49 protein-coding genes, 3 pseudogenes and 1 riboswitch (2 of these 53 cut by a window edge) are annotated in these 53,340 nt (G+C 66.4%); of the genes and pseudogenes, 23 read left to right on the top strand and 29 right to left on the bottom strand.

The genetic code is table 11. The features are described from left to right. The 3 genes in view from pip to HN018_RS03025 are tightly spaced (each overlapping or abutting the next) and all read right to left on the bottom strand, a layout consistent with a single transcriptional unit that may run on beyond the window. Positions 1-580, bottom strand: partial view of a prolyl aminopeptidase gene (gene pip / locus HN018_RS03015; protein WP_171836443.1) — the 5' portion only. 395 nt of this gene lie to the left of the window's left edge; only the first 580 of its 975 coding nucleotides appear in the window; it begins with the start codon at positions 578-580; its stop codon lies off the left edge, out of view. After that, the gene (locus HN018_RS03020) at positions 573-1,583 is read right to left on the bottom strand and encodes a tyrosine recombinase XerC (protein WP_171836442.1); all 1,011 of its coding nucleotides are present in this window, start codon (positions 1,581-1,583) and stop codon (positions 573-575) included. Before HN018_RS03020 ends, pip begins: the two co-directional genes overlap by 8 nt. Next, positions 1,580-2,314 (bottom strand): hypothetical protein, encoded by a 735-nt coding sequence (locus HN018_RS03025; RefSeq protein ID WP_171836441.1) that lies wholly within the window; start codon positions 2,312-2,314, stop codon positions 1,580-1,582. Before HN018_RS03025 ends, HN018_RS03020 begins: the two co-directional genes overlap by 4 nt. A 146-nt stretch (positions 2,315-2,460) precedes the next feature. Between HN018_RS03025 and HN018_RS03030 the strand changes: the two genes are divergently transcribed. The 4 genes from HN018_RS03030 to HN018_RS03045 all read left to right on the top strand — a co-directional run bounded on the left by HN018_RS03030 (position 2,461) and on the right by HN018_RS03045 (position 8,592). Beyond that, a complete protein-coding gene (locus HN018_RS03030; RefSeq protein WP_171836496.1) occupies positions 2,461-4,686 on the top strand; it encodes a primosomal protein N' in 2,226 nt (741 codons plus the stop codon). A gap of 360 nt (positions 4,687-5,046) precedes the next feature. After that, complete coding sequence (locus HN018_RS03035) at positions 5,047-5,787, top strand: class I SAM-dependent methyltransferase (protein ID WP_171836440.1); 741 nt, start codon at positions 5,047-5,049, stop codon at positions 5,785-5,787. A gap of 43 nt (positions 5,788-5,830) precedes the next feature. After that, positions 5,831-6,565, top strand: a complete 735-nt coding sequence (locus HN018_RS03040; RefSeq protein WP_171836439.1) for a hypothetical protein — start codon at positions 5,831-5,833, stop codon at positions 6,563-6,565. A gap of 14 nt (positions 6,566-6,579) precedes the next feature. After that, entirely contained in the window at positions 6,580-8,592 is a 2,013-nt protein-coding gene (locus HN018_RS03045) for a S9 family peptidase (protein WP_171836438.1), read from the top strand. Between the two features lie 45 nt (positions 8,593-8,637). On the opposite strand, the gene HN018_RS03050 is transcribed toward HN018_RS03045, so the two are convergent. Continuing rightward, positions 8,638-9,645 (bottom strand): SDR family oxidoreductase, encoded by a 1,008-nt coding sequence (locus tag HN018_RS03050; protein ID WP_171836437.1) that lies wholly within the window; start codon positions 9,643-9,645, stop codon positions 8,638-8,640. Positions 9,646-9,772: 127 nt separating this feature from the next. Then, positions 9,773-13,255, bottom strand: a complete 3,483-nt coding sequence (locus HN018_RS03055) for a S41 family peptidase (RefSeq protein WP_171836436.1) — start codon at positions 13,253-13,255, stop codon at positions 9,773-9,775. A gap of 122 nt (positions 13,256-13,377) precedes the next feature. After that, a riboswitch (SAM-I-IV-variant riboswitch) is annotated at positions 13,378-13,485 on the top strand. Between the two features lie 65 nt (positions 13,486-13,550). Between HN018_RS03055 and HN018_RS03060 the strand changes: the two genes are divergently transcribed. Further along, entirely contained in the window at positions 13,551-13,904 is a 354-nt protein-coding gene (locus tag HN018_RS03060) for a hypothetical protein (protein WP_171836435.1), read from the top strand. Positions 13,905-13,929: 25 nt separating this feature from the next. Here HN018_RS03060 and HN018_RS03065 read toward each other — a convergent pair whose 3' ends face one another. The 6 genes from HN018_RS03065 to HN018_RS03090 all read right to left on the bottom strand — a co-directional run bounded on the left by HN018_RS03065 (position 13,930) and on the right by HN018_RS03090 (position 22,118). Continuing rightward, the gene (locus HN018_RS03065; RefSeq protein ID WP_171836434.1) at positions 13,930-15,147 is read right to left on the bottom strand and encodes a M10 family metallopeptidase C-terminal domain-containing protein; all 1,218 of its coding nucleotides are present in this window, start codon (positions 15,145-15,147) and stop codon (positions 13,930-13,932) included. 215 nt (positions 15,148-15,362) lie between these two features. Next, positions 15,363-16,154 (bottom strand): LytR/AlgR family response regulator transcription factor, encoded by a 792-nt coding sequence (locus HN018_RS03070; protein WP_171836433.1) that lies wholly within the window; start codon positions 16,152-16,154, stop codon positions 15,363-15,365. Further along, entirely contained in the window at positions 16,141-17,325 is a 1,185-nt protein-coding gene (locus HN018_RS03075; RefSeq protein ID WP_171836432.1) for a sensor histidine kinase, read from the bottom strand. Before HN018_RS03075 ends, HN018_RS03070 begins: the two co-directional genes overlap by 14 nt. After that, positions 17,253-18,434 (bottom strand): hypothetical protein, encoded by a 1,182-nt coding sequence (locus tag HN018_RS03080; RefSeq protein WP_171836431.1) that lies wholly within the window; start codon positions 18,432-18,434, stop codon positions 17,253-17,255. The genes HN018_RS03075 and HN018_RS03080 overlap by 73 nt, the downstream gene beginning before the upstream one ends. Positions 18,435-18,581: 147 nt before the next feature. Next, positions 18,582-20,180, bottom strand: a complete 1,599-nt coding sequence (locus HN018_RS03085; protein ID WP_171836430.1) for a lipopolysaccharide biosynthesis protein — start codon at positions 20,178-20,180, stop codon at positions 18,582-18,584. Between the two features lie 504 nt (positions 20,181-20,684). Then, complete coding sequence (locus HN018_RS03090) at positions 20,685-22,118, bottom strand: ATP-grasp domain-containing protein (RefSeq protein ID WP_172443424.1); 1,434 nt, start codon at positions 22,116-22,118, stop codon at positions 20,685-20,687. A gap of 649 nt (positions 22,119-22,767) precedes the next feature. On the opposite strand from HN018_RS03090, the gene pfkB reads away from it, so the two are divergent. Then, positions 22,768-23,769, top strand: coding sequence for a 1-phosphofructokinase (gene pfkB, locus HN018_RS03095; protein ID WP_171836428.1), 1,002 nt, complete (start codon positions 22,768-22,770; stop codon positions 23,767-23,769). Positions 23,770-23,792: 23 nt separating this feature from the next. Here pfkB and HN018_RS03100 read toward each other — a convergent pair whose 3' ends face one another. Continuing rightward, positions 23,793-24,425 (bottom strand): 2'-5' RNA ligase family protein, encoded by a 633-nt coding sequence (locus tag HN018_RS03100; RefSeq protein ID WP_171836427.1) that lies wholly within the window; start codon positions 24,423-24,425, stop codon positions 23,793-23,795. Between the two features lie 87 nt (positions 24,426-24,512). Between HN018_RS03100 and atpH the strand changes: the two genes are divergently transcribed. The 7 genes and pseudogenes from atpH (at position 24,513) to HN018_RS03130 (ending at position 31,057) form a co-directional block, all read left to right on the top strand. Then, on the top strand, positions 24,513-25,094 hold the full coding sequence (gene atpH / locus HN018_RS03105; protein ID WP_171836426.1) for an ATP synthase F1 subunit delta: 582 nt from the start codon (positions 24,513-24,515) through the stop codon (positions 25,092-25,094). After that, complete coding sequence (gene atpA, locus HN018_RS03110; RefSeq protein WP_171836425.1) at positions 25,094-26,632, top strand: F0F1 ATP synthase subunit alpha; 1,539 nt, start codon at positions 25,094-25,096, stop codon at positions 26,630-26,632. The genes atpH and atpA overlap by 1 nt, the downstream gene beginning before the upstream one ends. A 13-nt stretch (positions 26,633-26,645) precedes the next feature. Further along, entirely contained in the window at positions 26,646-27,530 is an 885-nt protein-coding gene (locus HN018_RS03115; protein WP_171836424.1) for a F0F1 ATP synthase subunit gamma, read from the top strand. 53 nt (positions 27,531-27,583) lie between these two features. Then, positions 27,584-29,050 carry a F0F1 ATP synthase subunit beta gene (gene atpD, locus HN018_RS03120; protein WP_171836423.1) on the top strand — a complete coding sequence of 489 codons (1,467 nt, stop codon included), beginning with the start codon at positions 27,584-27,586 and terminating at the stop codon, positions 29,048-29,050. 10 nt (positions 29,051-29,060) lie between these two features. After that, the gene (atpC, locus tag HN018_RS03125) at positions 29,061-29,468 is read left to right on the top strand and encodes an ATP synthase F1 subunit epsilon (protein ID WP_171836422.1); all 408 of its coding nucleotides are present in this window, start codon (positions 29,061-29,063) and stop codon (positions 29,466-29,468) included. A 140-nt stretch (positions 29,469-29,608) separates the two neighbouring features. Then, a pseudogene (locus tag HN018_RS29335) lies at positions 29,609-29,953 on the top strand (PAS domain-containing protein); the annotation flags it as partial. 84 nt (positions 29,954-30,037) lie between these two features. After that, on the top strand, positions 30,038-31,057 hold the full coding sequence (locus HN018_RS03130; RefSeq protein WP_239478973.1) for a GGDEF domain-containing protein: 1,020 nt from the start codon (positions 30,038-30,040) through the stop codon (positions 31,055-31,057). On the opposite strand, the gene queF is transcribed toward HN018_RS03130, so the two are convergent. The 4 genes from queF to queE are packed head-to-tail and all read right to left on the bottom strand — an operon-like array spanning position 31,039 to position 33,398. Continuing rightward, the gene (gene queF / locus HN018_RS03135) at positions 31,039-31,530 is read right to left on the bottom strand and encodes a preQ(1) synthase (protein ID WP_239478974.1); all 492 of its coding nucleotides are present in this window, start codon (positions 31,528-31,530) and stop codon (positions 31,039-31,041) included. The two genes, HN018_RS03130 and queF, sit on opposite strands and share 19 nt — an antisense overlap. Continuing rightward, positions 31,530-32,051, bottom strand: a complete 522-nt coding sequence (locus HN018_RS03140) for a 6-pyruvoyl trahydropterin synthase family protein (RefSeq protein ID WP_171836421.1) — start codon at positions 32,049-32,051, stop codon at positions 31,530-31,532. Before HN018_RS03140 ends, queF begins: the two co-directional genes overlap by 1 nt. Then, positions 32,044-32,766, bottom strand: a complete 723-nt coding sequence (gene queC / locus HN018_RS03145; RefSeq protein WP_408886782.1) for a 7-cyano-7-deazaguanine synthase QueC — start codon at positions 32,764-32,766, stop codon at positions 32,044-32,046. The genes HN018_RS03140 and queC overlap by 8 nt, the downstream gene beginning before the upstream one ends. Further along, positions 32,766-33,398: a 7-carboxy-7-deazaguanine synthase gene (queE, locus tag HN018_RS03150; protein WP_171836419.1), complete on the bottom strand. Its 633-nt coding sequence runs from the start codon at positions 33,396-33,398 to the stop codon at positions 32,766-32,768. The genes queC and queE overlap by 1 nt, the downstream gene beginning before the upstream one ends. Positions 33,399-33,524: 126 nt before the next feature. On the opposite strand from queE, the gene HN018_RS03155 reads away from it, so the two are divergent. Then, entirely contained in the window at positions 33,525-34,586 is a 1,062-nt protein-coding gene (locus tag HN018_RS03155) for a purine nucleoside permease (RefSeq protein ID WP_408886744.1), read from the top strand. 12 nt (positions 34,587-34,598) lie between these two features. Here HN018_RS03155 and mgrA read toward each other — a convergent pair whose 3' ends face one another. Both mgrA and HN018_RS03165 read right to left on the bottom strand, forming a co-directional pair. Next, positions 34,599-35,624: an L-glyceraldehyde 3-phosphate reductase gene (mgrA, locus tag HN018_RS03160; RefSeq protein ID WP_171836417.1), complete on the bottom strand. Its 1,026-nt coding sequence runs from the start codon at positions 35,622-35,624 to the stop codon at positions 34,599-34,601. A 36-nt stretch (positions 35,625-35,660) separates the two neighbouring features. Next, a complete protein-coding gene (locus HN018_RS03165; protein ID WP_239478975.1) occupies positions 35,661-36,194 on the bottom strand; it encodes an acyl-CoA thioesterase in 534 nt (177 codons plus the stop codon). 16 nt (positions 36,195-36,210) lie between these two features. Here HN018_RS03165 and HN018_RS03170 point away from each other — a divergent pair, with 16 nt between their 5' ends. The 4 genes from HN018_RS03170 to HN018_RS03185 all read left to right on the top strand — a co-directional run bounded on the left by HN018_RS03170 (position 36,211) and on the right by HN018_RS03185 (position 40,671). Further along, positions 36,211-36,522: a hypothetical protein gene (locus HN018_RS03170; protein ID WP_171836416.1), complete on the top strand. Its 312-nt coding sequence runs from the start codon at positions 36,211-36,213 to the stop codon at positions 36,520-36,522. A gap of 120 nt (positions 36,523-36,642) precedes the next feature. Continuing rightward, entirely contained in the window at positions 36,643-37,800 is a 1,158-nt protein-coding gene (locus HN018_RS03175; protein WP_171836415.1) for a Gfo/Idh/MocA family protein, read from the top strand. Positions 37,801-37,864: 64 nt separating this feature from the next. Continuing rightward, positions 37,865-38,779 (top strand): cysteine synthase A, encoded by a 915-nt coding sequence (cysK, locus tag HN018_RS03180; RefSeq protein ID WP_171836414.1) that lies wholly within the window; start codon positions 37,865-37,867, stop codon positions 38,777-38,779. A gap of 161 nt (positions 38,780-38,940) precedes the next feature. Beyond that, complete coding sequence (locus HN018_RS03185) at positions 38,941-40,671, top strand: methyl-accepting chemotaxis protein (RefSeq protein ID WP_171836413.1); 1,731 nt, start codon at positions 38,941-38,943, stop codon at positions 40,669-40,671. A gap of 24 nt (positions 40,672-40,695) precedes the next feature. Here the strand turns inward: HN018_RS03185 and HN018_RS03190 are convergent, their stop codons facing one another. Together HN018_RS03190 and bioB are read right to left on the bottom strand one after the other, a co-directional pair. Further along, the gene (locus HN018_RS03190) at positions 40,696-41,931 is read right to left on the bottom strand and encodes a multidrug effflux MFS transporter (protein WP_239478977.1); all 1,236 of its coding nucleotides are present in this window, start codon (positions 41,929-41,931) and stop codon (positions 40,696-40,698) included. 60 nt (positions 41,932-41,991) lie between these two features. After that, the gene (gene bioB / locus HN018_RS03195; protein WP_171836412.1) at positions 41,992-42,993 is read right to left on the bottom strand and encodes a biotin synthase BioB; all 1,002 of its coding nucleotides are present in this window, start codon (positions 42,991-42,993) and stop codon (positions 41,992-41,994) included. Between the two features lie 80 nt (positions 42,994-43,073). On the opposite strand from bioB, the gene HN018_RS03200 reads away from it, so the two are divergent. Together HN018_RS03200 and HN018_RS28550 are read left to right on the top strand one after the other, a co-directional pair. Further along, positions 43,074-43,433, top strand: a complete 360-nt coding sequence (locus HN018_RS03200; RefSeq protein ID WP_171836411.1) for a DUF962 domain-containing protein — start codon at positions 43,074-43,076, stop codon at positions 43,431-43,433. A 30-nt stretch (positions 43,434-43,463) separates the two neighbouring features. Further along, positions 43,464-44,033 (top strand): annotated as a pseudogene (locus HN018_RS28550) (nucleotidyltransferase family protein). Positions 44,034-44,048: 15 nt separating this feature from the next. Here the strand turns inward: HN018_RS28550 and HN018_RS03210 are convergent. The 8 genes and pseudogenes from HN018_RS03210 to HN018_RS03240 form a co-directional block, all read right to left on the bottom strand. Next, positions 44,049-46,535, bottom strand: a complete 2,487-nt coding sequence (locus tag HN018_RS03210) for a hypothetical protein (protein ID WP_171836410.1) — start codon at positions 46,533-46,535, stop codon at positions 44,049-44,051. A 109-nt stretch (positions 46,536-46,644) separates the two neighbouring features. After that, positions 46,645-47,082: a hypothetical protein gene (locus tag HN018_RS28555; RefSeq protein ID WP_239479369.1), complete on the bottom strand. Its 438-nt coding sequence runs from the start codon at positions 47,080-47,082 to the stop codon at positions 46,645-46,647. A 214-nt stretch (positions 47,083-47,296) separates the two neighbouring features. Further along, positions 47,297-47,575 (bottom strand): annotated as a pseudogene (locus tag HN018_RS28560) (SH3 domain-containing protein); the annotation flags it as partial. 52 nt (positions 47,576-47,627) lie between these two features. Continuing rightward, positions 47,628-48,323, bottom strand: coding sequence for a CHAP domain-containing protein (locus HN018_RS03220; RefSeq protein WP_171836408.1), 696 nt, complete (start codon positions 48,321-48,323; stop codon positions 47,628-47,630). 283 nt (positions 48,324-48,606) lie between these two features. Beyond that, positions 48,607-48,957: a RidA family protein gene (locus tag HN018_RS03225; RefSeq protein WP_171836407.1), complete on the bottom strand. Its 351-nt coding sequence runs from the start codon at positions 48,955-48,957 to the stop codon at positions 48,607-48,609. A 66-nt stretch (positions 48,958-49,023) separates the two neighbouring features. Further along, the gene (locus HN018_RS03230) at positions 49,024-49,695 is read right to left on the bottom strand and encodes a nucleotidyltransferase family protein (RefSeq protein ID WP_171836406.1); all 672 of its coding nucleotides are present in this window, start codon (positions 49,693-49,695) and stop codon (positions 49,024-49,026) included. Positions 49,696-49,702: 7 nt separating this feature from the next. Then, positions 49,703-50,449 carry an XdhC family protein gene (locus tag HN018_RS03235; protein ID WP_171836405.1) on the bottom strand — a complete coding sequence of 249 codons (747 nt, stop codon included), beginning with the start codon at positions 50,447-50,449 and terminating at the stop codon, positions 49,703-49,705. Beyond that, positions 50,446-50,799 carry an XdhC family protein gene (locus HN018_RS03240; protein WP_171836404.1) on the bottom strand — a complete coding sequence of 118 codons (354 nt, stop codon included), beginning with the start codon at positions 50,797-50,799 and terminating at the stop codon, positions 50,446-50,448. The genes HN018_RS03235 and HN018_RS03240 overlap by 4 nt, the downstream gene beginning before the upstream one ends. 103 nt (positions 50,800-50,902) lie before the next feature. Here HN018_RS03240 and HN018_RS03245 point away from each other — a divergent pair, with 103 nt between their 5' ends. From HN018_RS03245 to HN018_RS03255, 3 genes are read left to right on the top strand one after another with little or no spacing between them, the layout of a single operon-like run. Next, entirely contained in the window at positions 50,903-51,565 is a 663-nt protein-coding gene (locus tag HN018_RS03245) for an MBL fold metallo-hydrolase (protein ID WP_171836403.1), read from the top strand. Between the two features lie 6 nt (positions 51,566-51,571). Further along, positions 51,572-52,738 (top strand): acetoin utilization protein AcuC, encoded by a 1,167-nt coding sequence (locus HN018_RS03250; protein ID WP_171836402.1) that lies wholly within the window; start codon positions 51,572-51,574, stop codon positions 52,736-52,738. Further along, positions 52,738-53,259, top strand: a complete 522-nt coding sequence (locus HN018_RS03255; protein WP_408886783.1) for a DUF192 domain-containing protein — start codon at positions 52,738-52,740, stop codon at positions 53,257-53,259. Before HN018_RS03250 ends, HN018_RS03255 begins: the two co-directional genes overlap by 1 nt. 78 nt (positions 53,260-53,337) lie before the next feature. Here HN018_RS03255 and dps read toward each other — a convergent pair whose 3' ends face one another. Then, a protein-coding gene (gene dps / locus HN018_RS03260) for a DNA starvation/stationary phase protection protein Dps (RefSeq protein WP_171836401.1) crosses the window boundary here: on the bottom strand, positions 53,338-53,340 show its 3' end. The gene runs 534 nt beyond the window's last position; the window shows 3 of its 537 coding nt (coding positions 535-537); the start codon falls outside the window, past its right edge; its stop codon occupies positions 53,338-53,340.

Raw genomic sequence — 53,340 nt, forward strand, 5'->3', positions numbered from 1 at the left:
CATCGTCGCTCGTCAGCCGCTTGCGGTAGGCCGCCATCAGGTCGCGGCGCTCGGCCTCGGGGATCGGCGCCAGGAACCGCTCCCACTTGTCGGGAAACAACCACGACGCGCCCTCCTGGTAATACCAGAGCAGCTCGGCCCGTCGCATCCCGAAGATGCCACGCAGGATCAGTCCGGTCGCCCGCTCCGGGTGCGCCTGCGCGTAGGCGAGTGCCAGCGTGCTGCCCCAGGAGCCGCCAAACACCAGCCAGCGCGGCGTGTCGGTCATCTCGCGCAACCGCTCGATGTCCGCGACCAGGTGCCAGGTGGTGTTGGCGTCGAGCGATGCGTGTGGACGCGACCGGCCGCAGCCGCGCTGGTCGAACAGCAGCACCCGGTAGCGGGCGGGATCGAACAACCGGCGCTGCGTCGGCGTGCAGCCGCCGCCCGGTCCGCCATGCAGGAATACCACCGGAATGCCGCGCGGGTTGCCGCACAGCTCCCAATAGACACTGTGCCCGTCGCCGGCATCCAGCATGCCGTGCGCATAGGGCTCGACCGGCGGATACAGCGTGCGTCTTGTCCGATTGCGATCAGTCATTCGACTCCCCTGTCGCCCCGCCGGCCTCACCGACATCCATGCCGGACCGCGGATGGGTGCGGCGCCAGACGTCCATCAGGTGCGCCTCGTCGGCCAGCGTGTAGCGCTGCGTGCTGGAAAGGCTGGCATGGCCCAGCAGCTCCTGGATCGAGCGCAGGTCGGCGCCGCCTTCCAGCAGATGGGTCGCGAACGAGTGCCGCAACGCGTGCGGCGTTGCGTGCTCTGGCAGCCCCGCGAGCCGGCGATAATCGCGCATGGCCTTCTGCGCCACCGCCGCATCCAGCCGTCCGCCGCGCACGCCGGGGAATAACGGCGCGTCCGGGGACGGTGCCGGATGAACCGCAGCCCACGCGCCGAGCGCCGATACCACCGCGGGCAGCAGCGGCACCAGCCGTTCCTTGTTGCCCTTGCCGCGCACGCGCAGCACGCTGCCGCTGCCAGCAATGGTCCGTGGCAGGTCGCGGAGATCGAGCGACAGCGCCTCGCTGATGCGCAGGCCAGCACCATAGAGCAGCGTGAACAGGGCGGTGTCCCGGCCCTCCGCCATCGTCGTGTGCGCCAGCGACGCGATCCCGTCCGGCACCGCCAGCGCCGCCGGAACCGGCAGCGGGCGCGGCAGCGGCACGCGGATACGCGGCGAGGCCATCAGTCCGGGTGCGGCATTATCCACCCCGTGCCGGCGCGACAGATGCCGGTAGAAGCTGCGCATCGCCGACATCCGGCGCACCCGGGTCCGGTTGGCCTTGTCCCTGGAGAAGTCGCGAGCCATCCCCGCCAGTCGTGCCTCATCCGCCAGCCAGGCGCGCAGATCGGCCTGGCGCAGGCCCGCCAGATCGGCCAGGTCCGGCTCGCTGCCCAGATGCATCGTCAGGAAGCCAATGAACCGGGCGAGGTCGCCACGGTAGGCCTCGATCGTGTGCGGGCTGGACCGCTTCTCGTCCCGCAGCCAGTCCAGGAACTCCTGCACCAGCTCACCACCAACCGGGCCCGGCGGCGGGCTCATCGCCGGCTTCCCCCTGCAGGGGTCTCGATCCTCGCTGCCAGGGCTTCCCCCAGGAACGCCAGTGCAGCGCCGCCGCCGCCGCCGGCGCTGCCACCGGTCATGCTGGCCGGCAGTCCTTCTTCCAGCACGGCCGAGTCGCGGCTGGCCAGTGCCAGCAGCATCGGCGGCAGGCCCGGCACCGGAACCCGCAGCAGCGCATCCTGCGTTGCCAGTCCGGCTGCCTCGCCATGCAGCTCGACCGCGTCCCAGGGCGCCGTGCGCACCAGCACGTCGCGCGTTCCGAGCAGCCTGGCGACCGTCCCGGCGGGTACGTTGCGGGCCATCAGCAACTGCAGCAGGGAGCCGTGGGCGCCGCCGACCTGTTCGATGCAGAGCAGGGCGGAGTCGATCCCGAGCAGTCCGGGCAGGTCGCTGGTGACCCATTCGCCGATATCCTGCGTCCCGATCAGCGCCAGCACCGCCGCGCGCACGCGGTCGACCAGGCCGATCGCCGCACGCCCGGCCTGCAGCACGCTTTGCGCATGCGCCGTCATGTCGGCCGCCTGCTGGCGCGCCGCCCCGATCATCGCCGCCATATGGTCGGCGAGGATCTCGCCATGCACCCGGCGTGGCGGCGACATCAGGCTGTAGATGTCCATCCGGGTTGCCAGCCAATCCGGGTTGTCGGTCAGGAACCGGGCGACCCGGGCTTCCTCGTCCAGCCGGTCGGAGGCCGCGCGGTCATTGTCCATTAGGGTGATCGCTCCCACACTGAGGATGACCACGAGCAGGACAGCTGCCCGAGCTGGCCGATCCGCCCGAAATCGATGGAACCCTGTCCCTGAAGCGTGTCACGCAGCCGAGCTTAGCCGTCCCCGACGCACCGACAAAGGGCCGGCTGGAAAGCGAACCGGCGGGCGAGGCTGGTGTCGCGCGGGTCTCGGTGCTGCTGCCTTATCCGCTCCTCGGCGCGTTCGACTACGCACGTCCGGAAACGCTGGCCCTGGAACCCGGCGACATCGTGCTCGTGCCGCTGAACCGTCGTGCCGAGGTCGGCGTGGTCTGGGATGCGCCGGTCGGGCTGCCGCCCGATCTCGCGGCACCACCCTCCCGGCCGGTGGCGGACGCCAAGCTGAAGCCGGTCGCGGCGCTGCTGGACATCCCGCGCATGCCCGAGAGCCTGCGCCGCTTCGTGGACTGGGTGGCGGGTTACACGCTGAGCCCGCCTGGCCTTGTGCTGGCGATGGCGCTCCGCACCAATGCGTCCGCGCCTATCCCTCCCACCACCGGGTGGGTGCGGTCCGGCAGCAACTCCACCACCGCGCGCCTCACCCCGGCCCGGCAGCGCGTGCAGCAGGCGCTGGTGGACGGCCTCCCGCGCAACACCGCCGAGCTTGCCCGCATGGCCGCGGTCGGGACCGGCGTGGTGCGATCGATGGCGGAGGCCGGCCTGCTGATGGAGGTGGTGATCGAGACCCCGTCCGCGTTCCGCCGGCCCGATCCGGACCATCAGGACCCGGTGCTGTCGCCGGACCAGGAACGCACCGCGGAAAAGCTCAGGAACCTGGTGCATGCCCGCCGTTTCCAGGCGGCGCTGCTGGACGGCGTGACCGGTTCCGGCAAGACCGAGACTTATCTGGAAGCGGTCGCGGCCTGCCTTGCCGAAGGCCGGCAGGCGCTGGTGCTGCTGCCCGAAATCGCGCTGTCGGCGCAGTGGCTGCAGCGTTTCGTGCGCCGGTTCGGCGTCGAGCCGGCGGTCTGGCACTCCGATCTCGGCTCCAAGCGCCGTCGCATCACCTGGCGCGCGGTCGCCGGCGGCGAGGCGCAGGTGGTGGTCGGCGCACGGTCGGCACTGTTCCTGCCGTTCCCGGATCTGGGTTTGGTGATCGTCGACGAGGAGCACGAGACCGCCTTCAAGCAGGAAGACGGCGTCACCTACCATGCGCGCGACATGGCGGTGGTGCGGGCGCGCCTGTCCGCCGCACCGGTGGTGCTGGTGTCGGCGACGCCCAGCCTGGAAACGCTGGCCAACGTCGAGAGCGGCCGCTACGAGCATCTGTCGCTCGCCGTGCGCCACGGCGGCGCCAGCCTGCCGACCGTCGAGACGATCGACCTGCGCGACCATCCGCCTGAGCGTGGCCGGTTCCTGAGCCCGGCGATGATCGAGGCGGCGCTGGACGCGATGCGTCGCGGCGAGCAGGCGATGCTGTTCCTGAACCGGCGTGGCTATGCCCCGCTCACCCTCTGCCGCACCTGCGGGCACCGCATCCAGTGCCCGAACTGCACGGCCTGGCTGGTCGAGCATCGCGCCCGCCGGCAGCTCGCCTGCCATCATTGCGGCCATACCGAAGCGGTGCCGACCCATTGCCCGTCCTGCAACGCCGAGAACAGCCTGACCCCGATCGGGCCCGGCGTGGAGCGCATCACCGAGGAGGCGCGCGAGACTTTTCCAGATGCCCGCATCCTGGTGATGGCCAGCGATACGCTGCCCGGGCCGAATGCCGCCACCGAGGCGGTCCGCAAGATCGCCGACCGGGAGGTGGACCTGATCATCGGCACCCAGATCGTCGCCAAGGGCTGGCATTTCCCGGGGCTGACGCTGGTGGGCGTGGTCGATGCCGATCTCGGCCTGGCCGGCGGCGACCTGCGCGCCGCCGAGCGCACGGTGCAGCTGCTGCACCAGGTGGCCGGGCGGGCGGGTCGTGCCGAAGCGCCGGGCCGGGTGTTGCTGCAGACCTACAACCCGACCCATCCGGTGATGCAGGCGTTGATCGCCAACGATTTCGCCACCTTCATGCAGAAGGAAGCGGCGCAGCGCCGGCCCGGCAACTGGCCGCCCTATGGCCGTCTCGCCGCCCTGATCGTCAGTGCCGACACCGCGGAAGCGGCCGATGCAGCCGCGCAGGCGCTGGGCCGAACCGCGCCGAGGGGGGAGGGGCTGCAGGTGCTGGGTCCGGCCCCGGCACCGCTCGCGATCCTGCGCGGCCGTCATCGCCGGCGCCTGCTGTTGCGTACCCGCCGGGAAATCGCGGTGCAGCCGATCCTGCGCAGCTGGCTGCACGGATTGCAGCTGGCGCGTTCGGTGCAGGTCGACGTGGATATCGATCCGGTCTCGTTTCTATAAGTGCGGGCGGTTTTATCGAGGCTGCTCATGCAGGCGTGCAGAACAACATGGTTCTGAAGCGTACGGGTTCGGAAGTTCCTGTACTATGTATGGTCCCGACGCCTGCAACGGTTCCAGGCAGGATCGGCCGGGCCTGTGCGGTCGTCGTTTGTGACTTCCCATGGTTCCAGCTATTGCTGATGAACACTCGGAGGTGCGAGCGATGTGCGCCAATCGTTCGGCCTGGCGCGACAGGACGGCAGAACCGGACGACGCGCCATGCTGTCAAAAGCCTCTGCAGGAGGTCGGAGTGCGCCTGCTTCGAGCCGATAAAAGCAGGTCTCGAGGTTTTTCAGTAACAATGAATTTCAGGAGGTAATCATGGACTTTAACGGACCGAGCAGCACGATCTCGCTTGCGCGACACCAGGACACGTTCCTGACCCTCAAGGAAACCAGCGTCGAGAGGCGGTTCGATATGCCGTTCCGACCCACCTACCCCTATGAGGGCTCCTATCTCAGCCATGCCCACGGCGCCCTGATCGCAAGGCTGCATGAAACGGGCATGATCGATGTCGGCATCGATGGCTGGCTTCTTCCCGCAGATGCATTGAAGCTTTACGAGCATGCCTTCTGCTGCGGCGGCGATATACTGGAGCTTGGCGCCTATCGCGGGCTGTCCGCATCGATCATGAGCAGTGCCATCGTCGATAGCGGGCGACGCAGCACCATTGTCAGCATCGACCTGGACGAAGACGCGATTGAGTTATCGACCCGCCAGTTGAAGGGAATGCCCGGCGGCGACGACGTTTATTTCTTCCGCGACGATGCCGCTTCGGCTGTCCGCAACCTGGCCGGAATCAAGCGCCAGTTCGCATTCGCGTTCGTCGACCATTCGCACGCCTACGACCACGTTCTTCCCGCGTGCCAGATCCTGCACCGGGTTGTCGAACTCGGGGGCTTCGCCCTGTTCCACGATTTCAACGATCCGCGCAACAGCAACGAAGCAACGCTCGACTACGGCGTCTATCAGGGCGTGCTGGATGGGCTGCGCGTGGATCGCTGGGAGTTCTGGGGCATCTATGGGTGCAGCGGCCTGTTCCGCCGTATCGGTCCCTGTTGAACGATCGATCGTGTTGATCTCCGGCACGTAGGACGACCCGCGCATGAGCGTTCTCTGGTGCCAGGGCATGTTCGCCAGTGGCTCGACCTGGCTCTACAACGTGGTGCTGGCGGTGGCGCATGCGGTCGATCCGGAACGCCCGGTCGACGGACGGTTCGTGTTCAACCTGGCGGATGCAGCCGGTCTCGACGCGCCGGAAATGCTGCACGTGGTGAAGGCGCATCAGGCCAGGGACGGCGTCGAAATCATCGCGGCGAAGGCCGAAGCAATCCTGGTGACGCTGCGCGATCCGCGCGACGCGGTGGTGTCGCTGATGCAGTATCAGAAGTTCTCGTTCAATCGCGCCCTGCTGAACGTGTGCAACGCCGCCGAGGCGTGCGTGCTGCTCGGGCGTCTGCCGCAAGCCGTCACGCTGCATTACGAACTCGGCTTCGTCGACGATCCGCGCACGATCGACGGTATTGCGGGGCATATGGGCGGGAGCCTGCTGCCCCGGCAGCGGGACGCGATCTTCCAGGCAACCCGCCGGCCCGCGGTCGAAGCCTTCATCGCCGGGCTGGAAGCGGAGCCCACCACCATCATCGATCGTGACGGCGATACCTACGATCTGCGCTCGCACTGGCATCTGCATCATGCAGGCCGCACCGGCGAGAGTGGGCGATGGCGGCGCCTGCTTTACCCGGCGCAGATCCAGGGCATAGAAACGTCCCTGGGTGACTGGATGAGGCTGTTCGGATATCAGCCGAACGAGAGCAGCCTCGACATGAACACGGCATAGGGGATATCGGGTCGATGAAGCGTATCGCGTTGTTTTCGTCCGGCGCCGTTCTGGCCGCCGGAACGGCTCTTGCTGCGCCGGCTCCCGGCCATCCCCTGCATGACTTCGCCCAGGTCGTGGTCTCGCACGATGGCAAGCGGGTCGCGACGCTCGAAGCGGACGTGCCCGCGGACGAGAACGCCGAACCCGCCTATGGGATCGTGATCCGCAAGATCGACGGCAGCGGCTCGCCGATCACGGTCGGCCTGCCGTGCAAGGGCGCCGATTGCGTCCCGTCGTCGCTCACCTGGTCGCCGGACGGCCAGCACTTGGCGTTCGTGCTGAAGCAGCCCACCGCCGGCAAGACCGGCAAGCCACAGCGCTTCGTCTATGCGGTCGATGCGGACGGGACGAAGCCCACCCGGCTGCTGGCCTTCGACGGCACGCTGGACCGCCTGAGCTATGGCCCGGATGGAACGCTCGCGGTGCTGGCGACCGCCGGCGCCCACAAGGAACCGGGCGCTACCCAGGCGGCCGCGAAGCTGACCGGCGAGATCGGCGAGAACGAGGACGAGCAGCGGATCGCCACGATCGCCGCCGGCGCGCTGCGGTTCCAGTCGCCCTCCGACCTGTATGTCTATGAATATGCCTGGCAGCCCGACCCGGCCCGGATCGATCATGCCCGTTTCGTCGGCACCGCGGCACACGGCAATGGCGACAATAACTGGTGGGTCGCGCGGCTCTACGCCTTCGACGGCCCGGCCGCGCGCCTGCTCTACACGCCGCCGCAGCGCCAGCAGCTGGCCGATCCGGTGGTCTCGCCGGACGGGCGCTCGCTCGCCTTCATCGGCGGCATCATGAGCGATTTCGGCTCGACCGGTGGCGACGCCTTCAGGCTGGCACTCGATACTCCGGAAGCCTCGCCGGCGGTGCTGCAGAACCTCACGCCGAACCTGAACGCCAGCGTGACGTCGCTGTCATGGTCGTGCGGCGGCGACGGCCTGACCGCGACCGCACTGGCCGGCTCGAAGACCGAGCTGTTCGGGTTGGGCGGTGCCAATTCGGGGCGCCCCTCCTGGACCGGCGAGGAGACGCTGACCGCAGCCGGACGCTCCCTGGGGATTGCCTGCGGTGGCGGAGTCAGCGCGGCTGTCCACCAGACCTTCACCGCGGCGCCCGAGCTCGAGGCCGGCCCGATCGGCCAGTGGCATGCGCTCACCCATGCCAATGCCGGCCAGACGGTGCCGGCGACCGCGACCAGCGTGACCTGGCGCAATGACGGGTTCGACGTGCAAGGCTGGCTGCTGTCGCCCAAGGGTGCGCCGACCGACATGGGTGCCGCGAAAGGGCCGATGATCGTGTCGATCCATGGCGGTCCGTCGGCCGCGAACATGCCGGGCTACCTCACGCCCCGCGGATCGTCGTTGTTCCTGTTGCAGGCAGGCTACCGGGTGTTCCTGCCCAATCCGCGCGGCAGCTTCGGCCAGGGAGAGAAATTCACCCAGGCCAACGTGCGTGACTTCGGCTACGGCGACCTGCGCGATGTGCTGACCGGGATCGATGCGGTCGAGCGTACGGTGCCCGTCGACGATCACCGTCTCGGCGTGACCGGCTACAGCTATGGCGGCTACATGACGATGTGGACGGTGACGCAGACCAACCGCTTCAAGGCCGCCGTCGCCGGCGCCGGCGTGTCGAACTGGCAGTCGTACTATGGCGAGAACGGCATCGACGAGTGGATGCTGCCGTTCTTTGGCGCCTCGGTCTACGACGACCCGGCGATCTACGCCAAAAGCTCGCCGATGAGCTTCATCAAGCAGGTGCGTACGCCGACCTTTGAATATGTGGGCGACGCGGATGTGGAATGCCCGATGCCGCAAACCCAGGAATTCTATCACGCATTGCACACGCTCGGCGTGCCCACGCAGTTCGTGGTGTATGCGGGGCAGGGCCACGGCATGAAGGATGCCGGCGACCGTGCCGACGCACGCCGTCGGACACTGGCCTGGTTCGGGCGCTATCTCGGGCATGGTTCGACCGGCGGCTGAACACAGGCGTGAAGGCGTCGTCCGGCGACGGCGCCGGGCGGCCTGCTACCGTCGGCGCCCCGCCACCATCAGTCCGCACAGGGCGATGCCGAAGGTCAGCGCCGCCCCGACGCCCGGCCGGTTCTTGTTGGCCCAGAGCTGCGCGCTGGTGGACACAGACTCCTTGTCGAACGGTCCGTGCGTCGATGACACGCGCGTCGATGCGCTGAACAGGTTCGCATCGTGGGCATCGGCGATGCCCTGGTTGGAAGATTTCAGGGTGCGCGGGCCGAATGTCGCGAGCAGACGGTCGGCGAGTGCGGGGGCCAGCTGGTTGAGCAGCGCGATCTGCACCGTCTGGCCGCCGATCTGCAGGTCGCGCCGGCGGTTGGTCGCGGCGAAGTGGATCGCGTCCGCCACGATTTCCGGCTGATACACCGGTGGCGGCGGCCGTGGCAGTCCGTCCATGTGCGCGGTCGCATGGCTGTAGAACGGCGTGTTGACGCTCGGGGGATAGACGATCGTGAGATGCACGCGGCTCCGCTCCCCGAGCAGCTCGCTGTGTACTGCTTCGGTGAAGCCGCGCATCGCGTATTTGGCGCCGGCATAGGACGATAACAGCGGGGCCGCGCGCAGGCCGAGCGCCGAACACACGTTGACGATGGTGCCGGCATTGCGCGGCCGCATATGCTCCAGCGCGATCCGGGTGCCGTTGACGGTTCCCAGATAGACAACCTCGGTGACCCGCCGGAACTCGGCTTCGGAACTGTCCAGGAAGGTTCCGAACACACCGACGCCGGCATTGTTGATCCAGACCTTGATCGGACCCAGCGCGGTCTCGAGCGTTGCCGCGGCCCGGCGCAGGGCGTCGCTGTCGGTGACATCGGCAATGCAGGTCACGACCGTGGCACCGCCTGCGACAAGGGAGGCCTCGGCCGCGTCGAGCGCCGGCTTGCCGCGGGCGATCAGACCGACCCGCCAGCCCTTGCGGGCAAAAAGCTCCGCGGTGCTCAGGCCGATGCCGGAGGATCCGCCGGTAATGACGACGACGTCCGGATTGGTGTTCGCTGACATGCTTTACCTTTGCCGGGGCGATGCGCCCCCGGTTCAGGTGGGATCGTTACAGCAGCACCGAAACCCTGGGGGTCCGGCAAACCGGACGGCGGGACATAGTCGTGATGTCCGCCGCCCCTGACTGGAACTACCGGCTGCTCGGAACCACCTGGCCTTCCGCCGGGTAGGCCGGAAGCAGCGGCGGCGGCTGCACCACCACATGCGGCGTACGGCCGAGTTCGTCGGTCATCATCTTCACCCCGGTTTCCAGCTGGATGTCGTGGTCGGTCAGGAACTCGCCCGGCACGTCCTCGAGGTCGATATCCGGGTCGACGCCGTGGTTCTCGATCACCCACTTTCCGTCGGTGCCGTAGAGGCTGTCCTCCGGCACGGTGATGTAGCCGCCATCGAGCAGCGTCCACTCGCCGCGTATGCCGCGCACGCCGCCCCAGGTGCGCGTGCCGACCAGCTTGCCGAGCCCGTACTTGCGGAAATAGTAAGGGAAGATATCGCCGTCCGAGGCGGAGTAGTGGTTGATCAGCGTCACCTTCGGACCGTTCACCAGCTGCTGTGGGATCGTCATCGCCGCGCGTTCGCGGTTGGTCGACATGCCGATCAGCACCCGGCGCAGCCGCTCCAGCACCATCTGGTCGATGAAGCCGCCATTGTTCCAGCGATCGTCGATCACCAGCGCCTGACGGTCGATCTGCGGATAGAACTGGCGGACGAACTGCTCCATCCCCAGGCTCTCCATGTCGCTCAGGTAGATGTAGCCGACCCGGCCGCCGGAGAGCTGGTCCACCTTCTGACGGTTATGGTCGATCCAGTATTGCTCGCGCACGGCGAGCTCGTTCGCGATCGGCTCGACGGTCACGTTGCGCCTGGCTGCGGTGGCGGAACTCGACACCGTCAGCGTGACCGGCCCCTGCAGTCCCACGAACAGGCTCTCCGGCGCGTCGGGCGCCTTCAGCTCGCGGCCGTTCACTGCCAGCAGCATGTCGCCCTCATGCACGTTGACGCCCGGTTCGGTCAGCGGGCTGCGGTAATGCGCGCGGGTATTGTCGCCCGGATAGATCTTGGCGAACCGGTAGCGACCGGTCGCCGCATCGAGCGCGTAATCCACGCCGAGCAGCGGCGTCGTCACCGCCTCGGTCGGATCGCCGTCGTCACCGCCGCCGACATAGGTATGCGAGTTGCCGATCTCGCCCTGCACCTGGCCGATCACGTAGTTCAGGTCGTCGCGGGTCCCGACCAGGGGCAGCAGCTTCGCGTAGGAATCATGCACCGCCTTCCAGTCGTCGCCGTTCATCGCGGCGCTGTAGAAGAGGTCGCGCTCGAGCCGCCAGGCATTCTCGAACATCTCGGCCCATTCCTGGCGCGGCTCGATCCGGGCGCGCATGCCGTCGAGCGACAGGGTCTTGTCGTCGGTATGACCCGGTTTGGCGTCGATGACGTGCCAGTCCTTGTCCTGCTTGTAGAGCAGCTTGGCGCCGTCGGCCGACAGCGCGTAGGTGTCGAGCCCTTCGACCACGGTCTCGTTCTTGCGGGTCGTCATGTCATAGACGTGCAGGGCGGATTTCTCGCCGGGCAGGTTGCCCTCGATCAACGACGGCGGCTGGGTCTGGTAGAAAATCCGGGTGCCGCGCGTCTCCATCGCGGTGATCTCGGCGGGTTCGATCGGCACCGGCACGGCGCGCTGCATCAGCCCGTCGAGCTCGACATGGATCGGCGCCGACACGCCGGGTGTCCAGCCCTTGCCGTCCGCTCTCGCCTTGCTGCTGTCCGGAACCGGTGCGGCGGGTGCCGCCGACGTATGGCCGTGCAGGATCGAATGCGCCGGCGGGTTTGCCGCCTGGGCCGGGGCGGCATCCACGGCACCTTCGTCGGATCGTAGGGCGAATGGCGAGGCCAGGTCGGCGGACAGCGTCGCCGCATAGATGCCGTCGGACTTCAGCATCGCGACGTTGGTCTCGCTGTCCGAGACCGTCGGCAGCTCGTGCCGGTTCGAGACGAACAGCAGCAGCTTGCCATCGGCCGAGAATGCCGGATCGAAATCGCTGTTCATCGGCGAGCTGACGATCACGTCCTGCCCCGCGGCCACCTCATGGAGATGGATCGCCTTCATCTGGCTTGCACGCTGGGTGCTGTAGGCGAGCCACTTGCCGTCCGGCGAGAAGGCCGCATCATGGATCTCGGTGTATTTGTCCTGTGCCACCAGCCGTGGTTCCGAGCCGTCGGTGGTGACCAGCCAGAGATTATGGTTGCCGTCCGGCACCGCCAGCGTCCGCCCGTCCGGCGACCAGACCGGCGTGTAGAAGAACCCGGTCTTGAACTGGCTGATGATGCGCTCGGCACCGGTGCCCTGGCCGGTCGGTCCGTCCGTCGCACCCGGAACCGCCGCGCGTATCGCGATCTGCTGGCTGCCCGTGACGTCGGTGGTGTAGGCGATGGTGCGGCCGTCCGGCGACCAGGCCGGATGATCCTCGTCGGCATTGCTGGTCTGGGTCAGGTCGCGGATAGCGCCATGTTCGGCTGGCACGGTGAACAGGTCGCCGCGGGCCGAGAAGGCGGCGCGGGCACCGTTCGGCGACAGGTCGTAATCGACGGTCTGCGACGTATCGGTCGCCCGGATCGCGTCGGCCACCTTGACCCAGCGCGGCTGGGTGCGGGTGCCGTCGTCGGGTACATCGACGCCGACCTGGTGCATCTGCTCCGACGGAAGGTCGATCGACCAGAGCTTGCCGGCCTGCTGGAAGGTGATCGTCGCGGCCGAGCCCGGCTTCGCATCGGCCACGCCGAGCGACGGGAACTCGATGTCGTAGTCGGTGAAATGGGTGATCTGGCGGGTCTGCTTGCTGTCCAGGTCATAGACCCAGATGTTGGCGCGGCGCTTGGAATCCCGGTCGGACAGGAAATAGATCCGCCGTCCGCTCCACATCGGCGACGTGTCGTTGCCCTTCCAGTCGGTGATCCGGTCGAGCTTTTTCGAGGTGAAATCGTAGGTGTATACATCCGGCGCGCGGCCGCCGTCATAGCGCTTCCAGGTGCGGAAATCGCGGAAGATGCGGGTGTAGGCGATGCTGTGCCCATCCGGCCCATAGGTCATCAGGCCGCCGCGATCGAGCGGCAGCAGCGTTGGCAGGCCACCGGCGACCGGCACCTGGAACAGCCGGTGCACCGACGGATTCCAGTCCATCCGGCGCGACATGAACACGATGTTCTTCGAATCCGGCGTCCAGGTGACCACCATGTTGTCGGGGCCCCAGCGGGTCGGCGCCTTGGCGACCACGTCCGAGTGGAAGGTCAGGCGCCTGGCCTCGCCCCCGGTGGCCGGAATGACATAGACGTCCTGGTTGCCCTGGTAGCTGGCGGTGAACGCGATCCATTTTCCGTCCGGCGAGTAGCGCGGCATCAGGTCCTGGCCCGGATCGGCAGTCAGGCGCTGCGCGGTGCCGCCGGCCTTGGCCACCGTCCAGAGGTTGCCGTGCGCCACGAACACGATGCGGTCGCCGTGCGAGTTGGGGAAGCGCATCAGGGTCGGGGCCGCCGCCTGGGCTGCTCCCGTCGAGAGTGCCGTGGCCGACAGCAACCCCATCAGCAGGGCGACGCGGGTCCGGATCGTATGGGCCATCGTGACAGGTTCCTAAGGTGGGGCAGGCGGAGTGCGCTGATGCAATGCACGAAGGGAGCCTGTGTTCGTACAGCGGTCAAGCGTCGGGCGCTTGCAGGGTAGGGCCTGTGCCGTTAGCCTGCGGTCTGCATCAGGAGTTGGGTTGACCCCCAACGCCAACCTGCCTCCCCGGGCAAGGTGGCGTCCCGTTCAGGGAGATGCGGCCGTTTCCGGCAACCAACGGGACCACGCCGCCATCATCTGCGACCAGGGTCTGCCCGTCTCCATCATTCGGAGCGGCCAGTTGAAGCGGAACGTGCCTATCCCTCTCGAGCGCACCGGGCCGGCCTCGATTGCTTCGGCCACGGACGACGCGTTGAATGGCCTGCTCCGTGCGCCCATCGCCGTGGCGCTGGGCGACGAGACCGAGCATGTCTGTCTCGGTGCCGTTATCGATCATATCGGCCGGGCCCGCCTTTGCGGTTGGCACCTCGTGCTGCACGGTGCCGCCCGCGACGCGCAGTCGGGGATTGAGGCCTGGACACACCTGTATCGCGTCATGCCGGATCATGGCGGACGCGTGCTGGTATTGCTGCACCGCGCCTGTGCGGGCGACCAGCGCGAGGAACTGCGGCGTGAGGCGGTACGCGCCTCCTTGGGCCTCGGCTAGATGGTTGGTCCGACCGGATAGCGATCTAGCTCCCGGAGAACGTGAAGTCCTTCACCGACAGGTTCGTGACGTGCGACAGGGTCACCACCGCATTGTCCGACAGGAAGAGGGTCGTCGAGCCGCCGCGGATACTCTCGTTCGCGACCACCTGCTGCGCCGTTCCGCTGAAGCCCTGCAGGTCGATCTTGTCGATGCCCGGCGTGAAGTCGGTGATGAGCGTGCCGCCGCCATCTGGCGGAAGAGCGGTGAAGGTCGGTTGGCTGATGAAGCGGAACAGGTCGTGGCCGGCGCCACCGGTCAGGGTCTCCGCCGCGTTGCCGCCGATCAGCGTGTCGTTCCCGCTCCCGGCGTTGATCACGAGGCTCGGGACGTTGGTGTCGTCGGTCGGTACGAAAGCGCCCCGGTAGCCCTCGTAGAGGTTGCCGACAGTCGAATTGCCGCTTGTCAGGATGTCTTGGCCGTACTGGCCGGCGATGAGGACATCATGCGCGGTGCCGGTGGCGATGAGGGTCGAACTCCCGTGCGCGCCGCCCACCAGGGTACTGCGCTGGGCCCCGGCAGTGATGGTGTTGTTGCCGACATAGAAGTAGCTGCCGTCGCCCGGGCCTTCGGGATACGGGGACATGTATGTGCCACCGGTGAATAAACCGCCGCCCGCACCGCCGGAGATCGTGGTGCGTTCCGCGTCGCCGCCGTTGACGACGTAGGTTCCGCGGTCTCCGCTGAAGGAAAAGGACGCCCCGCCTCCCATCACCGTCGCCTTGCCGGCGCCGCTGGCGATGACCTCGCTGTTGTTCAGAGGCGAATCGCTGTCGCCTGGACGGGTTCCCAGGATACTGACCAGGGCATCGGTCCCTTGCAGCAGCACGGTATTGTCGCCGCCCACGGTGATGACCGCGCCTTTGCCGGTGGCATCGATCGTGTCGCTGCTGCCGGGAAACTGCTGTCCGGACACCGTGTCGTTCCGCCCTTGCAGGAAGATGGTGTTGCTCCCGCCACCGCCCGTGCTGACGACCGATGCATTGCCCAGGAGGTGAACGATGTTGCCCGACCCCTCGAAATCCGCGGAGCCGACAAGATCGACCTGGTCCCGGTACCCATAGGCCAGGACGGTCGTGTCGTTTGCTCCGCCAAGGTCGATCATGTCGCCGGGTTTATGCGAGACGATCGTCCCGCCATCCTGGGGTTTCGGATCGACCCGGCCCGACGTCTCGATCGACCTGGGCAACCTGGCGTTCGTCATGGTCTCGTCCCGCTGCGATACTGGGTTCCCGGAAGACGGCCTATCTGACGAGCATGATCTCAAACGTTTCGTCGCTCAAGCATGTTCCGAAACGACACCTTCACGACCTGGACAGGAGGCTTGACGGGAGCGCACACGAAGTGCGGGATGTCGGCGTTGTTTTTCTTACCCCCGGCAGGTATGGGCGCAAGCCAGTGCGCAGTTCCGGAACGTGATTACAACGACTGGCCAAGTCGCGTTTCCAGGGCGGTCCGATAGGTCCGGCTGATCCGGCAGCGCTGGCCGCGTTTCAGGACCACGTCGAACTCACCGTGCGAGATCGGCTCCAGCCGCAGGATGCTGTCGAGATTGACGATCGTGGAGCGGTGGATGCGGGCGAACCGGGCCGGATCCAGCCGCTCCGCCAGGTCGGTCAGCGATGCCCGGTGAAGCACGATCGAGCCGCCGATATGCAAATTGACATAGACCCCGGCGGCCTCGATCAGGTCGACATCCTCCACCCGGACGAAGCGTGCGGTCTCGTCCGCCTTCAGCACCAGCCGGTCCAGGAACCGATCGCGTGGCAGAGCAACGTTCCGGGCCTCGGAGAGCATGCCGATCATGTCCTGCGCCAGCGTCCCGAGCCTGCCCTCGTCGCGGCGCGAGCGCACCCGTGTCATCGCCGCCTCGAGACGCTCGTCGCTGAACGGCTTGAGCAGGTAATCCAGCGCGTTGTCCTCGAACGCCCGGACTGCATGTTTGTCGTAGGCGGTCACGAACACCGTCGGCGGCATCTGCGCGGCGCCGACCTGCCGGATCACGCCGAGCCCGTCGAGGAGCGGCATCTGCACGTCGAGGAACACCAGGTTCGGCCGGCTCTCGAGGATGAGCCGCACGGCCGCTTCCCCGTCCCCCGCCTCGGTCACCTGACCGACCGACGCATCCTGGTTCAGGAGATCGATGATCCTGCGACGCGCCGGCGGCTCGTCATCGACCACCAGGACCCGCATCGGCTCAGGCTGCAGCATGATGTCGGGCTCCGGGTGCCAGACGAACGGGAAACGACATCGTCACCTCGGTGCCTCCTGCCTTTCCCGGACCGATCGCGAACTCTGCCTCTCCGACCGGATGCAGGCCCAGAACCCGCTCGCGGGTGATCGACAGTCCGACGCCGCTACCGGACGCACCGGTCCAATCCGGCGGCAGTCCGATCCCGTCATCGACGACGCCGATCGTGAGCCGTCCGCCGCTCCGGCACGCGTCGATCCGCACCAGGCCACCACGCGCACGGCCGGAGATCCCGTGCCGGATCGCGTTCTCCACCAGCGGCTGCATCAGCAGGCTCGGCACCAGGACGGCAAGGGTGTCGGGATCGACGCTGATCTCGACGGTGAGCCTGTCGCCGAAGCGCAGGCGCTGGATCGCCAGGTAGTGGTCGAGGAACACGAGCTCCTCGGCCAGGGATATTTCCTGCACGCCCTGGTCCCCCAGCGACCGCCGGAGAAGCTCGCCCAGATGCTCGATCATGCGTCGCGCCAGCCGCGGATCATGCGTGACTTCCGACGAGATGGTGTTGAGGGCGTTGAACAGGAAATGCGGGTCGAGCTGCATCCGCAGCGCGACCAGGCGCGCCTCGGAGAAGCTCCGCTCGAGCCTCTCCACCTGGAGTTCGGCGGCGCGATATCGCTGGCTGGAGGTGGTCGCCTGACGAACCCCCACGATCAGCACGTAGACAAGCAGGCTCCACAGGATACGCCCGTGCAGCGCCTCGGTAAGGGGCCGTGCATCGGCGAGCGCCGACCAGGCCCGGACACCCAGCACGCTTCCGAGTGCCGCCGAGAGGTAGAGATAGAAGGCCGTCAACCCGAGCCCGAGTGCCAGCGGCAACAGGGGACGCCGCCAGTCCGTCGCCGATACGGTGCGACCGTCCAGGGCGATGACGATTGCGGCGATGACGCCCCAGGACCACCAGTCGGCGAGAGAGACCAGCACGGTCGGCGCCCAGTCCGGCCCTCCGGTCAGGCCGGGAAGCGCGAACACCACGCCGATCGCGGTCCAGAACGACGCGACCAGGGCGGCACGGCGCCACCGTGTCCATCCCGTCCCGATGCCGGACGACCCCCTGGTCAGGGTACGTGCTTCGATTGTGCGGGGAAAGTGATGCCGGCGGGATTGTCGAGCCGCATCTCCAGTCCCCATCCCCAGTGGCCCACGCTACCCGGGAACCGGTTGCTCAGCGCGACAGCTATCACATTCTTTCCCTTGTGCAGCGGCAGCTCGAACGATCCGTTCAGCAGCGACAATGTCCCGTCCGGACGCTTCCGCGAGGCTGACGGATAATACAGGTTCTTGTCGGCAAATACCGGGCTGCCGTTCGCGAAGACCCAGACTTCCCGCGTCCAGCCGAGCGAGACGGGCACCGTCCGGTCGTGGTCGGAGACGATCGTGGTCCTGAGCCAGGCCACCGCCGCAGCGCCGCGCTCCGCCACGCCACCGAAGCGGCGGCTCAGATTGACCAGCCCGAACCGTTCCGCATCGATGTCGCTCCAGGGCGCCACCATACCGGGCATCTCGTCCAGCGTCGGTATATGACCGTCCGGCAGCACGGATGCGGCCGAGACCTGCCAGGCACGGACCAGTCCCGGCGCCGTATCCGTCGCGTCCGGCGCGGGGCTGGCGAATGCCGCCTGATCCACGCCAGGGGTGACCACCAGGTTGGCGAACGAGGCGGGTCCCTGCAATAATAGACCGCCCTGTTGCAGGTCGCCTGCCAGATGATCCACCGCCAGCACTGCCGCGCCGTTGACGAATGCCCGCAATCTGTGTCCCGACACCAGCAGCTTCACATGGTTCCAGCCAGTCTCCGTGACCGGCGCCGGGCCCTGGTACTCCGGATAGATGTCCCACATCAGGTTGCCGTGCGCCTGTGGGGCATACTGCACGCAATCGTAGGCGGCCTCGCAATGCGGTTGCGGGCGAAGATAGAAGATCTCAGCAGCACCATTCCCGCCCTGGCGGAAGCCGACGCCCGGGATTTCCTCGCCGATCGGCTTGAGGTCGAACGCGATGGTGCCGTCACTGAACGAGAGGCCGCCCAGCGTCGCCTTGCCATCGTTGATCCGCAGGATCCCGCCGGCAAGGAACTCGGTGTTGCCGTCCGGCTGCCAGCGGTCCGGACTCATCGGCACGTTCACCGCCGGCGCCGCGCCGGGCACCGTTGCGTCGGCCGGCCGCAGCATCGACAGCACGCAGACGCAAATCGTCAAGGCGCCCATGTGGCCGGAAACTATCGTCTTGAAGCGGGTCATGCTGCATCTCTCGGTGGAAGCACCCGATCGTCCGGGCGGCCAAGACCTGCGCCGCGCGCATCCATGCCGCGAGAACAAAGTCACCAGCCGGATCGTGGGCTTGCGAGACGGCTGAACGGCGCCGCCAACCGGTCGAGCTGGCGGCGGTTATCCCTGCTCCGTCGTCGGCGCGATTGTGCCGCGACCTGCCGGCTGCTTCGGCACCGGCCGAACAACGATCTGCCCGGTCTCCGGGGCTGGGGGCCGGCGCATGACGGTGAGCATCTTGTTCATCGGTCCCTGGAACCTGTCCGCCAGCTGCATCAGCATGTCCCGCCTGAACACGTAGAGCGCGCCGATATAGAGCGATCCGCCAAGTGCCGAGATCACCATCACCCGGATCAGGTTATGGTCGTTCAGTGCGGGAAGAAGCGAGACGGCGTAGGCGGCGCCGATCGACCCGCCTGCGAGCAGCACCGGCATGAGATAGAATTCCAAGATCGTGCCGATCTTCACGCCGCCCGACCTCAGGATCAGGATCGAGCAGAGCGGTGGATAGCTCATGTAGTAGATCACCACCGCGGTCGCGACCCCCAGCGTGCCGTGCAGCCAGGCACCGCCGATGACCAGGGCGAAGAATATCGGCGCGGACACCAGGGCGATCCGGAAGGAACGGCCGAACTCCCGCCTTGCGCTGAGCAGCGATCCGGCAATCCAGAACACGGCATCGAAGGGAAGCCCGATGCTCAGGAGCTGAACCAGCGGGATCGAGCCCTGCCACCGCTGCCCGAACAGCAGATGCAGTCCCGGGCCGGCAAGGGCGGCCTGCAGGAAACAGAACGGCATCACGAGATAGGATAGCAGGCGACAGGCCCGCACCACGGCATCGATCTGTCGCGCGGGATGCGAACCGAGCTGGGCCAGGGCCGGAAGCAGCACGTTGGTCAGGTTTCCGGCCAGCATGCGGATCGGCTGCACCGAGAACCGGAACGCGAAGAAGTATAGCCCGACCGTGTCTTTGGACGCGATCAGGCCGAGCACGATGTAGTCGCCCTGGTTCACGATCTCGACGATCGCCCGCTTGGCGAAGACCGTCGTGCTGCGGCCGAGGACGTACCAGACCTGCACCGCCTTGATGCGCCGGTTATACACCGGCGGGGACTTGCTCCAGAACACGGCCGCCTTGATGACGGCGACGATCGGTATCGGCAGGGCGAAGCTGTAGGCACCCATCCCCATCCAGGCGAACACGATGGTCCCGAACTGGATCGCGAAGATCTCGAACGTGTTGTAGGTGGCCAGGAACCGGAAGTTCATCGCGAGCCGGATGCTGACCGACGGCACGATCGATAAAGTCCTGATCGGCACGGCGACCGAGAGGATTATGATGATCCATGTCAGCGAATGGCTCTTGTAGATGTAGGCGGCGACCGGTGCCGCGAGCCACACGGCCACCATCCCGAGCGTGCCGAGGCAGAGGCTGATCCAGAATGCCGCGGACGACCATTGCGCAAGACGCTTCTGTCGCTGCAGCAGGACTTCGTCCACGCCGAAGCTCACCAGCGTCTGGGCGATCCCGGTGATGGTGTAGGCGAGCCCGATCGTCCCGAAATCCGACGGGGTCAGCAGCCAGGCCAGGATGAGTTGCGAGAAGAACCCGAGAAGTCGCGCGCTTACGCTTTGAGCGAACAGCCAGAAGAAACCGCTAGTCGCGGCCTGACCAAGACCGTGATTATGTCTTGCATTGATTGCGGTCGGGGCGGCCATGAGAGCGTAATCCTGTATATCGGTCCGCGCTGCTCGATGGCACGCTGGTCTGAAGACATGCGGCTTTAGGGATATAGTGGGTCTTCGCTTCAGCCGCTACCGAAGAGCGTTGGACGCACCTGGTCAACCGATCTCCGTTCGGCAATGTGAACGGTAAGTCAAGCTGGCGCCAGACCAGCTATCGGGCACATCAAGTATCTTCGTCGGGTGAGAGTTTGTTAGACAACTTTATTCGAGGCTTGCTGCGTCGATAATTGAACGTGTCTGGAAAGTATCGATTAAAGTGTGGCCTTTTGATAATATGGCTGGTCGCACGGGCCAAAACGTATTTCGGTGATGGACGGAGGCAAGCAACGTATAGAAGCGATCCTGCCGTCATGCGGCAATGAATCGGAAAGCCGATCGTATCACCGGTCGATCCAGTAATGAGTTTGGCGACATTGCAATCTGGTCTGTCAGGCTTGAATAGCTGACGCGGTTCGAACAACTGCACGGCACGCATCGCTACCTGCTGCTGACGCCCTCCATGATGTCGGCTCCAACGACCCGATCGTCGTCGGTGCGGCGCCGATGCTCCGGGACGCTTATATGATCCGGCATCAGGCCGCCGCCAAGACGTGCGATCCGGCTGCTGGGGATGTCGCGGGACGCTTCCGTTCGTTGGCTTGCGAGTTTTGCGAGCAGGGTTGCGGCCCTGCGCTGGCTGAGGACCTTTCCGTTGGCATCGTTGTCGCGGAGCCAGCCTTCGATGCGTGCGAACGGGCTGCGCTTGGTCCAGGGCCGGCGCAGCAGTTCGGCCGTCAGCTGCGGCTGGTCGACGGGGACGTCGATGCGGGTGCGGTTGCGTTCCAGCCAGTCGGCCTCGAAGCGGAGCGCCTGCGGGAACAGGGCGACCACCTGGTCCTCGTCGGCCGGGGTGGCGACGATCCTGGGGGTGCCGCCCAGGGCCGCGACCAGTGCTGCGGCAAGGTCGCGTCCACGGCGGGCCAGGTGGCCGAGCTGGGTGGCGCGCGGGTTCATCTCGATCAGGTAGTAGAGCCCGGTCGCGGTCTCGATCATGAAGTCGAGGCCGAACAGGCCGGAGGCGCCGATCCGGCGGGCGACGATGGCGGCGGCGGCCTCCATCTCGGGGCAGTCCACCATCCTGACCACGGTGGCGGCGCCGATGCCGTTCTGCGCCCTGAGCACGTCGACGCTGAGTGTGTCCAGCAGGTGTCCGTCCCGGCAGGCGGCCATGATGTTGGCCTGCCTTCCCTCGATGAAGGCCTGCACGGTGACGGTGCGGCGCTCGCGGCGCAGGCACTGCACGAACGGGAACGGGTCGCCGTCGAACAGCAGGATGCGCACGGCGCGGCGCAGGGTCAGCGGCTGCGACATGGCGAGGAAGGCGGCCTCTGCGTCGGCCAGGGTATGCACGACGCTGACCCCGGAGCCGCCCCAGCTGCCCTCGGTCTTGATCACGCAGCGGCCCGGGCGTGCGGCGAACCAGGCGCGCAGGTCGTCCACGCCAGCGATCGAGCGTCCGGCGGGCACGCGGACGCCGTCGGCCTGCACGGCCTGCAGCAGGCGGTCGCGGGTGCCGCTCAGCGAGAAGCCATCGGGCGCGCCGAGCGAGCGCTCGATCAGCGCACGCAACGCGACGCTGTCGGGATCGTGGGCGGTGGCGGAGGCGTGCAGCGCATGCAGGTGCGCGACGACGCGATCGTCGGTGGGGACGATGAGATCGGGGGTTTCCTGGCGGATGGCACGTGCCAGCGTGTCGAGCGGGGCGAGGGCGGAATAAGCGTGGACGGCGCGCAGGCTGCGCAGCACCCGCATCGGATGACCGTGCGGACAGATCGCGGAGACCAGGGCACCGTGGCCATGGAACGCCACCGCCAGGCGCGCCGCCGACGGCCACCACGTGGTCGTCGCGATAAGGACCCTGAGCTGGTTCATGGGTGCTGGGTAAGCCTCGGCAACGATCATGGCCCGAAATTCAAGAACAGGATTCAGTACAGGGCGAGATGGGCTGTCGAAGCGAATTCGAGACCCAGGGAAACTCGATTATTTCAAACTACAGAAACTTCGTTGGCAGTGAGGCAGCCGAAACAAAACATGGAGAGCGCCAACATCTTCGCAACTGCGGCAAGATGCCTGGAGTGCCAAGAGGCAGACTACGCATGCACTAGATGCCATATGTGCTGCAAACATTGTAGTAAAACCTGCACGGATATCGTCGGCTTATCGTTATTTCTACATGAATTCTTGTCGATTGACGATGAGAACTCTGCCTCGTGAGCATGGCAGTCAACGGGACCGTTTCAATATTGTCCCGGAATGCAGATGCGGCTGACGTTCGGGACGCGGTTGGCCTGCAGGTCGACGCCGGTTGTCCACCGGCGCGGTGATGCCGGTGGATCTAGATCCGCGATGCGTGCGCCAGAACCGGGCGGGCGGGAGCCGGTCGAACCACCCGGGAACGCGTCCCGAACCCGCGCAGGTTCATGGATGATTGCCCACTTTCGACAAGCAGCCCCTTCCGGTTTATCCGCTTGGCTGCGAGGCTGACGGGAACGCCGGCAAAATCCGGGAAGGACGCCAATCGATGACCGCTCCCCTGCATGCCCCACTGCACATCCCTGCGATCCTCACCGTCACGCTCAACCCGGCGATCGATCATACCGTGCGGCTCAAGGAGCTGATCCCCGGCACCGTCCACCGTGCGCTCGGCTCGGAGTGGGCGGCGGGAGGCAAGGGGGTCAACGTCGCCGGCTGCCTCGCTGACTGGCGCCTGGACGGAGAGCCGTCGGTGGTCGCGACCGGATTGCTGGGCGAGGGCAACGCACCGACATTCGAGGCCTTCTTCGCGGCCAAGGGCATTGCCGACCGCTTCGTGCGCATTCCCGGCCATACCCGGACCAACATCAAGCTGCTGGACGAAGCTACCGGCGACACGACCGATATCAACCCGGCCGGCCTGATGCCGCAATCGATCCATCTCGAACAGCTGCGCGCGGTCCTGGAAGCCGAGGCGAGTGCCGGCTCGATCGTCGTGCTGTCGGGCAGCCTGCCGCCCGGCCTGCCGCATGCGACCTATCGCGAGATCGTCCGTGGCCTGAACCGCGAGGGTGCGCGGGTGATCCTGGATGCCGGCGGTCGCGCGTTCCGCGATGCTCTGGCGGCTCCGGCGGACGCCCTGCCTTGGGCGGTCAAGCCCAACCAGTACGAGCTCGAGCAATGGGCTGGCGAGCGCTTCGTTGATCTCGGCGGCATGGTCCGGGCGGCCCACAGGCTGTGCCGGCAGGGCATCGGTTTGGTCGTGGTGTCGCGTGGAGCCGAGGGCGCGTTGTTCGTCAGCGAGCGCCATGTCCTGCTCGGACGGCCGCCGATCCTGCAGGTCGCCAGCACGGTCGGCGCCGGCGACGCACTGGTCGCCGGCATGGTCGCTGCTCTGGCGGAAAAGGCCGAGCCGGAGCGGGTCGCACGGATGGCGCTATCCTTCGCCGCCGCCAAGCTGGCACGGCGTGGGCCGAGTCTGCCCGACCGTGCAGCGGTGTTGTCGCACTTTGACACGATGACGATCGAGCGCCTGACCCCACCCGTATAGCGGGAAGGATCGACCGGAGCGGGCTACCGAAGCTGAGGGTCGGCAACCTTCAAAATGAAGGTGTCCAGCCTCTCCCACGGGCCGCCGAGATAGCGCCACAGGTGCAGGCAGGCGCCCTCGGTCTCGAACGGCATGAAGCCGCGCTGCAGCCGGCCGAGCGTGGTCCGGGCGATGTCCGGGCTCACCTTGTTCTGGACGGTGACGTGCGGATGCCAGCCCTGCCGGTCCTGAGGAGTCAGCCAGTCCGTCCAATCGGCCGCCAGTTTCGAGTGCATCTCCTTGAGCACCGGGGCCTGCAGCCGGAATGCGACGCCGTGGCCGAGCGGGACGGGAGCCTCGACCCGCACCACCGGACGTGACGGCAGGCCGGTGGTCTCGATCTCGCGCAACCGCTTCGTGATCGGCCGGCGTTCCTCCCCGGGCAAGTGATGGAACAGCGAGACGTGCGCCGGCACGACGTTGCGGTCTGCCGGGAAATGCCGATCCCGGAGCGCCTGGAACAGGCCCTGTGCAGGGTCGGCAAGCTGCAGTGTAAGAAGCAGAGGCGCGCGCCGCTCGCCGGTCGATGTTCCGGCCTGGCCGACCGGTTGCGGCGGGCCGCCATCGGGGGCGGCTGCAAGGTCCGTTCCGGGCCCGTCATCGTGTTGCGTGGTCATTTGCCTCATGCTAGAGGCCGCGCAACGGTAAAGGCGGGTCTAATTCCGCTAAAATTGCCAGGTCGATGATCAAGGGGGACGTGCGGAGTGACTTCAGGCGGCACGATAGCGTCTCCAGTTGCGAAACGGCCCGATGGAGCCGCTGGTCGTTACGCGACCGCACTCTACGAACTTGCGGACGAGCGCCAGCAGATCGACATGGTGGTCGACCAGGCCGACGGCCTTGCCCGGCTCATCGATACGAGCCCGGAGCTGCAATCGTTCCTTCGCAATCCGGTGCTCGACATCGCGCAGGATCGCACGGCGATGCTGGCGGTCATGACCGCCCAGGGATTCAGCGAAACCCTGCAGCATTTCGTCGGTGTGATCGTCAACAACCGTCGCCTGGCCGACCTGCGCTCGATCCTGACGGCCTTTGCGCTGCTGGTGGCCGACCGTCGCGGCATCGTCGCCGCCGAAGTCGCCAGCGCGCATCCGCTCACCGACCTCCAGCGCGTCCAGTTGCGCGCCCGCCTGACCGAGGCCGGCTACGGCCGCGTCGATATCCAGGAACGGGTCGATCCATCCTTGCTTGGCGGGCTGGTGGTGCGTGTCGGTTCGCGCCTGTACGATGCCAGCCTTCAGTCCCGCCTTTCCCGCCTGCACTACTCCATGAAGGGAGCCGCGTGATGGAGATCCGTCCCGCCGAAATTTCGGACATCCTCAAGCAGCAGATCGCCAATTTCGACAGCGAGAGCGACATTGCCGAGACCGGCACCGTCCTGTCGGTCGGTGACGGCATCGCCCGTGTCTACGGCCTGCAGAACGTCATGTCCGGTGAAATGGTCGAGTTCCCGGGTGCGGGTGTCCGCGGCATGGCGCTCAACCTCGAGAGCGACAATGTCGGCATCGTTATCTTCGGCGACGACCGCGCCATCCGTGAGGGCGACACCGTCAGCCGTACCGGCACCGTGGTCGATGTTCCCGTGGGTCGTGGCCTGCTCGGCCGCGTGGTCGATGGCCTCGGCAACCCGATCGACGGCAAGGGCCCGCTGACCGATGTCGTGCGCAAGCGCGCCGAGGTTAAGGCGCCGGGCATCATGCCGCGCCAGTCGGTGTCGGAGCCGATGCAGACCGGTATCAAGTCGATCGACGCCCTGGTGCCGATCGGCCGTGGCCAGCGCGAGCTGCTGATCGGCGATCGCCAGACCGGCAAGACCGCGATCATCCTCGACAGCTTCATCGCGCAGAAGCCGGTGAACGCACTCGGCGACGACAGCAAGTCGATGTACTGCATCTATGTCGCGATCGGGCAGAAGCGCTCGACCGTGGCCCAGATCGTGCGCACGCTCGAGGAGAACGGCGCGATGGAATATTCCATCGTGGTCGCCGCCACCGCGTCGGACCCGGCGCCGATGCAGTACCTGGCGCCCTATACCGGTTGCGCCATGGGCGAGTTCTTCCGCGACAACGGCATGCACGCGCTGATCTCGTACGACGATCTGTCCAAGCAGGCGGTCGCCTATCGCCAGATGTCCCTGCTGCTACGCCGTCCGCCGGCCCGCGAAGCGTATCCCGGCGACGTGTTCTACCTGCATTCCCGCCTGCTCGAGCGTGCCGCCAAGATGTCCGATGCCTATGGCGGCGGATCGCTGACGGCGCTGCCGGTGATCGAGACCCAGGCCGGTGACGTCTCGGCCTACATCCCGACCAACGTGATCTCCATCACCGACGGCCAGATCTTCCTCGAGACCGAGCTGTTCTTCCGCGGCATCCGTCCGGCGGTGAATGTCGGCGGCTCCGTGTCCCGCGTCGGTTCGGCGGCGCAGATCAAGGCGATGAAGCAGGTCGCCGGCAAGATCAAGCTGGAGCTGGCGCAGTATCGCGAGATGGCGGCGTTCTCGCAGTTCGCCTCGGACCTCGATGCTGCGACCCAGCAGCAGCTTGCCCGTGGCGCCCGCCTGACCGAATTGCTGAAGCAGCCGCAGAACACCCCGTATCCAGTGCAGGAGCAGGTCGTGGTGCTGTTCGCCGGCACCCGCGGCTTCCTGGACAAGGTGTCGGTCGACAAGGTGGTCGGCTACGAGCGCCAGTACCTGTCCGAGTTGCGCGCCAACGGCGATGGCATCCTGGAGTCGATCCGCGACCAGCGCGAGATCAAGAAGGACACCGAGGAAAAGCTGACCAAGTTCCTCACCGACTTTACCCGCCGCTTCACGCAAGGCTGAGGGACACCTCGGGATGCCTTCGCTCAAGGACCTCCGCGCGCGGATCACCAGCGTGAAGTCGACGCGCAAGATCACCAGCGCGATGAAGATGGTGGCGGCCGCGAAGCTGCGGCGGGCGCAGACCCATGCCGAGGCGGCCCGGCCTTATGCCGAGGCCATGCAGCGCATGCTCGCGGCCCTGGCTCGCAACATCGCCGGTCGCGAGGGCGCGCCGAAGCTGCTGGCCGGCACCGGCTCCGACAAGGTTCACCTGATCATCTCGGTCACCAGCGATCGTGGCCTCGCCGGCGGTTTCAACTCCAACATCGGCCGTGCCACCCGCCGGCTGATCCAGCGGCTCGAGGGCGAGGGCAAGACCGTCAAGCTGCTTCCGGTCGGGCGCAAGGGCGGCGACTACCTCGCGCGCGAATACCGCGATCGCATCATCGAGCGCATCCCCGGCTCGGCAGGCAAGGATGTCCCGTTCAGCGTCGCGGAAGAGCTCGGCGCGCGCGTCACCAGCATGCTGGAGAAGGGCGAGTTCGACGTCGCCACCCTGGTCTTCAACCGCTTCAACAACGTGATGTCGCAGACGCCAACCGAGATCCAGCTCATTCCGCTGGCTTTGCCGTCGAACGACAACGAGGTCGGCGACAAGGACGGCGCTACCTATGAATTCGAGCCGGACGAGGAAACCATCCTGGCCCGCCTGCTGCCGCGCAACCTGCAGATCCAGATCTATCGGGCGATGCTCGAGAGCGCTGCTGGCGAGCAGGGCGCCCGCATGACCGCGATGGACAGCGCCACCCGCAATGCCGGCAAGGCGATCGACCGGCTGACGCAGAACTACAACCGCACCCGGCAGGCCAACATCACCCGCGAACTCATCGAGATCATTTCCGGCGCAGAGGCCCTCTGATCTCGTTTTCCGATAGTCTCTGGTCGTCCGATTTCCAGCGCAGGAGCTGATCCATGTCCACCACTCTCGAGGCTCCCGCGAAAGCTCAGGGGCACAACATCACCGGCCGCGTCACCCAGGTGAAGGGCCCGGTCGTCGATGTGCAGTTCGAGGGCGAGCTGCCGTTCATCCAGAACGCGCTTACCTGCCAAATCGGCGACCTGAAGCTGGTCCTGGAAGTGGCCCAGGAGATCGGCGACCGCCAGGTCCGCTGCATCGCCATGGACTCCACCGATGGCCTGGTCCGCGGCACGGAAGTGCGTGACACCGGCAACCCGATCCGGGTCCCGGTCGGTCCCGGCACGCTCGGCCGCATCCTGAACGTCATCGGTGAGCCGATCGACGATCGCGGACCGGTGGTGGCCGTGAAATACTCGCCGATCCATCGCGACGCACCCACCTTCGAGGAACAGGCCGCGTCGTCCGAGATCCTGGTCACCGGCATCAAGGTGGTGGACCTGCTGTGCCCCTACCTGAAGGGCGGCAAGATCGGCCTGTTCGGCGGCGCCGGCGTCGGCAAGACGGTGCTGATCCAGGAGCTGATCAACAACATCGCCAAGGCGCACGGCGGCGTGTCGGTGTTCGCCGGCGTCGGCGAGCGCACCCGCGAGGGCAACGATCTCTACTTCGAGATGATCGATGCCGGGGTGATTAAGCTCGGCGACGTTAACACCGATGGCTCCAAGGTGGCGCTGGTCTATGGCCAGATGAACGAGCCGCCGGGTGCCCGCGCCCGCGTGGCGCTCTCCGGTGTGACCCTGGCCGAGTATTTCCGTGACGAGGAAGGCCAGGATGTCCTGTTCTTCGTCGACAACATCTTCCGCTTCACCCAGGCCGGCTCGGAAGTATCGGCGCTGCTGGGCCGCATCCCGTCCGCCGTGGGCTATCAGCCGACGCTAGCGACCGACATGGGCGCGCTGCAGGAGCGGATCACCTCGACCAAGAAGGGCTCGATCACCTCGGTGCAGGCGATCTATGTCCCGGCCGACGACCTGACCGACCCGGCCCCCGCCACTTCGTTCGCCCATCTCGACGCGACCACGACGCTGAATCGCTCGATCGCCGAGCTCGGCATCTATCCGGCGGTCGATCCGCTCGACTCCACCTCGCGGGCACTCGACCCGAAGATCGTCGGCGAGGAGCACTACCAGGTCGCGCGCGACGTGCAGCGCATCCTGCAGACCTACAAGTCGCTGCAGGACATCATCGCCATCCTGGGCATGGACGAGCTGTCCGAGGACGATAAGCAGATCGTCGCCCGTGCCCGTCGCATCCAGCGCTTCCTGAGCCAGCCGTTCCATGTGGCTGAAGTGTTCACCGGTGCGCCGGGCAAGCTGGTCTCGATCGAGGATACCGTGCGCTCGTTCAAGGCGATCGTTGCAGGCGAATACGACCATCTGCCCGAAGGCGCCTTCTACATGGTCGGTTCGATCGACGACGTCGTCGCCAAGGCCGAGAAGATGAAGAGCGAATCCAAGTAGGAAGCGGCCGATGCCGATCGACGTCGAAATCGTCAGCCCGGAAAAGCGCCTGCTTGCCCGGGCTGTGGACATGGTCGTGGTGCCGGGCTCTGAAGGCGACCTTGCGGCGATGCCCGAGCATGCGCCGATGATCGTGCTGCTGCGCGGTGGCGTGGTATCGTTGCACCAGGGTACGCAGGTCACCGATCGGTTTTTCGTGGCTGGTGGCTTTGCAGAAATCACCGGCGATCGCTGCACCATCCTGGCGGACATGGCGGTTCCGGTATCGTCGTTGTCGCGACAGGATGGCGAAGCGCGGCTCCGACAGGCCGAGCAGGACTACGACACAGCCGACAAGAGCGACGTTACGCTACTGGAACCACTTCTGGATCGTATCCAGTCGGCACGCGCCTGGGTTGAAACGGCAGAAGTCGGTTAACGTTAAAACACCGTTGCTGCTTTAAATGTTATCGAACGACGACCTCATCCCATTGTATGGGATAACGGACGAGTGCGCACCAAGGCTGCATTGACGACTGGCAGCACGCTGAACGGTGAAGCGCCTCGTACCGGAAGGTTATGGATATCCAGGCCGCCAATTCCGACCACGGTCCCTTTTATTTTGATTCCGAAAAGATAGACATACAAAGAATACGCGCCCTGGTTGCACTGACGGGCGCAGGGTTCTGGGAATGGAGATGTTCCGATAACCGATTGCGTCTCAGTCAAGAGATCCACCGGTTCATCGGCACTCCCGGCGAGACCATTTCGGAAACAGCCGAAGCCGCGCTGACGGTGGTTCATCCCGATGATCTTGATGCCGTCACCATCGCTTTCGATAACATAACGGCCGGACGAAATTCGTCGATTACGCTTATTTGCCGTGTGCGCCACCAGGAAGGACACTTCATCCGGGTGCTGTTCCGCGGACAGGTTGTAGAGCGCGACAGCGAGGGGCATCCAGGCGAGATTCTCGGGATCGCCGTGAAGTGCGACCAGGAAAGCCGGTTGCTTCTGCAGCACTATTGGCCGCAGGACGTGGAGAGTTTTCTCGACGATGCCGAGATCGCCGTCTGGCGCTTCGATAGTCGGTCGAACACAACGGTGCGCAGCCATCGGTCGAGCACCATGCTCGGCTACAGACCGGGCGACATCGCAGCGGGATGGCCGGGCTGGGTCGCCCTCATCCATGCCGACGACCGGATGCGCGTGCTCGACGGGGTGGAGCAGGCGACCCGGGACGGGGTCAAGACCTACCAGCAGGAATACCGGATGCTGTGCCGCGACGGCAGCTATCTGTGGATCCTGGATCGTGTGCGTGTGCACGCGCACACGCTCGATGGCGGCATCGATGTGAGTTCCGGCCTGTTTATCGACATCAGCACCCAGGTCGCGGCGCGGCAGGCGCTGGAAGCCTTGTCGGTCACGGATGGACTGACCGGCATTTCCAACCGTCGCCAGTTCGATGACACCCTGACGGCGATGTGGGGTGGTTACGAGCGGTCCGGACGCCCCTTGTCGCTGCTGCTGATCGACGTCGATTTCTTCAAGCTGTTCAACGACCAGTATGGCCACCAGGCCGGGGACGAGTGCCTCCGCATCCTGTCGCAGGCGATGTCGCTGACTCTGCGGAAGGGTCTCGACCTGCTGGCGCGCTATGGCGGCGAGGAATTCGCGGTGCTTCTGCCGGACTGCCCTGCTGCCGAAGCGTGGCAGATCGCCGAGCGCATCCGGTCCACCATCTGCGCTCTGCGGATACGCCACGATGCCCGCCGCATCGGGATGCCGATCGTGACCGTCAGCATCGGGATCGCAGCCAGCGACAGCCTTTTGATAGCACGTGCCGACCAGTTGGTCGGCGCGGCGGACGGCGCCCTGTATCGCGCGAAGCGGCTTGGACGGGATCGGACGGTGATCGCCTTCGAGGAGCCGGAAGACTCCGCCTCCGCGTCGCTCGACCTTGGCGGGTTCGACGCCTGGCCGCTGCCTCGCCCGGAAGTCCGGGCGGTTCAGCCTCTGCCGCGGTAGCCCGGCACATCCTGAGAGGGCACCCAGACCCCGGCGGGCGGCTCCCCGGTCTGCCAGAACACGTCGATCGGCATGCCGCCCCGCGGATACCAGTATGCGCCGATGCGCAGCCATACCGGCGACAGGAGCTCTACCAGCGTCGTCGCCACCTGCAGAGAGCAAGCTTCATGGAACGAGCCATGGTTGCGGAAGCTGGTGAGGAACAGCTTCAGTGACTTGCTCTCGACGATCCAGTCGGCCGGTACGTAGTCGATCACCAGATGGGCGAAATCCGGCTGTCCGGTGACCGGGCAGAGCGAGGTGAACTCCGGCGCCGTGAAGCGCACCAGGTAATGACGGCCCGGATGCGGTGCCGGCACACGCTCCAGTTGCGCCTCGTCCGGGCTCGACGGCTGCGGCGTATGCCGCCCCAACTGCGTCAGTCCACCGGTGCCCTGCTCGCTCGCCGCGTCATCCATCGAACTCTTCTCCATCAGGCGATGCTCATGTCCGGCCGAAGCCACCAGCCCGGCCCTCCCGATTGCGACACGGGCAACATCTCCATCGGATCGCCGGTGAAGGTCACGGTGTTGGTCGGCGTTTCCTCGATGCGCATGCCGGCGCAGCGCAGCAGGCTGCCGTCCGCCTGCAGGATCGCACCGAGCTTGGCCATCAGCAGGCAGGCCATCAGCTCGGTGGTCGGATCCCCGGGCGTGACCACGATTCGCTCCGCCCGTTCCGGTTCGTTGGCGCGAAACCAGGCCAGCAGCGGATCGGTGGACGACAGTTGCAGCGCGTGATCCAGCCGCTCGTCGACGAACCGGTGCCAGCGCGCCTTGGCCTGCTCGAACGGCACCAGCATGTTCGAGCTGCCATCCAGGGGGCCGGGCCGTACAGGTTGCAGCGTGACCGTGACGAACTCGTTGTGGCCGTGCGGCAGCGAGCAGCGTTCGGCGGCACCGGCGATCAGGCGGTGTCCCATCGAGAAGCGGCGGGTGAACTGCAGCTCAAGCATGCGATACCCCCGCCCTGTATCGCTCCCAGCCGGAACGTCGCAGGTCGCAGGCGGGGCAGGTGCCGCAGCCGAAGCCCCACGCATGCCGGTGGGTGCGGTCGCCCAGGTAGCAGCTATGGCTCTCGTCTCGGATCAGCGTCACCAAGGGGGCGCCGCCGAGCCGTTCCGCCATGGCCCAGGTCTGGGCCTTGTCGATCCACATCAACGGTGTGTGCAGCACGAAGCGCGCATCCATGCCGAGGTTGAGCGCTACCTGCAGCGCCTTGATGGTGTCGTCGCGGCAGTCCGGGTAGCCGGAATAATCGGTCTCGCACATGCCGCCGACGATGTGGCGCAGGCCGCGCCGGGTCGCCAGGGCCGCCGCGAAGGTCAGGAACAGCAGGTTCCGGCCCGGCACGAACGTGTTCGGCAGCCCGTTCGCACCGAGGGTGATCTCGGCGTCACGGGTCAGCGCGGTGTCCGAAACCTGCGCGAGCGCATCCAGCGCCAACGTATGGTCCGGGCCCAGCCTGTCCGCCCAGGCACCGTCGATCGCGCCCAGCCCGGTCCGGATCGAGGCGCGGCAATCGAGCTCGACCCGGTGGCGCTGGCCGTATTCGAAGCCGAGCGTCTCGATCCGGCCGAACCGCTCTAGGGCCCAGGCCAGGCAGGTCGCGGAATCCTGGCCGCCGGACAGCAGCACCAGCGCGCCGTCATTGCCCACCGGCTCGGCCATCATGGGATCCCGATCATCTTGTGCGTCTGCACGCTGAGCCGCCATTGCGGATGCGCCAGGCAATAGGCCACCGCGGCCTCGGTGTTGGCCGCCCGCGCGAGACCGTCCATCGGCTGCAGGAAGAAGTGGTCGAATGCCAGCCCGGCCAGGCTTTCGGGATCGATGTCGGTTTGCGGGAACACCAGCTTGAGCTCGGCACCTGTCCGCTGGACCATCGGGTTCCCGGCCTTCGGGCTGACGCACACCCAGTCGATTCCGGCCGGGGCCGCCAGCGTGCCGTTGGTCTCGACCGCGATCTCGAAGCCGCGTGCATGCATCGCCGCGAGCAGCAGGTCGTCGATCTGCAGCAGTGGCTCGCCACCGGTGAACACCACGAACCGCCGGGTGCTGCCGCCGGGCCAGCAGGCCAGGATCGCGTCGGCCAGCGCCGTCGCATCGGCGAAGCGGCCGCCGCCCTCGCCGTCCATCCCGATGAAGTCGGTATCGCAGAAACGGCATGCGGCTTCGGCCCGGTCCTGCTCGCGGCCGGACCACAGGTTGCAGCCGGTGAACCGGCAGAACACCGACGCACGCCCCGCCTGCGCCCCCTCGCCCTGGAGGGTCGCGAACATTTCCTTCACCGCATAGGCCATGACGCAGCCATGTCGGTCAGCCGCCGTTCTTTCGCAAGCCTTTCTTCCCGGGAACCGGACCCGCGCCGCAATCCAGGCACGCATCCTGCAGGCTGCGGCTGTTCACAACCGTCCGGGGACGCCGCCTTGCGCATCGATCTTGCCCTCCTGTCCGCCGCCTTGCTGCTCCTGGCGGTTCCGGACGCCCGCGCCGCAGCCGCGCCGATCAAGGTGCGGGTGGTGGTGGTCGCCAATTTCGAGGATGGCGCCGACACCGGCGACGCACCCGGCGAATTCCAGGACTGGGTCGAGCGCGAGCACCTGGACGAGACGGTGCCGGTGCGCGGTGCACCGGACGTGGTGCGCCGGAACCGCCAGGGCCTGTACGGGATGGTGCTGCGCCATGGCGTGACCGACCTCGCCGCGTTCGTGCTCGATCCGCGCTTCGACCTGCGCCACACCTACTGGCTGTTTACCGGCATTTCCGGCGTGGACCCACGCGCCGCCTCGGTCGGAAGTGCCGCCTGGGCGCGCTGGGTGGTCGATGGCGACGAACTGCGCGAGATCGACGACCGCACCCTGCCGGCCGGCTGGCCCTATGGGTTGTGGGCGATCGGCGCCGAACGTCCGAACCAGCTCCCCAATAATCCCAACCATTTCGGCTCGGTGACCGACGTGGCCCAGCTCACCAAGGCCTACCGGCTCAACCAGCGGCTGGCAGCCTGGGCCTTCGACCTGACCCGCAATATCGTCCTGGCCGACACCGACAGCCTGCGTCGTCACCGCGCTGCCTGGACGGGCTTTCCCCAGGCGCAGCGGCCACCCTTCGTGCTGATGGGCGAGACGCTCGGTGCCCGCCGCTACTGGCACGGCGAGCCGCGCACGCGCTGGGCCGAGGACTGGGTCAGGCTGTGGACGGCGGGCCGGGGCCTGTTCGTCATGACCAACATGGAGAGCCAGATCTACGAGAAGGAGATGCTGGTGCTGGCCGCGCAGGGCTTCGTCGACGCGAACCGCATCATGGTCCTGCGGACCGCCAGCAACTTCTCCGAACCGCCGCCCGGCACCGGCGTCACCGCCTCGATCGGCGACGAGGAGCCCGGCCAGGTGGCGGCGTTCGACAGCAACCAGCGCGTCGGAGCGCCGGTGCTGCACGAACTGCTGGCCCACTGGGATCGCTACGAGAACACGATCCCGGGCGGTAAGTGAGCCGTTTGCCGATTATTCGGTGGAGACGCCGCGCCACAGATCGATGCCGCCATCGGTCGCGTGATGGTCGATCCGTGCCAGCTCGTCCTGGCTGAACGAGACATTGTTGAGGGCATCGAGCGAGTCGTCGAGCTGCTTCACATGGCGCGCGCCGATCAGTGCGGAGGTGACGCGTTCGTCGCGCAGCACCCAGGCGATCGCCATCTGCGCCAGGCTCTGGCCCCGGGCCTGGGCGATGTCGTTCAGTGCACGGACACGGACCAGGTTATCCTCCGACAGCAGCCGGGTGCTGAACGAGGTGTCCTTCGAGGCACGCGTGCCGTCCGGAACGCCGTTCAGGTATTTCGAGGTCAGCAGCCCCTGCGCCAGCGGCGAGAAGGCGATGCAGCCGACGCCAAGCTGTTCCAGCGTGTCGAGCAGCCCGTCCTCGACCCAGCGGTTCAGCATCGAATAGGACGGCTGGTGGATCAGCAACGGTACGCCCTCGGCCTTGAGGATCTCCGCTGCCTGCCTGGTGCGCTCCGGACCGTATGACGAGATGCCGACATAGAGCGCCTTGCCCTGGCGGACCATCTGCGCCAGAGCGCCCATGGTCTCCTCGAGCGGGACATCCGGGCTTGGCCGATGCGAGTAGAAGATATCGACGTAGTCGAGCCCCATCCGCTTCAGGCTCTGGTCGAGCGAGGCGAGCAGGTATTTGCGCGAGCCGCCGGTGCCGTACGGTCCGGGCCACATATCCCAGCCGGCCTTTGACGAGATGATCATCTCGTCACGATGAGCCTGGAAATCCTTGGTCAGCACGACGCCGAAATTCTCTTCCGCCGAGCCGTACGGAGGGCCGTAATTGTTGGCCAGGTCGAAATGCGTGACGCCGCGGTCGAAGGCACGACGGATCACCGCCCGTCCGGTCTCGAACACGTCCGCGCCGCCGAAATTGTGCCACAGCCCGAGCGAGACCGGCGGCAGCACCAGGCCGGAGCGCCCGCACCGCCGGAAGCCTGCATCGTCGTAACGGGTGGGGGAGGGAGTATAGCTCATTTGCGTGGGCGTCCTCGGTAGTTGCAGCAATCGGGTCTATCCCGGCACCATCAGCGTCTCGAGCACCGCCCGCAACTCCCCGGGGATCGGCACCGGTCGATTATCGGACCGGTCCACCATCACATGTATAAAATGCCCCTGCGCCGAGGCCTGCTCGGCATCCGCCCTGAACAAGCCGATCTCGTAGCGAACGCTGGATCGTCCGAGCGACCCCACCCGTAGCCCGGCATTGATATCGTCGGGGAAAGCCAGCGGCGCGAAATACCGGCAACCGCTTTCCACCACCAGGCCGATCACGTCGCTACGCTGCAGGTCGAACGCGGTGAGTGCCAGCATCATCCTGGTGATCGTGGTGTCGAAGAAGCTGTAGTAGATCGCGTTGTTGACGTGGGCGTAGCCGTCATTGTCGCTCCAGCGCGTGGTGAGCCGGTTGAACCACCGGTAGCTGACCAGCCGATCCGGTGGTGCCCTGTTCCCGTCCGCCATCGCCTCGCCCCCGTCCGCCTTCTGCCTTGCGATGCAAGGTGATTCGAGGGTACCCCGTTCGTCCACGACCACCCGTTCTTTCATGACCGAGGACTGCCGCATGGACCGCGACGAGCTGACTGCCTGGGCGCTGAAGAACGGCTGGCGGATGATTGCCGATTGTCCCAGCCTGACCAAGCCGCGCAATCCCAAGGAAGCTATCGTGCGGATGGTGTTCAAGACCACCGTGGTCAATCTCGAGGTCAAGAAGCCGGCCGGTAAATGGGAAAAGGTTTCCGGCGCCAGCTATGCCGCCGTCGTCGCCGATCCGGAGACCGATGTGCCGCAGGGGCTGGGCTTCGAGACCATCCCGAGCTTCAACACGCTGATGCGCGAAAACAAGGACGCCCAGGTGTTCTCCGCCTTCAAGTAGCAGCGCACACAAGCCCGGCGCACTGCCGCATCACAACGGTGGGGGCAGGGGAGCCAATCCCGGGATCGGGTGTTCATCGCGGGATTGCGCGGTGGCGCGCTTCGGGAAAGGAACATAATCATGAGCATCCTGTCGGCGCTCGGTCTGCAATCGGGCCGGAAAATTCGCTACGCCGTGGTGGGTCTGGGAGACATCGCTCAGGAGGCATTCCTGCCGGGCGTGGCCCACACCGGTAACTCGGAACTGACCGCTTTCGTCACGGGTGACGAAGAGAAAGCCCAGCTGGTCGGTGAGAAATATGGCGTCGAGGCCTGCTATGGCTACGACCAGTTCGACGAGATGCTTGCCTCCGGCACCGTCGACGCACTCTATCTGGCAACGCCGAACTGGCGTCATGCCGAGTTCATCGTCCCCGCGCTCAAGGCCGGCATCCATGTGCTGGCCGAGAAGCCGCTCGAGATCTCGACTGCGAAGTGCCAGGAGATCCTGGATGCGCAGAAGGGATCGACCGCCAAGCTGATGGTCGCGTATCGGCTGCATTTCGAGCCGGCAACGCTGTCGATGATCGAGCGGATCCGTGCCGGCGACCTGGGCGAGCTGATCTCGTTCAACAGCACGTTCGCGCAGATGGTCGATCCGGCCAACCACCGCGCCGCCAACGGCATCGAGGGCGGACCGATTTTCGACCTGGGCCCCTACCCGGTCAATGCCGCCCGTTACGTCTTCGGCGACGAGCCGACCGAAGTGGTGTCCGCGATCGGCACCCGCCATCCGCAGGCGGGGTTCACCGGCGATTTCGACGATACCGTCGCGGTCACGCTGCGGTTTCCGGGCGACCGGCTGGCGCAGTTCAGCCTCAGCTACTACGCCAACGCGATCGACACCTACACCGTGGCCGGCACCAAGGGCAGCATCGTGATGAGCCCGGCGTTCATGTACGGGATGTCGCTGGAGCAGGCGATCACCATCGGTGACAGCAAGTCGAGCAAGAGCTTCAAGAGCACCGATCAATTCGGCGGCGAGCTGAAGTATTTCTCTGACTGCATCCTCAACGACCAGGACCCGGAGCCCGACGGCGAGGAAGGCTATGCCGACGTTCGCGTGCTGGAGGGCATCGTCAAGGCGCTGAAAAGCGGCACCTCGGAAAAGCTTGCTCCCTTCACCCGCACGAAGCGGATCGATACGGCGCAGGTGCAGACGCTGGGCGCCGAGAAGACCCCGGAACTGGTCAACGCCTCCAATCCGGGCAAAGGTAAGGACAAGGCACCCGCAAACTGACCAGCGGCGCGGGCGTGCGGGCCGTCAGGCCGTCGCACGCCCTTCCATACGGAGTATCAGGATCATGAAGGCCAACAGCGTTCTGCAGACCATCGGCAAGACGCCACATATCCGGGTCAGCCGCCTGTTCCCGGATGCCGAAGTCTGGATCAAGTCCGAGCGAAGCAATCCGGGCGGCTCGATCAAGGACCGGATCGCGGTGGCCATGGTGGAAGCAGCCGAGGCCAGCGGGGCGCTCAGGCCCGGCGGCACCATCATCGAACCGACGTCGGGCAATACCGGCATCGGGCTGGCGATGGTTGCAGCGGTTAAGGGCTACAAGCTGATCCTGGTGATGCCGGACTCGATGTCGGTCGAGCGTCGCCGGCTGATGCAGGCCTACGGCGCCACCTTTGATCTGACGCCCAGAGCCGGCGGCATGAAAGCGGCAATCGCGCGTGCGCACGAACTGGCTGCCGAGCAGCCGGGCGCATGGATCCCACAACAGTTCGACAACCCGGCCAACATTGACGTTCATGTCCGCACCACCGCCGAGGAGATCCTGGCCGACTTCCCGGACGGGATCGACGTCATGATCACCGGTGTCGGTACCGGCGGCCATATTACCGGCGCCGCGATGGTCCTGAGGCAGCGCTTTCCGAAGCTGAAGGTATTCGCGGTCGAGCCGGCGCTTTCCCCGGTGATTTCAGGCGGCGATCCGGGACCACATCCGATCCAGGGCATCGGTGCCGGCTTCATCCCAAAGAACCTGCACACCGACCTGTTGGACGGCGTGATCGAAGTCGATGCCGAGGAAGCCCGCGAATTCGCCCGTCGATCGGCACGGCAGGAGGGGCTGCTGGTCGGCATCTCTTCCGGTGCCACGCTTGCCGCGATCGCGAAGAAGCTGCCGGAGCTCGAGAAAGGCGCAGTCATACTCGGATTCAACTACGATACCGGCGAGCGGTATTTGTCCGTGCCGGACTTCCTGCCGGGATAGGTGCATCTGAAGGATGGGCGGCGCAGGGCGGGATGGACGATGCCCGCCGCGCTCCTTGTGCTGATTCGACCGCCTGAACATGCGCCTCCGAGGCCGGTAAGCATTTACTAACCTGAACCTGCGACGATCGATGACCATCCATCAGCAAGATGAGCATCGTCATGCAGCAGATACCGCGTCCGCAATCCGGCCGCGAACGACGAGGCCTGTCTCCAAGTCTCGGAACCAAGCTGAGTTCGGGCTTCGCTTTGCTGACCATCCTGTCGATGGCAATGGGCGTCCTGGCGCTCGACCGGATGAGTGCGATGAACATCGCGGCGGCGCACATCCGCGACGACTCTCTTCCGAGCGAACTTCTGGCCGGGAAGCTGGCACTCGACCTGCAGGATGTGCGGCGCTGGGAAGCGCGCTACATGGTGACGAATGCGTTCGACAAGACCGAGCGCAAGGATCTCAAGGTAAAGCTGGCTGCGGCGGTGGACGCCGTGGACCGGGTGCGCCGCCGCTATGACGGACTTCTCGATCCCAATACGCAGCGCAAGCGATACACAACGGTGTTCGACCGGGTCTGGCCCGCCTACCGTGACGACCTGCAGAATACCGTCAAGCTGCAGGATGACGGGCAGGTGTTCCCGGCACTTCTCAACTACAAGACCAAGTCGGATGCCGATTTCGAAACGCTCATCGACTTCATGCAATCCGACATAAACTACAACCAGACCGGCGGGCTGGCTGCGGGGGACGTCAGTCGTAACGTCTACCACGCGACATGGTGGATGATCGTTGCGGGCATCGTTGTCTCGTTCTGCCTCAGCCTGACCACGGCTTTCGGGCTGATCCGGCATATCTCGGGTCCGATCCGGACAATGACCACCGCGATGCGACGTCTGGCCGGACGGGACATGAATGCCACGGTTCCCAGCCTCGAGCGTGGCGACGAGATCGGCCGGATGGCCGAAGCCGTGCAGGTCTTCAAGGACAACATGCTTGCCGCCGACCGGCTGCTGGCGGAACAGGCCGCCGAGCGCGAGGCGCGCCAGCAGCGCAGTCTGCGTCTGGAAACGCTCGTCGGGGTTTTCGAGCAACGGATCGGCAGCACCGTCTCGGTGCTGACCTCCTCGTCCGTCGAGATGGAATCCACTGCGAGGTCGATGACGGACACCGCCGTGGTCACCGATCGGCAGGCGACCCAGGTGGCCCGTGCCGCCGAGGATTCCAGCTTGGGCGTGCAGACCGTGGCTGCGGCATCCGAGCAGCTTGCTTCTTCCATCACCGAGATCAATCGTCAGGTTTCCGCCTCGTCCATTCTCACCAACAAGGTCGTGGACAGCGTGCGGAAGACCGACGACACGGTGCGGGCGCTGGCAGAAAGTGCCGGGCGCATCGGCCAGGTCGTCGGCCTGATCAACACCATCGCCAGCCAGACCAACCTGCTGGCCCTCAACGCGACCATCGAGGCGGCTCGCGCCGGCGATGCGGGCAGGGGCTTCGCAGTCGTCGCCTCGGAAGTCAGAAGCCTTGCCCACCAGACGGCGCGGGCAACCGACGAGATCGGTGGCCAGATCGCTCAGGTGCAGCAGGCGACGAACCGGGCTGTTCAGGCCATGACCGAGATCGCCGCGATGATCGAGGAGGTCAGCGCCGTCACGATCTCGATTGCCGCCGCGGTCGAGCAGCAGGGTGCCGCGACCGCGGAGATCGCGCGAAATGTGCAGCAGACAGCAGTGAGCACCCGGATCGTGACGACCAATATCGCCGGGGTCAGCCGTGCGGTGAACGATACCGGCGGCACGGCCAGGCAGGTACTGGGTGCTGCCGGTAACCTCTCACGTCAGGCCGGGCACCTGTCGTCCGAAGTGGACAGCTTCATTTCCCAGGTTCGTCTCTGTTGAGCCGAACGCTCCGTAGGCCCGGTCTCAGGCCGTCTTCGGTCGTGGCCGGAACCGGTCGCACACGAACGCCAGCAGCGCGCCGACCAGCATCAGGCTGGTCATCGCGACCGGGCTTTCCGACCCGATCCAGCCGACCAGGATCGTGCTGATCGCGCCGATGAAGAACACGATCGTACCGTACAGCGCCGATGCGGCGCCTGCCGTACGGCCATGGTTCAGGACCGACCCCAGCGCCGCACCCGGAAGCACGAACCCCAGTGCCGCCATGCATCCCATCATGCCGATCGCGATACCGAGCGAGTCGCCGAGCCGGAACACCGTCATGAACAGCATCGCCATGGTGGTGGCGATCAGCGCGACGGAGCCGCCGGTCAGCATCCTGTCCGGGCCGAAGCGGCTGATCAGCCGGGCATTGAACTGGACGCCGACGATGTAGCCGATCGCATTCAGGATGAACACGGCACCGAACTTCGCCGGCGATAGATGGTAACGCAGCAGGAACACCGCCGGCGCCCCGCCCAGAAACGCGAACAGGCTGAAGGTGCCGAATCCGCCCTCGAGCGCGTGCGCGCGGAACGACTTCTCCCGCCAGACCATGATGTAGTGGATCAACGCCTCGGTCGGCCGTAGCCGCGAATGCCGGTGGGCACGCAGCGTATCGGGCAGGAACACGTAGATCAGCCCGGTGCACAGCGCGCCATAACCGGCCGCGACCCAGAAGATGCCGCGCCAGTTCCAGTATTCGGTGATGAACCCACCGAGTGTCGGCGCGAGCACCGGCACCACTCCCATCACCATCACCATGCGGCCGAGCATGCGCGCGGCCTCGGCACCATCCTTGACCACGTCGGCGATCACCGCACGCGGGATCACCAGGCTGGCCGCGCCCCCGAACGCTGCCCACAGCCGCCACCAGGACAGGTCGTTCATCGTGGACGATAGCGCGCAGCCGATCGAAGCCAGGGTGTAGAGCATTGTCCCGAAAAGCAGCGGCGGGCGCCGGCCATAATGATCCGCGAGCGGGCCGTGGGTGATCTGGCCGATCGAGAGCCCGAGGAACCAGGCTGCCAGCGTCATCTGAGTCTGGCCGGGCTGCGCGTTCAGGGCCAGCCGCATCGCCGGGAATGCCGGCAGATACATGTCGGTCGAGATCGGCCCGACCGCGGTCAGCAAGGCCAGCAAAACCGTGATCAGCAGCGGCGACGGTACGGTGCCCTGCCGGCGCATGATCCGGAAGCTGCGCAGCCGCCCACGCCGCATTCTGTTCTCTGGCTTCCGTCCTGGCAGCGTGACCGACATCGCGACAGATATGGGTCGGTCTCAGGCCGGCCGCATGCCAAGTCGTGCAAGCAGCTGCATGTCGTGGTTCTCCGCCGGGTTGGGCGTGGTGAGCAGCTTCTCCCCGTAGAAGATCGAGTTGGCGCCAGCCAGGAAGCACAGTGCCTGCGTCTCGTCGCTCATGCCCTCGCGGCCGGCGGACAGGCGCACGTGGCTGGTAGGCATGGTGATGCGGGCTGCGGCAAGCACACGCACGAAGTCGATGGGATCGACCGCCATTGCCTCGGCCAGCGGGGTGTTGGCGACGCGGACCAGCATGTTGATCGGCACGCTCTCCGGATGCTTCGGCAGCGACGCCAGCGTGGCGATCAACCCGGCCTGATCGTCGATGGTCTCGCCCATGCCGACAATGCCGCCGCAGCAAACGTTGATGCCGGCATCGCGCACATGATCGAGCGTGTCGAGACGTTCCTGATAGGTGCGGGTGGTGATGATCGTTCCGTAGAACTCGGGCGAGGTATCGAGATTGTGGTTGTAGTAGTCGAGTCCGGCCTCGTGCAGGCGGGTAGCCTGGGCCTCGTTCAACATGCCCAGCGTGACGCAGCTTTCCATGCCGAGCGCCTTCACTCCCTCAACCATCGCACAGACGGTCTCGAGGTCGTGGTCCTTCGGCGAACGCCAGGCAGCCCCCATGCAGAACCGGCTGGCCCCGGCCGCCTTGGCCGCGCGTGCCTCGGTGAGCACCGCATCCACCGCCATCAGGCGGGTCGCCTTGATCGGCGCCTCGTGCGTGGCGCTCTGCGGGCAGTAGGCGCAATCCTCGGGGCAACCACCGGTCTTGATCGACAGCAACGTCGAGATCTGCACGTCGCGCGGATCGAAATGCGCCCGGTGGGTTGCCTGGGCCTGGAACATCAGGTCGGGGAACGGCAATGCCATCAGCGCCCGGACTTCGTCTCGGGTCCAGTCGTGCCGGATGGGTGCCAGCCCGCCACCCGGAAACCCGGTGGACGAGGTGGTGCGATCGAGAGCGCCGTCTGGCATGATCCGTCTCCTGGGGCCGCGAGGCTCGTAGTCGTCGGTTCATGTGCCACAAGCAGGCCGGGAACGGGAAGGTGCCAATCATGCCGGAACCAATTACCGAAACCCTGTCGCGCGAGCCGACCTACGCCGAGTTCTGGCCCCGCTACCTGCGGGCCCACGCAAGGCCGGCGACCCGTGCGGTGCATTGTGCAGGCACCGCAACCGCCGTGGCCCTGGTCGCGACCTCGATCTTCCGCCGCGACTGGCGGCTGGCGGCAATGGCCCCGCTGGTCGGATACGGTGCGGCCTGGGGCGCGCATTTCGGCCTGGAGGGAAACAAGCCGGCAACGTTCGGCCATCCCGTCTGGGCGCTGCTGAGCGATGCACGCATGGCGGCACTCATGCTGACCGGGCGGCTTGGCCCGCATCTCGAGAAGGCCGGGCTCGATCCGCATCGATGAACGGCCAATCCTGAGCCGATGGTGCAGGGCGTGGCCGATGCTGCATTGCTCGAGGCGCTGCTGCGCGAGGATCGCCGGAGATGGCACATTCTCGGTTTGGTCCGGAAGCTCGACCTGCCCGATTGCTGGGTCGGCGCGGGGTTCGTCAGGAATGCGGTCTGGGATGCGCTGCACGGCCGTCAGGCCGGCGATGTCCACGGTGATGTCGACGTGCTGTAGTTCGACCGCCGCCAGGACGGGCCGCAGGTGGACGCATGGATCATGGCGATGCTCGCGCGGCTCGATCCGACGATCGACTGGTCCGTCAAGAACCAGGCCCGCATGCATGTGCGCAACGGCGATCCACCCTACCGGTCAACGGTCGATGCCATGCGCCGCTGGCCGGAGACGGCGACGGCCGTTTCGGTCCGTCGGATCACGCAGGATGGTTTCGAAGTCTGTGCGCCGTTCGGCCTGGCCGATCTTTTCGGACTGGTTCTCAGGCCCACCCCCTGCTTCCGGGGCGCGAAGCACCCACAGTATCTGCAGCGGATCGAGGCGAAGGGCTGGCTCTCATCCTGGCCGTGCCTTCAAGTGAAGGACGCGACGGCGGCGCCATAAGCCGTTCCGTTGGCTTCAGCCGGAGACCGGGCCGACGCTGTAATCGTGGGCCAGGCGCCGCACGAGGGCGAACACCTTCGGCTCGTCGACCCGGAAATTCGCCCGGTCGGGGGGCTCGCCGGCGACGATCGTATCCTCGACCAGTTCGGCCGGCACGAACTGCAGCTCCGACGGATGCTCCATGATCCGGGGCGTATGGTAGATGTCCAGGTCGCCGCGCTCGCGCATGTTCCAGTGGCCGGTCATGACCAGGCCCGGCCGGTTGCAGATCCATCGGTATTTCGCCAGTGCCGCGCCCCAGGGTGCGACAAAGAACTGTGCCCGCTGGCACCAGATCAGGCTGACTGCCACTGGCCTGCCGATCGTGTCGACCAGGCGCACGCCGAGTTCGCTGCAGGTCGCGGCAAGGATCCGGGCGATCGCCCGCTCCGTCTCGACGAATGGCTGCACCCCGGGGCGGTCGTCGGCCACGCTGCGATAGGTGGTGCCTTCGGCCGCCGCATTGTGCCCGTCCAGCACGATCACCGGTCGGACCGGGGCGAACGTCTCGACGATGTCGGCGACCAGTCGGCTGCAGAAACCGGCCTGGTCCTCGATGGTGCGATTGCCAACGCGCAGGCCGATCAGGATGACGGGCATTTCGAGCCCGATCGCATCGGCTTCCGCGCACTCGTCGGTCCAGGCCGGGTCGTTCCTGATCGCGTCCATCACATGTTCGCCGACGCTGCGCACGACGACCATCCGGGTGATTTTCATCACCCGCGTTCCGGTTTCGTAGAAGGTGCGGATGCTGTGGTCGAACGAGCTGTTGCGGCGGATCACCCGGCCTTCGAGCTGCGGGTAGATCCGGTCGATCGGACCATACATCTCGGCCTGCATGTGGCTGTCGAACACCAGGCAGTGCGGCAGCTTCTGCACCGGCACCCGGCGGACCAGTTCATCCAGCCCGGTGAGGTCCTGCCAGAGATAGTGGCCGATATGCAGGGTCGGCTCGCCGCGGAATGCCTGCACCAGTGGGCCGTGCACACCGTCGCCGTGGGTCCTTGCCCTTGCCTGGCCGATCGCGATGCTCTGGCCATAGACCGCCAGGTGACGCTGGATCATGGCGACGAAATCGAGACAATAGTGGCGGGTGCGGGTGCCACTGGCTTCGTCGGCGGTGACCAGCAGGTCGGTTCCGGGGAAATACAGGCCGAAGGTCCGGAAGTGCCATTCCAGTGCCACGACAAAGAAGGTGAGGTCGTGGCGCGGATCATGGAGCCGATACGCGAAGCACAAATGGTCGAAATACAGCGGCTCCAGCCGCGTCCGGATCAGGACGCCATCGACCGGTGACGGCCATCCGGTCTCCCCGTCGATCATCAGCTCGATGAAGTTCTCCTGCAGCGACCTCAGGCATGCCGCCAGCGCATGCCTGGGATCAAGTGCAACGACTGCACCGCTCCGTGTCTCGACGATGTAGCCCAGGTTGCGGGGCAGCGTGTCGGTCAGTGTCCAGACCTGCGTCGGCACGGCGATCCCGAGGTCGGCCCGGCTGTCGAGCATAAGCGCCAGCAGATCGAGGCGGATTACCTCCGCCATGGCCAGGAAGCGGATTAACCTTCCGGTCAGATCGTTCGCCGGCTGCAGCAGGAGCGTGTCCCAGAGTCGGTCGAACAGTGGCCTGACCGTACGGGCCAGCCGGCTGCGCGCGGTCGGATGCAACGCGTTCGCCTGATGCCCGATCAGGCGCCCGTCATGGTCCAGATACCAGACCGCCGTTTCCCCGTTCTCATGGCTCAGCTCCAGGATCAGGGTCGGGAACATCAGCACGCAGACACATGCGGCACTCCAGCCCGCATTCAACACTGCCGGCGCATCGCCCTGCAGCACGATGAGGCCGGTTGCGCCGATTATCATCTCGGGCCTGCCATCCTCACCGTGCACGGCCAGGGTATGATCCGCAGGCAACGAAGCTGGCCGGGTGGCGAAACGGCGGTTGTCGAGCGGGGCAGGGCGGGGCTGCGGCGCATCGGGAGCGGTCAGGCAAAGCGCCTCGAGTTCACGGCGCAGCTGCGGCTGCAGCGAAAGGAAGGCCGCGACCGCCTCGGGTTGGCCGTCCGCAAGCCGGTCGTTGCGCAACCAGTCCAGGATGGGTGCGAGGATGTCCGCGATCTGGCCGCGCAGATCCGGCGTCAGGGCAGCCAGGCTCGCATGCAGGTGACGGAAACCGGCATCGAGCAGCCACACACCGGTGCTGCCGGATCCGTCGCTGAATTCCAGCAACAGGATCGGCTGGAACAGGCGGGACAGTGCGCCGGCCTGCCAGCCCGGAGCGAAGGTCCGCACCGGCTCGCCGCCCAGTGTCAGCGGATGAAGCCGGCCATGGCCCCTGATCATGACTGCGCCATCGTGCAGCAGGGTGGCATCGGGCTGGTGCAGGGGGTCGGACAGCATCGTTAAATGGGCCTCGTCGTCGGCGGCGGACGACGGATGGGACGCGATCCGGCGGCCGGTGTCCATTATCGATCGGACGCCGGCGGATGACGCCGGCTGCCGGAAAGCGACCGCTGGAGACGCCGTCTCCAGCAACTGTCTTGTCGGCTCGCGACCCGCTGACCGGCTGGTCTTGTCAGCGGCCACCCGTCCGTGCGGCTGGCCCCCTACGGTTATTGATTGTGGCCACCGTGATCGCCACCGCCCGGCGGTCCGCCGCCACCGGGTCGACCACCACCGTGATCGCCGCCACCCGGCTGTCCACCGCCACCAGGTCGCCCACCACCATGGTCGCCGCCGCCTGACGGTCCGCCACCACCAGGTCGTCCGCCACCATGGTCACCACCCGGCGGTCCGCCGCTACCGGGTCGCCCACCACCATGGTCGCCGATGCCCGGCGGTCCGCCGCTACCGGGTCGTCCACCACCGTGGTCGCCGCCACCCGGCTGTCCGCCGCCATCGGGTCGACCACCACCATGGTCGCCACCACCAGGCCGGCCACCGTGATCACCATTTCCCGGCCCGCCGCCGGGCCTGCCGTTCCAGCCCTGACCGCCGCCGTGATCTCCGCCACCGTAGCCACCGCGGGGTCCGCCGCCGAAATCACCACCCCGTCCAGGTTGGCCGTGCCAGCGGTCGACCTGGCTGTACCAGGAGCGCCCGCGGTAATAGCGCCCCCAGTAGTTGCTGAAATCGAAGCCGATCAGTGGCAGTCCGAGCTGGGCGCCATATCCTTCGAGGGGCACGTCCTGCGCATCATAGACGAGTTGCAATCCGGGACCGGCGACCCAGCCCCGGAGGCCTTCGGTCGCCACGTCGCACCAGCTCCATCCGGGCAGGCAGCCGAAGATCTCGGTCGGCGTGCCCTGCGGCAACGAGGCGATCCAGGGATAATCCGTGCCAGGTCCGGCGCGCAGGTTGATCGGCTGGTCCACATAACCCGGAACCGCCTGGGCCGGTCGCCCGAGGACGGTCAAACCGATCAGCAGAGCCGCACCGGTGCCGACAAGAGTTCGAATGGTCATCATGGTCCTCGTCCCGCTCAGACGACGAGGATTGTCCGGCATTACGGCAGGAGTAGGGACGGCCTCGGTCCGATCAGTCCCGGATCAGGGTCGGCTAGCGCAGGCCGCGGTTCGGGGCATCGTCGGACAGCCCGCCGGCGGAGAGGCTCGCACCATCCGCCATGATCGGCATCTCGGCGACTTCGGTTCCGGCCCGCAGGTCGGACGGCGCGCTGTTGCCCAGGCGCGGCACGATGACGTCGCTCCGCGCGGTGATGATGCGGCCGGTGGTGTCCGGACGGGCATAGATGAAGCCGTAGGTGGGATAGATGCTACCGTAGTTGGCGTCATGGCCCATGCCGACCCGCACCGCGGTCCAGTCGTTGTTCTCGGACACATCGACGACCGAGACATCGCGGCTGATGCCGCGCGCATTCCAGTGCGACTGGTCGATCTGGATGGTGCGGCTGTCGACGACGCTGGTCACGACGGCGACGTGTCCCAGGCGCATGCGGGCATTGGCACGGAAGTTCAGGACGCTGCCCACTTCCGGGGCCATGCCGCGCGCGTAGACGCCCTCGGCATTCTGCCACCAGTTCACTGCGTTTCCGGACAGGACGACATCGGAATTGGACCGCGCGAACGCGACACACTGGATGACCGAGCCGCCGCCCGCAGCATAGTGGCGGGCACCGTGGTGGCTCGAGCGATGACGGGAATGCGCGGAGGCATGGGCCGACGGAAGCAGGAAAAGACAGGTGGTGGCGAAAATCGTTCCCCGAACCAGCTTCTTGATCGCGCCCAACTGCATCCCGGCCTCCAGCCTCACCACGTCGTGAACTGGTCGTAACAACCAAGATGCAACCGTGGCAACGGCTCGGATGGACACGTCGTCGATTAATGGGATTTTCGACGGATAGAGCCGTTCGAGACACAGAACTTTAGGATAATCGTCCTAAGCGCCGCACATCATGAACAAGATACACGATTCTAGACCAGCTCGAACCCGAAATGATCATAGTCTGTTGCATGGCTGCCACGAGTGGGCAGCACATGTTGCTTAAAATCAACATAACTCCGGATCGATTCCGGAATCACTTTGTCGTGATAAGCATGACCTCGACCAGCATCGCCGGATTGGCCATCACGGCCTGGACACAGGCGCGCGCGGGCGCTTCGTCCGCCGGAAGCCAGGCCTGCCACAGAGCGTTGAACGCCTCGCGGTCGTTGATGTCCTTGAGCCAGATCTGCGCCTGCAGGATGCGCGTGCTGTCGGTCCCGTGGTGATCGAGCAGTTCGTCGAGCTGGGACAGGATGTCACTGGTCTGGCCGGCGATATCGAGGCCCAGGTTGCGCGCAACCATGCCCTGGGTGAAGACGAAGCCGTGATACTCAACCGCCTTCGAGAGGATCGGGTTCGGCTCGGTCCGGATGATCTTGGCCATGGTGTGCTCCTGCTGGTCGGATGGCGGTATGGATGCCGGCATCTCTGGCGGTGACGACGGCACCGGTCAACGCCCGTGCAGGGCTGCGAACGCTGCAAGCCGCTCCGGTGTGTCGAAATCCTGCAACGCTCCCGCCTCGTCGGTCTCGACCGACAGGATGCGCATCGCAGGCCGCGACAGCAGTGACCGGGCCCCGGTATCGCCGGTCAGCGCGAGGAGGTCGGGGAACACTTTTCGGTTCCACAGCACCGGATTGCCGCGGCGGCCATCGACCAGCGGCAGCACCGCGTCGGGCCGGGTCGTTGCATCAGTATATGTGTCGACCAGGCGATCGATCAGAATCGAGGTCACCAGCGGCATGTCGCCCAGGCAGATCATCGCCGCATCCCAGTCATCACGTATCGCGCAGGCGATGCCGCATCGGAGGCTGGCCGCAATCCCTTCTGCATGATCCTCGGCAAGCACCACGCAGGGCGCGATGCCGGAAGATGACGGGTCACCCGCCTCCACCACGCGCCTGATCCGCTCGGAATCATGGCCGAGCACCACGACCAGCCGGTCGAGCCTGCTCGCACGCGCCTGCGCGATCGTGCGCATGATCATCGGTTGCCCGGACGCATCGTGTGTCAGCAACTTGTCGTATGGAGCCGCACGTCTCCCGGCACCCCCCGCCAGGATCAGGCCGCCGATACGACCCATGGTCAGGCTAGACTCAAAGGCGTCCGGCCGGTTCTGCACGCCATGCTCATGCCGGCCAGTCGCTTCGCCGCGCCAGCGCACCGCCGCGCCGGACCGCCACGATCTCGGCCAGGATCGACAGCGCGATCTCGCTGGCGCCGATCGCGCCGATCGGCAGGCCGACCGGTCCGCGTACACGGGCGATTGCGTCCTCACCGAAGCCGGCCTCGAGCAGGCGGGCGCGGCGGGAATTCTGCGTCTTTCGCGAGCCGAGCGCTCCGATATAAAAGGCGGGGCTACCCAGCGCGATATCGAGCGCCGGATCGTCCAGCTTGGGATCATGGGTCAGCGTCACAATGGCGGTATGGCGATCGACGCGTAACGCTCGCAGTCCCTCGTCCGGCCAGAGGGTCACCAGATCGGTGCCGGGGAACCGCTCCATCGTGGCAAAGCTCTCGCGCGGATCGATCACGCTCACGGCCAGTCCGGCGACCCGGGCCAGTGGCGCCAGCACCTGGGCGATGTGCACGGCGCCCACTAGCAGCAGTCGGGGCGGAGGAGCATGCACGTGCAGGAACCAGTCCTGCGCCTCGATCGTCGCGATCCGGCTCCGGTCCGACCGCGCGGCGTCGGTGGCCGCGGTGATCAACTGCCCGAGCGGCAGGCGGGTATGATCGGCGTCGTCAGCTTCTGCCAGGATGCCGTCGCGCTCCAGAAGCAGCAGCTGCGCGCCATCCGGGATCCGGGTGACCAGCACCGCCAGTCGCCGTTCCTGCTGCGACAGGGCCAGCAGACCGAGCGTGTCCGGGGTCATCGGCCTGCCGTCTCCGCCGATAGCAACTCCACGAACACGCGGATGGTGCCGCCGCACGCCAGCCCGACCGACCAGGCGCTGCTGTCGCTGACCCCGTACGACAGCAGCCTCGGCTGCCGGTCCGACAGGGTTTCCAATGCCGCCTCTACGACCGAAGACTCGACGCAGCCGCCACTGACCGACCCGGCGATCCGCCCGGATGCGCTGATCGCCATGCGGCTGCCCGGTGGCCGCGGGGAACTGCCCCAGGTTTCGGTCACCGTCGCCAGCGCCACCGCTTCGCCTTCGGCATGCCAGCGAGCGGCCACGGCCAGCGGGTCGTCGACGATGAGGTCTGGAGGTACAGGCATGTGCAGGCCCTCGAATGGCTCGGGCGATGGTGATGGCCGACCGCCTGGATCGCAGGCTCGCCAACCGCCATAACGCAGTGGAAGCCGAAGGGAGCACGGGTTCGTGCCAACGCCAAAACTCGAGATCGTCGTCGTGACGCCGTTCCAGCAGAACTGCCAGATCCTGTGGGACGAGGAGAGCAAACGCGGCGTCGTCGTCGATCCGGGTGGCGACGTGCCGAAGATCCTGGACCGGGTCCGCGCCAACGGCGTCACGATCGAGGCGATCCTGCTGACGCATGGCCATCTCGATCATGCCGGCGGGGCGGCGGAGTTGCGTGATGCGCTGCCGACGCTACCCGACGGCAGCCATGTGCCGGTGATCGGACCGGACAGGCGCGACGCCTTCCTGCTGACGGGGATCAGCAAGCAGGCGGCCGAGTACGGGCTTCCCGCCATGCACGACGTCACGCCCGACCGGTATCTGGAGGAAGGCGACGCCCTGAACTATGCCGGCTGCAGGCTCGAGGTGCTGCACGTGCCGGGACATACCCCCGGGCATATCGTGTTCATCGACGAGGCGCGGCGATTCGGGCTGGTCGGGGATACCCTCTTCAAAGGCTCGGTCGGTCGCACCGACTTCCCGTATTGCGACGGCGCCCGCCTGCTCGCGGACGTGAAGTCGAAGCTCCTGACGCTCGGCGACGACATGGCGATCGTGCCGGGGCATGGACCCGGATCGACCATCGGCGAGGAGCGCCGGACAAACCCGTTCCTGGTGCGGTAGCTGTCGATGCCGGCCGCTCCCCAGGCGGAAGTGCGATCGGCTGGTCCGCAACCGGTTTTGATCGGCAGCGAGATCACCCGTCATTCGTCGTTCGGCCGGTGGCATCCGCTTTCGGTGCCCCGGGTGACGGTGGCGCTCGACCTGATCCGGGCGATGGGGTGGATCGATCCAGCCTGTTACGTCGACGCGCCGATGGCGGAGCCGGCGGAGGTCGTCCGCTTTCATGATCCAGGCTACGTGGCGGCCCTGCGAACCGCGGAGGCCGAGCAGCAGGTGAGCGAGGCGGTACGGGACCGCTACGCGATCGGCGTCGGCTCGAACCCGATCTACCCGGAGATGTATCGGCGTCCCATGACCGGCGCCGGTGGGCTGATGCTGGCGGCCAGGCTGAGTGCCGGGCCGTCCGCCCGAACCGGCATCGTCCATTGCCTGGGCGGCGGCACCCATCATGGCCGGCCGGATCGGCCATCCGGCTTCTGCTACCTGAACGACGTCGTGCTCGGGATGATGGTCTGGCAGGAGCTCGGCCGCGAGCGCATCGCCTACATCGACCTCGACGCGCATCACGGGGACGGCGTGCAGGATGCCTTCGCCCATGACGACCGTGTCCTGACGGTCAGCGTGCACGAGGAGAAGCGCTGGCCCTTCACCGGCCTAGCCGACGATCGCGGTGGTGGTGGCGCCCGCAACCTGCCGGTGCCGGCCGGGCTGAACGACAGCGAGATGCGTGTGCTGGTGCAGGATGCGATCCTGAAACTGGTGCGCGCGCATCGGCCGGACGCAGTGTTCATCCAGTGCGGCGCCGACGCGCTGGAGGAGGATCCGCTCTCGCGACTGTGCCTGTCGAACAATGCTTTGGCGGACGCGGTCGGGGCGTTGCGCGACCTTGCCGGCGAGCTCGACGTGCCGCTGATCGTGACCGGCGGCGGCGGCTACAACCCGTTTTCGACCGGCCGTTGCTGGGCGATGCTGTGGGCCGTGCTGAACCGGATCGAGGTGCCGCCCGTGCTGCCGCCCCCCGCCGAGGCGGTGCTGCGGGCGCTGCGGTTTCCACGCGGTGCCGGCCGAAATCCGCCGGAGCACTGGTTCACCACCTTGGCAGATGCTCCGCGAGAGGGTCCTGTGCGGCGGGAAATCCGGCACCTGGTCGGGACTGTTCTGGAGAGTCGATGATGATGGGTTTCACGCAGCCATGGCGGCCGACACGCCGGATGATCCCGGCGGCTTTGTCGGCGATGCTTCTGCTGCCGGTGGCGGGCCATGCATGGGCGCAGGATGCCGAGCCGACGGCGGCACAGCCGGTCCTGCCGAAGGAAAAGCTCACCATCGTCGGGCATGACGGCAAGCGGCACGAGTTCATGGTCGAGGTAGCGAGGACGCCGCGTCAGCAGGAGGTCGGCCTGATGTTCCGGATCATGATCCCGGCCGACAGCGGCATGCTGTTTCCCTGGCCGACGCCGCAGCCGAGCCAGATGTGGATGAAGAACTGCCCGGTCCCGGAGGACATGGTGTTCATCGGCGAGGACGGGAAGATCGGCCACATTGCCGAGAACACCGTCCCCTACAGTCTGGCGAATGTCGACAGTCACGGAACGGTCGAGGCGACCCTGGAACTGCAGGGTGGACTGACCGCAAAGCTCGGGATCGGGGTCGGCGACACGATCGAAAGTGCGTCTCTCGCCGCCAAGCGGTAGCCTGGCCCACCGGATAATCGACATGAAAAAGGCCGGGGCTGATGCCCCGGCCTGGTCCTGGTCTCGACGTTGCGAGTGTTA

The sequence above is a fragment of the Lichenicola cladoniae genome (assembly GCF_013201075.1).
Taxonomy (GTDB): Bacteria; Pseudomonadota; Alphaproteobacteria; order Acetobacterales; family Acetobacteraceae; genus Lichenicola; species Lichenicola cladoniae.

Bases quoted from the DNA above. Each gene is read 5' to 3' on its own strand.
- HN018_RS03200 (WP_171836411.1), top strand. From the start codon at position 43,074: ATGCCGGAACCAATTACCGAAACCCTGTCGCGCGAGCCGACCTACGCC.
- mgrA (WP_171836417.1), bottom strand. From the start codon at position 35,624: ATGAGCTATACTCCCTCCCCCACCCGTTACGACGATGCAGGCTTCCGG.
- atpA (WP_171836425.1), top strand. From the start codon at position 25,094: ATGGAGATCCGTCCCGCCGAAATTTCGGACATCCTCAAGCAGCAGATC.
- HN018_RS03240 (WP_171836404.1), bottom strand. From the start codon at position 50,799: ATGCCTGTACCTCCAGACCTCATCGTCGACGACCCGCTGGCCGTGGCC.
- pfkB (WP_171836428.1), top strand. From the start codon at position 22,768: ATGACCGCTCCCCTGCATGCCCCACTGCACATCCCTGCGATCCTCACC.
- HN018_RS03035 (WP_171836440.1), top strand. From the start codon at position 5,047: ATGGACTTTAACGGACCGAGCAGCACGATCTCGCTTGCGCGACACCAG.
- HN018_RS03040 (WP_171836439.1), top strand. From the start codon at position 5,831: ATGAGCGTTCTCTGGTGCCAGGGCATGTTCGCCAGTGGCTCGACCTGG.
- HN018_RS03065 (WP_171836434.1), bottom strand. From the start codon at position 15,147: ATGACGAACGCCAGGTTGCCCAGGTCGATCGAGACGTCGGGCCGGGTC.
- queE (WP_171836419.1), bottom strand. From the start codon at position 33,398: ATGGCCTATGCGGTGAAGGAAATGTTCGCGACCCTCCAGGGCGAGGGG.
- bioB (WP_171836412.1), bottom strand. From the start codon at position 42,993: ATGCCAGACGGCGCTCTCGATCGCACCACCTCGTCCACCGGGTTTCCG.
- HN018_RS03100 (WP_171836427.1), bottom strand. From the start codon at position 24,425: ATGACCACGCAACACGATGACGGGCCCGGAACGGACCTTGCAGCCGCC.
- HN018_RS03025 (WP_171836441.1), bottom strand. From the start codon at position 2,314: ATGGACAATGACCGCGCGGCCTCCGACCGGCTGGACGAGGAAGCCCGG.
- HN018_RS03210 (WP_171836410.1), bottom strand. From the start codon at position 46,535: ATGGACACCGGCCGCCGGATCGCGTCCCATCCGTCGTCCGCCGCCGAC.
- HN018_RS03190 (WP_239478977.1), bottom strand. From the start codon at position 41,931: ATGCGGCGTGGGCGGCTGCGCAGCTTCCGGATCATGCGCCGGCAGGGC.
- HN018_RS03045 (WP_171836438.1), top strand. From the start codon at position 6,580: ATGAAGCGTATCGCGTTGTTTTCGTCCGGCGCCGTTCTGGCCGCCGGA.
- HN018_RS03220 (WP_171836408.1), bottom strand. From the start codon at position 48,323: ATGCAGTTGGGCGCGATCAAGAAGCTGGTTCGGGGAACGATTTTCGCC.
- atpD (WP_171836423.1), top strand. From the start codon at position 27,584: ATGTCCACCACTCTCGAGGCTCCCGCGAAAGCTCAGGGGCACAACATC.
- HN018_RS03115 (WP_171836424.1), top strand. From the start codon at position 26,646: ATGCCTTCGCTCAAGGACCTCCGCGCGCGGATCACCAGCGTGAAGTCG.
- HN018_RS03055 (WP_171836436.1), bottom strand. From the start codon at position 13,255: ATGGCCCATACGATCCGGACCCGCGTCGCCCTGCTGATGGGGTTGCTG.
- HN018_RS03075 (WP_171836432.1), bottom strand. From the start codon at position 17,325: ATGGGGACTGGAGATGCGGCTCGACAATCCCGCCGGCATCACTTTCCC.
- HN018_RS03080 (WP_171836431.1), bottom strand. From the start codon at position 18,434: ATGACCCGCTTCAAGACGATAGTTTCCGGCCACATGGGCGCCTTGACG.
- HN018_RS03165 (WP_239478975.1), bottom strand. From the start codon at position 36,194: ATGAAAGAACGGGTGGTCGTGGACGAACGGGGTACCCTCGAATCACCT.
- atpC (WP_171836422.1), top strand. From the start codon at position 29,061: ATGCCGATCGACGTCGAAATCGTCAGCCCGGAAAAGCGCCTGCTTGCC.
- HN018_RS03235 (WP_171836405.1), bottom strand. From the start codon at position 50,449: ATGACCCCGGACACGCTCGGTCTGCTGGCCCTGTCGCAGCAGGAACGG.
- HN018_RS03090 (WP_172443424.1), bottom strand. From the start codon at position 22,118: ATGAACCAGCTCAGGGTCCTTATCGCGACGACCACGTGGTGGCCGTCG.
- HN018_RS03020 (WP_171836442.1), bottom strand. From the start codon at position 1,583: ATGAGCCCGCCGCCGGGCCCGGTTGGTGGTGAGCTGGTGCAGGAGTTC.
- HN018_RS03140 (WP_171836421.1), bottom strand. From the start codon at position 32,051: ATGCTTGAGCTGCAGTTCACCCGCCGCTTCTCGATGGGACACCGCCTG.
- HN018_RS03070 (WP_171836433.1), bottom strand. From the start codon at position 16,154: ATGCTGCAGCCTGAGCCGATGCGGGTCCTGGTGGTCGATGACGAGCCG.
- HN018_RS03050 (WP_171836437.1), bottom strand. From the start codon at position 9,645: ATGTCAGCGAACACCAATCCGGACGTCGTCGTCATTACCGGCGGATCC.
- queC (WP_408886782.1), bottom strand. From the start codon at position 32,766: ATGGCCGAGCCGGTGGGCAATGACGGCGCGCTGGTGCTGCTGTCCGGC.
- queF (WP_239478974.1), bottom strand. From the start codon at position 31,530: ATGGAGAAGAGTTCGATGGATGACGCGGCGAGCGAGCAGGGCACCGGT.
- HN018_RS03185 (WP_171836413.1), top strand. From the start codon at position 38,941: ATGCAGCAGATACCGCGTCCGCAATCCGGCCGCGAACGACGAGGCCTG.
- HN018_RS03250 (WP_171836402.1), top strand. From the start codon at position 51,572: ATGCCGGCCGCTCCCCAGGCGGAAGTGCGATCGGCTGGTCCGCAACCG.
- cysK (WP_171836414.1), top strand. From the start codon at position 37,865: ATGAAGGCCAACAGCGTTCTGCAGACCATCGGCAAGACGCCACATATC.
- HN018_RS03175 (WP_171836415.1), top strand. From the start codon at position 36,643: ATGAGCATCCTGTCGGCGCTCGGTCTGCAATCGGGCCGGAAAATTCGC.
- HN018_RS03085 (WP_171836430.1), bottom strand. From the start codon at position 20,180: ATGGCCGCCCCGACCGCAATCAATGCAAGACATAATCACGGTCTTGGT.
- HN018_RS03255 (WP_408886783.1), top strand. From the start codon at position 52,738: ATGATGGGTTTCACGCAGCCATGGCGGCCGACACGCCGGATGATCCCG.
- HN018_RS03170 (WP_171836416.1), top strand. From the start codon at position 36,211: ATGGACCGCGACGAGCTGACTGCCTGGGCGCTGAAGAACGGCTGGCGG.
- HN018_RS03225 (WP_171836407.1), bottom strand. From the start codon at position 48,957: ATGGCCAAGATCATCCGGACCGAGCCGAACCCGATCCTCTCGAAGGCG.